The organism is Clostridium sp. 1001283B150210_160208_E6 (assembly GCF_015669365.1).
GTDB lineage: Bacteria > Bacillota > Clostridia > Clostridiales > Clostridiaceae > Clostridium > Clostridium paraputrificum.
The window spans coordinates 102,769-160,439 of record NZ_JADPAA010000004.1 but is presented as its reverse complement, the minus strand read 5'-3'; the positions used below and the strand labels follow the sequence as shown (position 1 = coordinate 160,439).

Sequence of the window (57,671 nt, the reverse complement as noted above, 5' to 3'; positions counted from 1 at the left end):
GTCCTATTATTAATTTTCCTTCTTCAACAAGTTTTTTTACTCTTTCAAAGTTACTTGGCATAAACTTTATATATTCATCTAAAATACTTAATTGTCCATCTAATAGGTATGTTTCTAAATCTCCGTCTTCTAGTGCCTTTATTACTTCATCCATGTGATATACTAGCTGTATAATTGATTCATTTGAAGTAAAATACCATTCATAATCCCAGTGTGTGTGGGGATAAACATGTATTTTTTTCATTATATATCTCCTTTTATGAATTAAATCTTTTCTATAGTAAAAATCCACTGGTTCTTATTACAATCACCAGTGGATTTTTAAATTATAGTTGTATACCCTTAACTAAATTGTATAGTTTTTGGGAATCTGTTTCTTTGATAACTGTATTTCTGAAATTATCATCTATTAATTCTTTTGCTATTGTGCTTAATATCTTTAAGTGATTTTCTGCTCCATCCTCAGGAATAGTTAGCGCAAAAGCTGTAGTTATCTTCTTTCCATCTAATGAGTCCCATTCTATTGGATTTTTAAATTTAATTAAGAATACACCTGGTGAAATAACTGTTGAATTTTTACTATGTGGTATTGCTATACCATCATTAAATCCAGTTGTAGCTTCTTTTTCTCTCTCTTGTAACCCGTGATAAAAATCTTCTTCACTCTTAACATATCCATGCTTCTTAGCTATTGATGCTATAAACTTAAAAGCTTCATCTTGAGTAGTTGAATTTTCATCAATGTATATGTGATCTTCACTAAATAATTCCTTAGCTTCTACTATAGATTCCTCAATAATTTCATTAGGCTCTACTTCTATATATTCTTCCTCTTCTTCACATACTGGCTTTCTCCAGAATCCAATGATTAATGCTGTTACTAAAATACCTGCAAATATACATAATATCCAAGTTATAAATGGAACTGGTTGTTCAATGTATCCTATAACTGCTCCTAGCGGAGATCCAATACCACCGTAGAACTTACATCCAGTTATAGAAGCAAGTCCCCCTGCTAATGCTGAACCAGCAACAGATGCAGTAATCATTTGAACTGGATTAGATGCTGCAAATGGAATTGCTCCTTCTGTAACTCCAACCATACCCATACCAAATGCTGAACTAGCTGATATCTTTTCATTCTTTGTAAATTTATTCTTAAATAATACTGATGCAAGCCATATTCCTAATGGTGCAACTGAAATTGCAGCTTGTGTTGCTGTTTGAGGTACAAAGTTAGCATTTGCTATACCAAACTTAGCCACTGTATCTGTGTAAACAGCTGTACCAAATATAAGTGCTGTCTTATTAACTGGACCTCCAAAGTCAAATCCAATCATACCACCAATAATTGCTCCAATTATAAATGGTGCTCCAGCGAATGTTTCATTTAAAGTTGTTAATCCACTATATAAACTATCCATTAATCCTGCTATCGGAGTACCAATTAAGTATGTTACTATAACCATTATTGCAAAAGTAGCTATTAAAGGAATAATCATAATAGCAAGTAATGGTTGTAATATCTTAGGCCATTTTATCTTCTTTAGTCCTTTTACTAAATATCCAACTATGAATGCAACTAAGATTGCTCCTAAGAAACCACCACCTGTTTGAGTTCCTAAATATGTTGCATCATTTACTAAGTATGCACCTATCATTGCTGGTGCTATTGCAGGCTTGTCTGCTATTGAATTAGCAACAAAAGCTGCAAATAAAGGAATCATCAATTTAAATCCAACTTGTCCAACTTCAAAAAGCTTAGACATGAAAAATCCCATTTGTGTTGTTTTATCAAATCCCCAATTTACTATTTGACCAAGTTCATTTGCTTGGAATGCAAATATGTTAGCAATAGCTAATAGTATACCTGATGCTATAACCATTGGAGTCATATATGATATCCCACTCATTATATGTTTAACAAAATTATTTTCTGTCTTTCCTAAAGTCACCTTACCAACCTTAGTTCCTTTTGCTCCAAAAACTTTAGCTTCGTCATAAGCTCTTTTAATTAATGCTTCTGGTGCTTTTATTGCATCAATTGATTTTACTGATAATACTCTCTTCCCTGAAAATCTCATTAAATCTATATTTATATCTGCTGCTATTATTACTACGTCTGCTGTTTCAATATCTTTTTCTGTTAAAACATTTTCAGCTCCAATAGAACCTTGAGTTTCAACTTTAATTTTATATCCAGTCTTTTTTGCTGCTTTTTCTAAACTTTCAGCCGCCATATAAGTATGTGCTATACCTGCTGCGCAAGCTGTAACTGCTACTATTCTTTTATTCATTACTCTCTACCTCCTCTTTACAGTTCATATTATTACACCTGTAAAGGTTTATGTAAACATTTTTACTACTTTTAGTATTATCTTTCTTTTTTTTATGTTTTTATGAAATTATTTTCATGATTTTAGGAATTAAGCAACATTCTTTTCTATTTAATCATCAACAAATATCTTTTCTGGAAATTTCTTTTCAATATTTTCATTATTTATTTTTACTTAACCAATTATTAGTTTAGGCAATCTTGAAATTATTCTAAGTAATATTAACATACAAGCTCCATTGCTCTTAATAGAAGGTTTAATCGTTAGTGCTGTTTTTTATTAGAAAAGCAACAAAAAGAATCTAGATAAATTATCTAGATTCTTTTTTAGATTTATACTTTAAGATGTACATCCACAATTAATACTTTGCCTAAATTTTATTTTTTTCCTATGTTTTGAACTTCAATTATCCTAATTATATTTTCTGAAGCTCTTTCCAAATTTTCTTTTCCACTTCTTAAAGCTTCATCTATATTCATTATTCCAGGCATAATTCCTACTACTGAATTTATACCTAAGCTATACAATTCTTCTATTCCACTTCCTACTTTTCCAGCAAAAGCTATAACAGGAATATTGAATTTTTTAGCAACAGACGAAACTCCTATAGGAGTTTTTCCAAACTTTGTTTGAAAATCTATACTACCTTCACCTGTAAAAACTAAATCTGCATCCTTTAGCTTTTCTTCTAACTTTGAATACCTAATTACTAGGTCAATTCCCTTTTTCAATTTTCCATTACAGAACCCTAAAAGTGCAGCACCTAATCCGCCTGCAGCTCCAGCTCCGGCTACATTATCTATTTCTTTTGATAACAACTCTTTTACTTTTTCAGCATAATGCTTTAAATTGTTATCTAATATAGAAACCATATCCTTAGTTGCACCCTTTTGAGCTCCAAACACATAACTTGCTCCATTCTTTCCTGTAAGAGGATTTTTAACATCACATGCCAATTCAATTTCTACTTTAAATACTCTTTTATCAAAATTAGTTAAATCAATTTTTTCTAAAAGAGATAAAGCTCCTCCTCCAAAAGGAAGCTCATTTCCATCTCTATCTGTAAAGCTAGCTCCTAAAGCTTGAAGCATTCCTATACCCCCATCATTAGTTGCACTTCCACCTAATCCAATAATAATTTTTTTTGCTCCCTTATCTAATGCAGCTTTAATAAGTTCTCCTGTTCCAAAGGTAGTTGTCTTTAGAGGATTCCTCTTATCTCTATCAACTAAATGAATTCCGCTGGCTTCTGCCATTTCAATAACTGCAGTTTCTTTATCTCCTAGCATCCCAAATCTAGCATTAATCTTATTTCCAAGCGGATCAGTTACTTCAACAGCATATTTTTCACCTAATGTAGCATCAACTAAAGAATCCATAGTTCCTTCACCACCATCTGCCATAGGAACATGAATGCATATAGCTTCCCTTAATACCCTTTTTATTCCCTTTTCCATTGCAATGCAAGCTTCTTTCGCAGTCATGCTTTCCTTAAAAGAATCTGGTGCTAAAACTATTTTCATAACTTTCACCCCTATTTAATCCATACAAATTCATAAGGTTTTAAGATAAGATTACCATCTATTTCTCTTCCTGTAATTTTATCCACACCCTTAATATTAGAATTCACACTTATTTCTTTATTATCAACATTTAAAATTAAAGTTATTTTTTCATGCGTTTTTTCATTATATCTTTCTAGTGCGAAAATATTTTCACCTAAATCTAAAATATTTTGAGTTGCAAATGGTGAGAAGGCTGATTCTTCTTTTCTTAAAGAAATTAAATTTTTGATTTTTGAGAATATAGCTCTTCTCCTATCATCATCTTCTAATGACTTAGAAATTGTATTATACTCTAACTTTTCTCTATTTATTCTTCTGTTTATTCCTGATTCCTCTAACCCTTTATAATCATTTCTAGAACCCAATAAAGAGTGATAGTAAATTGCTGGAACCCCAACACAACTTAAAAGAATTGCATTAGACGCTATAATTTTATCAACTTGAATTTCCATAGATAAATCTTCATTCTTATTAATAAGAGCATCATTATAATTTATATTTAACTCATATACTGATCTTGTACCATCCGTATTGTTCTTATAAGAAACCCTTCCTCCATTTTCAATCACCTTATCAACTAAAAGTTGCTTTTCATCTTCTGTTAATATTCCTTCTGTTGGTCTCATACCAATTCCATCATGACTTGATAGGAAATTAAAATATGTAGCATTTTCTGAAACTTTATCTATAGTCTTAGCCCAATCAGTAAGCTTTCTTGAATTATGGGTAGTTAATGTATAAAGAACTAATGGAGGTAATGTAAATTGATAAACCATATGAGCTTCATTTGTTTTATCTCCAAAGTAACTTATATTTTCAATGTGTGGTACATTAGTTTCAGTGATTATTTGAGTATTTTTCTTAAAGTAATCTAATAATACTCTCCAAATTTCTATTATCTTATGAGTTTCAGGTAAATGCATACAACTTGTACCTGATTCCTTCCACAAGAATCCTATTGCATCTAACCTAATTGAAGTTGCTCCATTTTTAGCATAGTTTAATAAAATATCAGTCATTTTAATGAATACTGGAAAATGCTTTATATTTATATCAACTTGGTCTTCACTAAAAGTTGTCCAAGCAGTTTTGTTGATACCATCCTTACCTTCATACTTATGAAATAAAGGTGATGTTCTAGGTCTTATAACGTTCTTAGTATCGAAACTATTATCTTCTTTTATGAAATACTCTTTATATTTTTCTTCATTATTTAAGTATCCCTTAAACCAGCTACTGCTTTTTGATATATGATTTGCTACAAAATCATACATTAATCTATAATCTTTAGAGAAATTCTTAATATCTTCCCATGTTCCAAGTCTTTTATCTATCTCCATATAATCAACTACTGAAAATCCATCATCAGAGGTATAAGTAAACATAGGAAGTATATGTACGTCTGTAATTGTATTTTCTACCTTTTCCTTTAAGAATTTATTTAAAGTTTGTATTGTTGGTACATCTTCTTCAAAAATTGAATCACCATATGTAATTAAATAAATATTCTTTTCTGAAACCTCTTCTGCCTTTGAGAATTCTTCACGTTCCCATTTGCTCACTAATTTTTCTATCTCATCTTTATATTCTTCTTTATAACTTTCACCATAAATATACTTAACTTTATCTATAACTGAATTAATTAACTCAACTCTACCCATAATAGCTTACCTCCAAAATGCTTATAATACTATCTTTAAAGTCACATATCCTCTTGGTTTAATTTCTATACTACTATTAACTTCTTCTAAAACTCTTTCATATAGATTAGTTAAGAATATGTTCTTTATATTCTTTTTTAACAAGTCAATCTTAACTTCTTTTATTCCTGGATTAAATATTCTTAAAATAAATCCATCTTTTTCATAGCTTTCCTTTAGAACACTTTGAATCGCATTAGAATTTTCTACTGATAATATTGAATATTCTTCCTGTACATTTTTTAACGTCAATGGAATCTCAAATCTTTCTACTCTCTCTTCAAATAAATTTAATTTTTGAAGCTGATAGCTTGTATATCTATCTAAGTATAAATCTAGCTTATTAAATAGCTTATTTTCAAAATTCTCTTCAAGATCTCCAAAAGTTATTGCATATTCAAAGTGCATCTCCTTTAACATTTGTGCATCTTTTGTGTAAACCACCTTATTATTAATTCCTAACGCTCTGCCTGGTCTCCACAGAAGATTATCCTTACCTAAAAATCCAACACTTCTAAATAAAGTTAATGCAATCTTAGAATTATCCAATATTTCATACTCCTTTATTCCTTTAGCCATTACCGTATATAACTTCTCTTCATTCTTTAAAGACACCATATTTTCTAAAGCATAAATAGGAACTGGTGCTTCTGCAAAACCTTCTTCTCTCCATGTATTAAGATATTTATTTTCATTATTTCTTTCTATTAATGAATATCCTTGATCACTTAATGAAACAGATGACTTAACTCCAGTATTTAAAATTACTCTTAATCTATGATTTTCTACCTGATTACTAATTTTATGATTTACCCTAATAAAATCTTCATTTTCCCTTAATTCTATTAAAGTTTCTATTTCTCTATTTCTATTTTTATGAAGCAACTTCATCACTTTAATTCTCTTAGAGTTTTTAACTTCTATCACTTTAAACTCATCTATAACAGTTACTACGCTACCCTCTGCTGGTGAAAAATCATAAGAGTCCCCAGCATCCTCATCATCTTCGAAATGGAATGCATTTATATTTTCATAACCTGTAACCTTATTCTTAACCCTTATATTTTGTGGTTCTACTTCTACTTTAAATATTTCATTTTCAATATAATTTATCTCTTGTACAACTAATACATCATTCCTACTTTCATCTACTTCATTTACAAGTAAAGTCTTATATCCAATAGCAGGTAGTTCTATACTATTAATTAATATTTCACTTCTATAGTATCCTGGAAGCTCGATTTCTTTTTCTCCCTCTGCTGTAACAACAACTTGTTTACCGCCACTTAAATATTCGCTTTTAGTTAATGTAAAATCTATATTTGCCCCTTGCAAATCTTTTATATTAAAAGTACTATTCTTTGTAAATATGACACTCTTAACATTTTCATTAGACTTATTTACCTTAGTGTTGAATAATACTAAAATGTTATCCCTACCTAATTTTTCAGAAACTGCAGTTGTAATTTGCTTTTTAATTATGTTAATTAAATCTGAAGATATTCTATCTACTTTTTCAAGCCTATTTAGTATTTCTTTGTTAGTTTCATCTGAGTTACATCCACCAATACTATCATGTGCATGAACATCAAATAAAAGTTTCCACATCATATCAATCCATGGTGTAGGATATTTAAGACCTAGAGACTTTCCTATAGTAGCTAATGGTTTTAGTATGTAAAGAATTTTATTTTCCACATCATAGTTACTCTTTTTTATATCATATCTTTGAGATTTTATTGTGTTATGTATTCTTGATTTTTGACAAGCTATTAACTCGCCACTAATTTCATTTTTAAAGCTCTCATTTTTCCATGTATCTTTCATAAATTCTTCATAATTTGAAAGAATAAACTCATACTTGTTTTGCTTTTCATTAAGTTCTTTTACTATCTTAGGGAAGTTTCTTCTTACTAAAACTTGATCCCCTCCTGCTGGAAGTAAAATATTATTAGAATCCTTATTTAGACTTTCTAATTTTTCAAGCATAGGAAAAAGTTTTTCTTTAATGTATTTATCATCAGAAGCTAAAAATTTTCCTGGTCCATACCCTAGAAAAATATTATTTGCTTGTATCTTTTCTCCATCTGGCGAGCTCCATATAAAATTTAAGTTTTCATTCAACTCATTTGTATATATCCCTCTTTGTAATACACTATTCTCTATTTCAAAGCCTTTAAAAATAGATGGAAGATATTGATTTTGTCCAAATATATCTGGTAAATAACCTATCTCCATTGAATGTCCATATTTATTACCTAATCTTGTTCCATATAATAAGTTTCTAACAATAGATTCTTTATTTACTAGTAGAGAATCAGTTTGGGTATACCAAGGCCCTACAAAGATTCTTTTATCTTCAATTAATTTTTCTAATCTTTCCTTATCTTCTGGATATAGCTTTAAATATTCATCAACTATTGATAACTGAGCATCAAAAGTATAGGAACAAAAGTTTTTATCTTGCTCTAAAGTACTCATAAGATATGGTATATTTTCACTAAGTAGTACGTTTGAATCTTCTATTGAAAAGTACCATTCTCTATCCCAATGAGAATGTGGTACTATGTATACCTTTTTTTTAGTCATTATAATCCTCCTGAAATATTTTCCTAATGAAAGAACTAAAAACTATAAATATAGCTTTTAGTTCTTTATTTGTATGTTAATTAAGCATTATTCTTTTCTTGCTTTTTTAACATATTGAATCTTATAAATATATTAGCTAAAGCGATGAATAATGTACCTACTAACAGACCTACAATATATGCCCATAAATTTTCAACTAATGGCCATCCCCAGATTGCTGGTAGTGGGTTCCATTGTACTGCTCCTAAAGCAACTGCTGTACAAGAGCCTAAAATTGCTCCAATAATATTTACTGGAATTGTTATTAACGGATTCTTTAACATAAACGGAATTGCACCTTCACTTACTGCAATAAGTCCAAGTAATATTGATGTATTACCAACAACTCTTAAGTTTTCATCAAATACTCTTCTTTTAACAATATACTTATCAAGTACTGTATACTTATCAAGTACTGTAGCTAATCCTAAACCAATAGGAGGTATTATTATTGATAAAACTCTTCCTGTAAGTGGGAAGATTGCATCTGCCGCAAGTCCCATTGCAATTGCTCCTGCAGCCTTGTTAACCGGACCACCTAAGTCAAAAGCTGTACATGCTGCTATTACTGAAGTTAATACCATAGTACTTCCTGTATCAAATGAAGCAATCGTGTTCGATAACCACCCATTTAATCCACCAAATACTGGATCAACAACGTAGAAGTTTAATATAAAAATAACTAATACTGCGATACCTGGTAATAAGAACATTGGTTTCATAGCTTGTAAATTTTTATTTAACTTAATATTTTTATTTAAAAATCTAGTTAAATAACCTGCAACTAAACCTAGAAGTAACGCACCTAAGAATCCTGATGGTATTCCTCCTTGAACACCCCAGAACGTAAAGTGTAAGCCACCTGCAAATGCACCACCTATAAACCCTGGTACAAGTCCTGGTCTATCAGCAATTGAATAAGCAACATAGGCAGCAAATACTGGATAAATAAACTTAAATATTAATCCACCAAACTTATCTAAATAATGAAGGAATACATATAATTGATTTGTGCTTTCTGCCAAAGTACCTAAATTATCTACTTGACCTATTCCCATTGCCCAAAGCTTTGCAATCCCCATCATTAGACCTGCAGCTACTATAACTGGAATCATATACGAAATACCAGTCATTATGGCTTCCATCATTTCAGATAAAATTCCCTTTTGTTTATCATTTTCAACAGCTGTTTCCTTAACATCTCCTTCAACTTTGCCATCTGGATTACTTAAAACTCTTTCTATTAATGCTTTTGCATCTTTTAATGGTTCTGCAACCTTAACTTTAACAAAGTTTTTTCCGTTATATCTTTCGATATTTTTAACTGATATATCACACGCAAATATGACTCCATCAGCTTTCTTAATATCAGCTTTTTTATGCATATCTTCGATACCGTTAGCACCTTGCTTTTCAACAAGAATTCTAACCCCCATCTCTTTACCAGCCTTTTCTAAAGCTTCTGCTGACATATATGTATGTGCTATTCCTGCTGCACAAGCAGTTACAGCTAAAACAGTTTTATTATATTCCTTAACTTCATTATTAGCCTTCTTATAATCTAAAGCTTCTAATAATTCCCTAGAATTCTTAGCATTCTTTATATTTGTAGTGAAATCTTCATACATTAAAGCAGAAGATAATTCAGCTAATAATTTTAAGTGAGTAGACCCTTCTTCTGCTTTTGGAATCGCTAAAAGAAATACTAAATCTACTTGATTTCCTTCAGTAACGCTTTCCCAATCAGTTATTGGCTTTTCTAATCTAGCTACTGCAAAAGCTGCCTTCTTAACTATATTCGACTTACCATGAGGAATAGCTACCCCTCTTTCTAATCCGGTTGGAGAATGTGCTTCCCTTTCCATAACTGCATCAAAGAATTCTTCTTTAGATGTTATAACTTTTTCTTCATATAACTTTTCAATTAACTTCTTAATAACTTCCTCTTTAGTAACACATTTTTGGTTTAAAAGAACAAGTTTTTCATTTGTCATTTTTGTTAAATCCATTTGTACTTCCTCCTTTATTTTATAAAGTAAGTCGACTTTTCTTTTTTGAAACCTTTTACAAATTTATTATTGCATATATTTTTATACTTTTGTTATACAACAAAAGTATATTTTTACTTTTTACTGTCGAAATTCTTGTAAACCTTTAGTATAATAATTTTACACTTATTTATTGGGAGGATGTATATGAGCGCTCTTATTAATTATTTTTCAGATAAAATTAATAACCTTACATATGCTGAGAAACATATATTTTACTTTATTAATTCTGATTTAGAAAAGGCAAAAAAACTCTCTCTAACAAAAATGGCAGAAGAAAATAATGTGAGTACCACAACAATAGTTAGAATGTGTACAAATCTAGGTTTAACCGGTTTCTCTGAACTAAAATATATATTAAAAAATATGAATAATGACTTAACACCAAATATTGATAACTATATTGGTATGATTAAAAATAGTTTAAACATTTCATTAGATAAGCTTTCTATAGATAATATCAATAATTTGGCTGATTTAATTCACACTGCTAAGAAAGTAATAATAGTATCTGTAGGATTATCTAAACCTATGGGAGAATATTTTTCAAAACTTTTGATGCAAACCAATAAAAGTAGCTTCTATATTTACGAGTCACACATTATAGATCTTTTAGACAAAAGCTCTTCTCATGATGACTTAATACTATTTATATCTAATAGTGGTAATACTTCAACATTAACAACAGTAGCGGAAAAATTAAGCTATCGTAATTTTAAAACTGCAGCTATAGTTAATACACCTGATTCAAAACTTTCAAAGTTTGTTGATATATCTATTAATACTTTCTCTGAGAAAAGCACTTTATATGATTATGATATTACTCCGCGTTCAACCCTTTTGATAATTATAGATATTATTTTTGCTTACTATATAAACAAAATTAAATAAAAATATAATTTCTAAAAAAATAATAAAGGTTGTAGATATATGTTAGAAATATCGTACAACCTTTATTATTCTAATGTCTTCCACCTATTTTACATGCAACAACAGCATCTATATTATTATCAGAAATTACATCTAAATATTCTTTTTCATTTTTCTTAAACCAATCATTAGCATATGAACATGTAGCTGTTGCTTTAAGCTTTTCTTTTCTTAAATACTCTACCATGATAAGCATTGCCTTTGAAGCAACTCCTTGACCCCTTAAAACTGGGTTAACATAAACATGATCTATATTTACCTCTTCACCTTTTTCACGTTTAAAAGTTACTTCAGCCATTAGCTCCCCTTTATCATTTTCACTATATATACGCTCTTTTTCATATTTCCAATTCATATTTTTTCTCCTTTGTTTATAATTTAATTAATACTATTATATCCAGTCTTATCTATTCTAATGCTTTTTTTATATCCTCTACTATTAGTTCCTCTGTTAAATGATAACGCTCATATAGCTCATCTTTAGAAACCCCATTAGTAAATTCCTTATCAGCTCCAAAATTCAATACCTTAATATTTTTGTCACCATAGAATCTTGAAATCTTTTCACCAAATCCACCATTAATAACTCCATCTTCTAAAGTAATTACTAATTTATGTTCTTCCAAAAGTTCATATAATAACTTCTCATCTATGCCACTTATAAATCTAGGATTTATTAAGGTAGCATTAACCCCTATTTCAGACTTTAATTTTTCTTTTACTTTCTTTCCAAGATGATAAAAATCTCCTAGCCCAATTATTCCTATATCTTTCCCACTTTCAACTTTTTTATAGGTATTTATATTATAAAAATCAGGCTCTACAGAAATCCCAGTAGATACTACATTTATATTTGGAACACGTATTGCAACTGGATATTTATCTTGCTCAATTCCCCATTCCATCATAGCTATATATTCTTCTTTATTAGTTGGTGCAAGATAAACTATATTAGGAATATTACTTATTAAAGGTATATCAAATATTCCAAGGTGAGTAACATCTCCCCCTGTTATTCCGCCACCATAAACCATTATTAATGCTGGATTATTATTTATAGCAAGATCTTGAGATAACTGATCATAAGTTCTTTGGATAAATGAACTTAAAAATCCAACTACAGGTTTACCTCCTTGTGATGCTATTCCTGATGCAAGAGCAACTGCGTGCTCCTCTGCTATTCCAACATCTATAAATTGATTTTTAAATTCATTTCTAAAGTTCCCCAAGCTAACTGATGATGGCGTTCCTGCTGTTATAGCTACAACTTTAGGATCTTCACTTGCTTTTTTCATTAAAAACTCTTCAGTAATGCTCCTATAAGATTCTCCTGAAGTTGGTTTATTTACTGGCTCTTTTGTTTCTAAATTAAAGGGACTAACCCAATGAAATGCCTCTTTGTTTTCTTCAGCATCCTTATATCCTTTTCCCTTAATTGTATGCATATGAATAACCACTGGATGATCTATATCCTTTACCTTAGAGAATGTATCAATTAATGATTCTATGTCATTTCCATTATCAATATAATGATACTCAAATCCTAATGCCTTAAAGAAATTATTTTCAGCATTTCCATTAGATTTACGTAGTAATTCTAAATTTTTGTAAAGCCCACCATAGTTTTCTGCTATAGACATATCATTATCATTAACTAAAATTATAATATTTTTCCCTGATGCAGCTGCATTATTTAACCCTTCATATGCTTCACCACCACTTAGGGAACCATCTCCTATAACAGCAATAATATTTTCTTTTCCACCCTTTATATCTCTTGCTTTTGCTAATCCACATGCTAAACTAACAGAAGTAGATGTATGACCTACTATAAAGAAATCATGTTCACTTTCACTAGGCTCAGTATATCCTGTAACAGTTTTATATTCATCTGGATTAATGAATGCATTTTTTCTTCCTGTCAAAATTTTATGAGTATAGGATTGATGAGATACATCATATACTATTTTATCTATTGGTGAATTAAATACATAGTGCATTGCTATTGTCGCTTCCACCATTCCTAGGTTAGGACCAAAATGTCCACCTGTTGTACTTACCTTTCTTATTAAAATTTCTCTTATTTCACTAGCTAAATATCCTAACTCTTCTTTATTAAGATGCTTTAAATCCTTTGGTTCATTAATTCTGTTTAAGACCATAATAAATTCCTCCTATATTTTACATTAGTATATTAATCAGTATACTTCTTGGAGTGAACTCTAAGTCAATATATATTCTCATTTTTTATATAAAGAATCCACACTATAGAAGTGTAGATTCTTACTTTAATCCATATTATTAAACAAGCCAGCCCCTTTAATAATCTCTTGTTCCATAAATAAGCTTGAAACAGCTTGTTTATAATCTATAACTTTTTGAGCTTTCTTTATCTTTTTTGCATACTTTTTATTATCAGTAAACATATATATCATGTAACCCCAAAGCTCTTTCATTCTAAACATTGCATTTTTATCATCATTAAATAATTCTATGTAGTTTTGAAAAACTTCATCATGAAAGGCTTTTAATATATCTTTAGTAATGAAATTATTATCTTTTATCTCTCCTAGAAGTCCCGGATTAGCTAAAACACCTCTACCGAGCATAACTTTATCTACTTCTGGAAAAGTATCAACCAATTTATTATAATCTTCAACTGTAAATATATCCCCATTGTAACACACAGGACTTTTACTTAATAATAATGCATCTTTAAAAACTTCTAAATTAGGTTTATTTCCATAAAAATCTTCTCTAGTTCTAGGATGAATTATTAACTCCTCTAAAGGATATTTATTATATATCTCTATAAGTTTATAAAACTCCTCTGGAGTGTCCTTTCCAATTCTAGTCTTTATTGAAATTTTCATATCTTCAATCTTATATATTTCCTCTAAGAATCTATCTAGTTCATCTCTTAATGCTAGAAAACCTGATCCCCTATTTTTCGAAACAACTGTCCCTGCTGGACACCCCAGATTTAAATTCACCTCATTGTATCCTAGTTGTTTTAACTTTTTAGCAGTAACAATGAACCCCTCTGAATCATTTGTAAGTATCTGAGGAACTATATTCATACCTTGATTATTTTCAGGTAAAATATCTCTTAACTCTTTTGTTTTAAGGCTTCTGCTTTGATTTGGAACAATAAATGGTGTAAAGTATTTATCAATATTATGAAAGAACTTTTCATAAGCATTTCTATATATGTATCCTGTAATCCCTTCCATTGGTGCTAAATAATATTTCATGCAATAACTCCTTTGTAGATATTCTAAAAATCATTATATCAGCCTTCTTTTTTCTTATCTACTTCATATTACAACCTATACTAAACTCTGAAAAAATATATTTTATAAGATTACTATTTTCTTTTTATCTTCTTCTCCATAATAACCACTAATAATAATATAATAATTATAGCAAAGCCAACATACCTTAATAACTTTTCAATTTTAATTAGATTATATTCTTTTTTAGTATCTTGATTTTTTATTTCTAAGGCCCCATTATTTTCAATAGTATCTTCCTTATTTTTTCTTTCACAATATACTACATATCTATGATAATTCTTAGTATATGGATGGCAAGTAATTAATGTAACTAGTTCTTTTCCATCCTGGATAAGAACTTCTGATATTTCACCTGGATTAATAACCTTTGTTTCTTTAACTTCATAAGTTAAAGTCTCCCAAGGATTATTAATAATAATTTTATCACCAATCTCTAATAACTCTATATCTCTAAACATAGGATGACTTGGCATCCCTCTATGCGCAGCTATAACAGAATTAGTATTAACTCCACCAATAGGAATAGATGTTTCACTTAAATGAACTGCACCTTTATTCATGTTTTCTTTTGTTGCACCAAGATATATTGGTACCTCTATATTCATTTTAGGAATAGTTATATATCCAAATATATTATCTTTAAATCCAAAATCTAATAAATTGAAACTTATCGCTTCATATGAAAAAGGATCCACTAATGTTTTTTGTCCATCTATATATATTTTCTCATTATATTCTTTCATTTTATTATATAAAGAATCTATCTCTTCTTTTTTATTATCTTCATTATTATTAAGTATTTCTTTCTTATATTCAACAATAGTATGCTGCATTAAATAACTTTTTATCATTTCACTTACGATAGGATAAATAAAAATAATGACCCCAATAAGAAAAATAACTATTAACATAATCTTTTTTATTCTATTGTTCATTTTTCATCAATCCTTTTCTTCTATAAATATACCAACATAAAGGGACTAACAATATTACTAATATTAATAAATAATATAATTGTGTATTTTTCTCTAATTCCTCATTATTACTCTCTAGATAGATGTTATTATCTACTCTTGTACCTCTTACCAAGAGTCTATGACTATTAATTGAATATGGTGTACAAGTTAATAAAGTTACATAATCCTTATTTTCTTCTGATTGTAAATACTTTGTATCTGTTGGCTCAACTACATTTATTTGATCTACTTTATATACCAATGTTTCAGATAAAATATTAATAACAAAAAAATCTCCTAACTCTAATTTATCTAAATCAGTAAATAATTTTGCTGATGGCAAACCTCTGTGAGCACTTAAAACAGAGTGATTCCCTCCCCCACCTATAGGTAGTGGCGTAGTTTCTATATGTCCAACTCCTTTTTTCAATACCTCTTCACTAGTCCCATGATAAATAGCAAGCTTTACATTTATTTTAGGAATCTCTAAATATCCTATAACCCCATCAACATTTAAAATATCTTTATATTTATTATCTACATTATCCTCAGCTTCATATGAAAACGGATCTGATACAACAACATCATTAATTTTTTTATTATACTCTCTTGCATCATTTAGAATTTTGTCAGTTTTTTCTTTTTTCATTTGCTCAACAGTATAAGCATAATCCTGTATTGCTGTTGTCTGATATACTCCCATAACAAAATTACTTATAATAGGATATAATACAATTCCAAAGCCTAATATAAACATTATTATTATTACTATATTTAATAATTTTGTCTTCATGTTATCTCCTATATAAAAAAGGGAGAGCTTGTATACTCCCCCTTAATTCAGTTTATTCTTACTTTGATGTTTTTCTCATTGTTTTCATATATAAGAATATTGCTCCTGCCATTATAGAAAGTCCGCCTACTGTAAAAATTATTGTACCTGCTCCACCTGTTACAGGTAATATAAACTTGCTATTCTTAACAACAACTTTATTTTCTTCTAAGTGACTTGTAGCATTTACTTTTACTTCTAATGGAGACCTTAATAAATTATATTGTTTATCATTTATTCCATCACCATCTGAATCATAACTTGGAGCTTGTGTTTCTACAATATAGTATTTTGTTTCCCCATTAACTACCCCATCAGTAGTATTTCCATATGAAAGGCCTTTAAATTTCGCTATACCATTTTCATCTGTTGTTACTTCCCAATCTTCAGTTTTATTTTCTGGATTCATTATTGCATTTCTACCTGCTTTTGCATCATCTAATGTAGGATAAATTTTAAATTTAGCTCCTTGAAGTTTTATATTATTACCAGAAGCATCAACCTTTTCTAAAATTACTCCTCCTGTATGAACTTCTGGTTTATCAGTTGGCTCATATTCTGTATTTGTACCAAAACTATTTGTATAATCTAAAGTAACGTCATTTGGTATCGCTGTTGCTTCTTCAGCAGAAGTATTAATCATTGTTGTGAAAGATATTCTTATACCGGTTATTCCCTCTAATCCTGCTAAAAATTCACGTCCTTCCTTATTGAAAGAAACCACAATAGTTCCTCCACCATTTTGGGGATCTACATTATCCACGACTGTTGGTTCATCATCTGTGTAATATTTTGAATCAATAACTATTTTTTCTTCACCATTCATATAATAAACTTCTAAATTTCCTGTATAATTTAATCTAGTATCTAATTTATCAATAATGTCATATTTTTTAGCATCCTTTATACCTTCTGGTATGCTTGGTTTAATAATCCATGTTACATTTTCACCAATGTTAGATGTTTCATGTTTATTTCCTTCTAAAGTAACATCCTTATCAATATTAGGAGCTCCTGCAACTACATTCTTAGGATACACATGAATATCATATAACCATGAATTTTGATTTGTTGGATGAGCCATTGGAATACTGACTATGAAAGGTTCTCCTTTTTCTAAAACTCCAGCATTTTCTTTTTCTGTAACCAAATAAACACCTTGTTCTAACTCACTAATTTTGGCAATACCTTTAGTAGCACCATCATTTCCTGTTGTTATCTCCTGCGCTTCAAATAACTTATCTATACTATACTTAATATTGTCAAATATTAGTATTCCATCTTTGTCTTCAACTACTCTTTCAATTGTAAATGTAACACCTTCTAACGGTTCTGCCCCTTCAGGAACTTGATTTTCATCTTCTAATCCACTTGCTGGTGTTCCTGGATTAGGCAATTGATCCATGGCATATTTATGAATAGTTATAGACCCTTTTTTACTTGGATCTGGTAACACTGTACCTTCATTACTTGTTATAGCACTAGTAGTAACTGTACCTAGCGAAAGCATTAAACATAATACAACACCTAAAATACTTTTAAAATTCTTCTTTATTTTCATAAACCTCTCCTTTTAATTTTCCATTTAATTTATAAGACTTACTATGATTTTTAAAATTTATAATTAAACTTTTATATATTAGAAGTGCGCTGAACACAAAAATATTTCCCACTAATATATAAATAATAGTGCCTCTTCCCCCAACAAAAGGTAAATTAATATTTTTTTTATTATAAACTTTTTTCTCAATAACCCCATTATTTTCTTTATTAATTTCTACTTGTATTGGTTCTTTTAATAATTCATATCCTTCTGGTGCCTTTGTTTCAGTTATAAGATATTTACCATAAATTAAATCTTTAAAGATAACTTGTCCATTATCATCTGTCACTGCTACTATCTCCTTAAAATTTTCATCTATAGTATCATCACTATTTAACTTTTGAATCTTAAACTCTGCACCTTCAAGCACCTTATTGGGGTAATTTTTATCAACTTTTGTGATAATTATATCTCCCATTACCGTCTTATTTGTGTAAATTACTTCATGATTAGTATTAGTACCATCTATTTCTCCTGTTACAATACTTATATCATTATCTTTAATTCCATTTACATCAACCTCTGATACTATATACCCTGGATCAACGATTTCTTCAATCTCATATTTAGTATTAAGAGGTATTCCTTTAATTTTAGCTACTTCTCCATCTTTTAATTGAATAATATAATTTCCATTAATATTTATAGCAGTTCTTTCTTCATCTCCAATATAATATTTTCCGTTATAATTAATAGGAGATACTTCCTTACCTAATATACTTTTGAAAGTAATTTTGAAATTAAAAACTTTCCCATCTTCCTTTGCTCCAACTACTATTTTTCCTATACTTAAATCACCAGTGTTAATTTTGTTATTAAATCTAACATAATGAACCATATTATCATATGGTATATGTGAAGTAATAATTTTAAAAGGATCTGTTTCCGTTTCAGAACCTTGTGCAATTAAACTTTCCCTATTAGATGTCAAATCTTTTGTTATCCAATTTATGGTAAATCTATCATCATACTCCTCATATACTTTTACATTGCTACCTTTGTTAAATTTGCTATAAAATGTTGCCGTACTTCCGTGCTTTAAAGAGAAATTCTCTCCATTCATACTCTTATCACTAATTTTTCCATTTTCATTAAGTTTGTAATCTAAATCACTCTTTATTTGATCATTTTGGGAAATTTTAAAATTAAACTCTTCATTTTTTGCTATATTATCTGTTGCTTCTCGTAATGATTCATTTACTCCAGAAGTATCTACTTCTTTTTCTACAATTAACTCATTATCTAACGGAATAAAATTAAAGTCTACATAAAGGTTAGATTCTATCATACCTCTTTCCATATAATACATTGTAAGTACATGAACCTTTTTTGTATCATACCCCTCATTTTCATCCTGATTTACATATGAATCTGAAGATAGTTTAAACTTTTTTTCTGATTTTTCTACTGGTTGATATAAAGAATTGCTTTCTAATGATCCTTTTACCACGTTATCAACTGTCGCTACCCTGTTTTTAAAATTAATATTGCCTGTTGTTTTACTATGAGCTCCCCCCATATCTAATATAAGATTTCCATCAACATAAACCCATACATCATCATCCCCTTTAAAGTTAAATTGTATAGGTACATTATTTCCTTTTAAATCTTTTACTTCACCACTACTTGTCAATGTAAATGGAATCTCGATTTTGCTACCAAAACCATACGTCAATTTTCCTATATTAGAACTAGCGCTTGAATCATTAAATGGAAAAAATCCTGGAGATGTAGTACCTCCCCCCCATCCATTTATTCCATTCATATCTAATACAATATTAGGGTCATCATCATTAATATCAAACCAATAGTCTAAGTGATTCTTTTGTCTATTAATACGAACTACATCAGTTTTACTATTATCAGATGTATATCCACTTTTCCCACTACCAAATACATAATAATAACAATTATTTTTTACTTTCTTCTTAAATGGAAATTCAAGACCTTCTATAGTCTCCCCTACATTTCCCTTTATCACATCACTATCAAAATATGGTAATTTTACAGTTTCTTCTGATTTTACAGACATATCACTTGAAAATTTAATATTATCTATATAAACATTACCTTTTGACCAACTACCAATCCAAATACATTCAATTTCACCAAAGTTAAAATTCTTAGGATCATTTACTCCATTTTGTGCATTAGTATTATTTCTCAATTGCTCTAAGTCTACAACTATTGTCTTCCAATTGCTAATTCCCATATTATTAGTAAAATAATCTGCTCTAAATGAATCACTCCATCCAGCAATCTGTCTCCCACTTTTATCTCTTAATGCGACAAATGGATCTCCTTCACCATTTGTTTCATTATAAATATCAAATATTAAATATCTACTGTTCTTAGAATAGTTTTCAACTCCATTTTCTACTGGTAACTTTATTCTAAAAGCCTCTTGTTTTCCACTATAGTCACTAACAAGTGTTGCCTTAAGAACATTCTTACGATTTTTATCATTTACTATAGAATAGCTCCCCAATCCACCATCAACGGTAATATCTTTATATTTATATTCTTTAGTGTCCATAGAATCAATAACTAAACTTACTGTTTGGTCTTGAGTTATATTACCATTTGAGTCTAACTGATTACTTACTAAACCTTGTAATGATGCTGAATAATTAGCATTACGGTTTGCTCTATTTATAGCCCAATAGAAATTAGCTGCTTTTCCATTCAACGGTTGTCCTTGAGATGGGTTAATTTCAGGATTATTAGAACTACCTGCTGCTCCATTAAAATCGCCAAAATATAATGGATATAACATCCCATTATCTCTAGCATAATTTGATATTACCTCATTAAATTTTTCAAATGAATAATGATCATTATTACTATTATCTGAAGTATCACTAGTTTGATATTTACTATAATAATTATAAAATGTAACATCCGCTAGATAATCAGCACTTTCCTGTGTTCTGGCTATATCATTAGCTTTTACACCACTTGATGGAATACAACTTAGTAGTACTAAAATACTTAATACCAATGTTAAATTACGAAATAATGCGAACTTTTCCTTTCCTCTGAACTTTACAAGAATAGTATTCTCCTCCTTTCTTAATAACATTTTTGTACCTTTAGTAATATAGAATACTTCAAAATATCGGCTAACCTTGTTACATATTTTTCCTATATTCTATAATTTCATATTAAATTGTTGTATTTTAATTTTCAATCGATTAGACAAAATTCTATTTTTCTAATAATTCACTTTTTCATCTATATTTTCTTACTTACAATATTAGATTTTAAATAAATTTCTCAAGTAATCACTTTTATATTACGATTAATATCTATTAAATATAAAAATGCCAAACAAAATTTCTCATCCATTCTCCAATATATTTAAAAAATAAAAAGAAAAAAAGTTGTATTTTTTTAAATACAACTTTTAATTTTATTCTAGTTCATTATTAAACTATCTATAAATTTTATAGCCTAAATATAGTTCAAATATAGCTATTATTATAAATTAAATTCCAAGTATATATGGAATTTACAATAGAGGCCCTAGTACTGCTATAGGACAGATTGTTATCAATCCTCCTAAAATAATAGAGCTAACAGATAAAAGTGTTGATAGATTAATTTCTAAATCTTTGCATTTAGCTATAATCATCATATTATAAATACCTTTTATGAAGGTCCATATCCAATATATTAATATTAATTTTTCTATTATTACTACAGGATTTCTCCACACTAATATATCAAATAATAAATCAAAAAAGTCCACAGCATTTCTGCCGTGGACCTTTATCAAAATTATCTTTTTGCTAATATTTCTTTTATCATTTCCATGTTTTCTGTAAGGTTACTTAAAACTAGTACTGCTTGTCCCAGCTTATCGTCACCTTTAACTAATTTATTCTTAACAAAAGTATTTTTAATTTCTTCAAAACGTAGCTTTTCCTCATCTGTTATGCATCCAACTAATTCCTTCCACTTAAGCATATTAGCCTCTGCTCCAGAAGTTAAGGTTTGGGCATCATTTTCATAACTAATAAGAATTCTTTGATATAACTCCTCATCATTCATTATAGCCACAACCTTCTCAGCTATCTTGTTCATATTTCTATATGAACCTTGAAGTTTAAATGGCGGCTCATTCCTATATTCATCACTCTGTGCTGCAGAATGAATATACTCCATATTAACCTTTAACACTATATCTCTTACCATAAATAACTTCTGAAGAACGCTAATATATTCGTTTAGTTCATCCATTGAATAATTATTTTCAAGGGTTACACTTTCTCTTTCTGCTCCATTAGCCATCTCAATTAATCCATATAAATCTTTTTGGCTAGTAGTGGATAACTTAGTTAGTATAGGATTAGAGGTTAAAGAGTTTTCAATATAACTTAGCTTAAATGCCTCTTCATTCTCCATAAGCATATCTCCAAGATTATATACATCTGCTCTATTTGCAAGCATATCTGGAATTTTAAATTTCTCCCCATTTTCAGTATAAGGATTTCCGGCCATAACAACAGCAACCTTCTTCCCCCTTAAATCATAAGTTTCTCCTACTCCATTGTATACCCCTTCAATTTTTCTTTGTCCATCACATAAAGAAATAAATTTCTGTAAGAATTCAGGATTACAATGCTGTATATCATCCAAATATATCATTACATTATTCCCCATCTTTAAAGCTACATTAAGCTTTTTAAGCTCTTCCCTAGCCCCAGTATTATTAGCTTTATCTGGGTCTAATGATGTTACTTCATATCCTAAAGATGGTCCATTCACCTTAACTAATATAATTCCAAGTCTACTTGCTATATATTCCATTAGCGTTGTTTTACCATATCCAGGAGGTGAAAGAAGCAATAGTAGTCCCATTGAATCTGTCCTCTTATTTTCTCCTACAACACCAATTTGTTTTGCTAGATTATCACCTATTAAAGGCAAATATACTTTATCAATTAATTGATTTCTTACAAAGGAAGTAAGCACTTGAGGCTTAAAATCATCCAGGTGGATTTTTTTCTTAAACTTATTAATAAGATCCTTTTTAATATTTTGGAATTCAATAAATTCCTTAACATAAATCTCATCAAATTTCTTTAACTTATTCATGAACTTTGTATAAGTCAGAGTATATACTCCACTATTGATTACAGGATGGCTTCCTATAAGTCCTTTCACCTTTACATTTGAATCAACATAAATAACTCTTCCAAGCTTTGTCTCACCTTCAATCAATAAAATAATTACTTCATTAAGTAATCCTTCTATCTCATCTTCATCAAAAGCTTCAAATATAGCAGAATTAATATCTTCTCCAGCATTTTTATTTTCTATAACATTTGCTTTATAGGCATTAACACATTCCTTTACGAAATAATAAAGACCTTCTATATCCCTTTTACTATTTTCTATAGAAAATAAGAATTCATTTAATAATCCTTTTCCCTTTATATATCTAATAAACCCATCGTATATTTTTTTACCTTCTTTGCTAACTACAAAATCTTCCCCTTTCATTATTTCAAGACAAAGATATTCTGAAGCTTCATTTATATAGCTCTTATTAAATAAATTTAGCTTGTTGTTTTCTTGCTCAATCTTTTCAGAAACATATGGAATATAACTTTCTAAATTAGGTGAAGAACTAAAAAATATACTAACCTTAGATAACTCTTTTAATCTCTTTCTTAATAAGTCCTTTGTATCTTTCTTAGCCAAGCATTTCCAGAACAATCTAGCTAAAGCTCTGCTTTCACTACTATATATCAATAAATCTATTTTATGATGTAGCTCTAGTAGTGATTTTAATATTTTAGCCCCATCCATATCATGTACACCTTTAGTGTATCCCTCTTGATATCTTGGCTCCATAAACTTTTGCACTATCTCAACTAATTGTTCCTCAGACTTTGAATATAATATATCTAGAGATTCATATTTATTCTTTTTTGCTAATTCAAAAATTAAATAAGCTAGGTACTCCCCCCTATAAACTTCATTATTTTCAGATAACACACTTTGTGAGAATACATGATTGAAGTTTTCAATTCCGTCCTCCTGAACCTTCTCCCAAAAATCAGTACCTGTAATATGATAATATAAACTTTGATCCTTTTGTACTATTGATAAATCAATAGCTTTGGTATTTACTGAAAAATGATGTTTACCTAGTTTAATAACATCTTTTCCATTTATATAAAGCTCTTGTCTATCCTTAAGTTGGCGAATAGCTTCTTCTTTTACCTTTTTTAATTTGGAAGTAATCTCATCGCCTTTTACACTATCACCAAGTTCATTTAAATCTGATATTATATCTCTAACCTTTTCGATCATTATATCTGTAGCTAGATATCCATTAATTTCATCCACAGAATTAAAACTTTTTAACCTATTATCAACACCCTTAAGTATACGTTCTGCAGAGCTAAACAAACCAAATATTCTTTTATTTAATTTATCTAAAATGGTCTGCTTTTTACTTTCGAAAGCATCATATATCTCTTCTCTTTTTTCACTTAGTTGAAGAATATAATCATCAAACTCAACAAACTTTCCTTCAAGCTCCTGAATCATAATCATAACTTTATTTAAATATTCATCACACTTATCCACTGTATCTGATATATCTAAATAATTTACAACAGATTGGCTAAGCAACTTTAACTGTGCATTAAACTGAATTGTCATTTCATTTTTAGTAAGATCTTCAATCCTATTTATCAGCCTTGCTTTGCCATTATTAATTAATGAAAATAAAGAAGAAATCTTCTCTATTATTTTAGTTGTCATAGTTGGATCTTCAATTTTAAAGTTAGAAATTATATCAACAAGAAGTTCAAGTTCACTTGATGTTTCATCCATACCCTTTTCAAGGTCTTTACCATCCATTGATTTATTAACCTTATCTATTTTTAGCCCTAATTCCTTAACCTTTTCCTCATAAGGTTTTAATCCATCTGGATGTATTAAAAATTCAACACACTTTTTTGAGAATTCTTCATATTTCTCTTTAACATTTAAATCTAAAGAATTAACGATTTTAAGATCTGCATATCTCAAATCCTTCAGGGAAGAAATTTCTCCTCTTAAATTTCTTATATCTGCTAAAGCCTTCACATATTCATTAATTGAATCAAAGGAACCGTACTTTAAATTATTTAATAACTCCTCTGCCCTTTTACTAACTCCTTCAATTTGCTTTTTAGTAGAAGTTTTTATTCTCATTACCTTTTCAAATTCACCTATAGCAAAGGTTGATGATTCCTTTATATTTAAAAGTACTTCCTTTAAATTAAATACCTCTTCTTTATCTAACCAAAAATAAGAGTCAATTATTCTTTCACTTTCCCGTACAATATCAACGTAAATACTCTGATATCCTTCCCCTTTTTGAATAAGCTTGTATACTCCCTTACAATCAGCCATTGCATTAACAATATCTTTATTGCCAATCTTAAATAAAAGTGAATCCTTATCTCCTTCTGTAACATAGTTTTTACCTATATAAGGAGTTTGCCATATTTGTATAATGTGATTTCTTCTAGGATCATTTTCACTCTTAAAAACAATCATTTCTCCACTATTAAAATGAGAATATCCACTACAAACAATTGGAGTATCAATTTTTTGTTCAATGATGTTATAGGAATACATAAAATATGACCCACTATAAGCATTATAAAAAATATATTGATAATCCTCCCCATTTGTGGAGGAAATTCTTTTATCAAAAACTGACTTATCTGCTTCTACATCAAATATCTTATATTCTCCATTTTGTAGATAATACCCCTCTGGAAAGATAATTCCATGGTTGCCTGGTAAAAGAATACACGTATCCTTTATTGAATCAATTCTTACTACATTCTTTAACTTATTATTAAATATAAAATATCTATATTCTTCTTCCTTATATGGTTTGATTTTTAAAATTATAATTTGTTCTAAGTCTGCATAATAGATTTCTGCATCATCAAGATTTTGATCAGAATCCTCAACAGGCTCGGAATATATCCCCTTACCTGTCTCAGTATTATCTTCAACTTTAATAGTTAAATCTCCCCCTATGGTTTCAACAAATACCTTGTCCATTATTGACACATGAGGATAAATCCCACTTCTTTGGTCATCTCTTGTTGCTTTGATAAATCTAAATTCACTTCTATTCTTAAATTTAACTTCATGCTCACTTCTACTATCAACATATATTAACTTATTCCCCTCAATTGCCCACTTAAATACTTTTATATCCTCTGGGTCTCTTCCTGTTTGGAAAATCATATAGAAATAAGGATCTGTTATAGTAAACTTAGCAAAAAAGGTATTCTTATAATATTTATATAGCTCATCAAAGTCATTAATAAAGTCCTTATCATTAATCAATTGAAGAGATTGTTTTATAAAGCTTCTGTTTTCATATTTATAAATTGAAAAAACATCGCTTAATTCCACTTTAGATTTAAGTCCAATATGAACGTTATAACCGAATATAAAATACTCTTCTACTGGAGCCATATCCCTTGGAATACAGTTATGCTCTGTAATTACTCTTTCACTTCCAAGAATTTTTGTTTCAATAGAACCAAAAACATTTTTTCTTTCTTTATTAAGCTTTTCAACTCTCTCTTTTAACTCAGTACCTTGCTTTAAAAGACGATTTTTAATAACTTCATATGTGCCATTTTCCATATCATCTTTACTATTATCATGGCTATTTTCATTTACGCCTTTTTCATCAATACTACTCAAAATTATTCTCCTTATTCGTTTATAATTTCTATAGTTTTGGCTGGTAACTTAGCTACCCCCGCCTTATTTACTGTATCTAACAGCTTACTTAGTGCTACCTTATCTTCACCCTTAGCATTTCCCATCATTTTATTAATAGCCCCCGCTATTGAAAGGTTCTTAATATCTTCAGAAGTTAGGTTGAATTTATCAATAAACTCTTGTACTTGTTTCTTAAAGTATTCAGGGTCACCTGTTATAAATGTTTCTTTAATATCTGTAAGAACATCACTATTTTCAACTAACCTATCATAAGATTTACCCTTTGCAATAGAGCCAATGATTTGATCGAAGAACATAGTTTCTCCACCAACAATATCAATTTTAGCCGCTTTAAGAGCTTCTCTAATAACTGAAGCTTGAGATTCTGCAACTTCCTTTTGAATATTGATATTAGCAAGTTGAATTTCCTTATCCTTTTCAAGCTTAAGTTTAAATTCTTCGTGTCCTCTACCAACTTCATCAAGAGCCTTCATACTATTAGCTTTTTCCTTAATTCCCTCGGCTTCTGCCATATACTTCTTCCTTAAGATATCAGCTTCAACTGTACCTTCTTTCTCCTTAACATCTACCATAGCAGTATCGCCCTTTACTTGAGCTAAAGCCTTAGCTTCAATTGCTTTAGCCTCTGCATTTGCCTTAGCTTCAATAACTTTAGCTTCTGCAATACCAGCAGTTGATTCCTCTAAAACATTTGCATCAACAAGAATCTTAATTGCTTCTGCTTCTTTTTGTGAAGCTTTATATTTAGCATCTGCATCAATAATAGTTTTCTCTGCAATTTTTTCTGCTGCTTGTTTAGATGCTTCTGCTGTTTTAACTTCAATAATAAGATTCTTTTCAGACTCTTCTTCTGCTTTCTTAATAGTTACAGATTTCAATCTTTCTGCTTCTGCAAGAGCTCTAGTATCCTTAATCTTTTCTTCTTCAATAACGGTATCCTTCTCTACAGCTACTCTTTCCCTAATAATTAATTGAATATTTTTCTTTTCTACTTCAACTTCTTTTTCCTTTGCAATAGTAGCAAGCTCTACAAGCTTTTCCTTATCTGTCTTTTCAAGCAATCTCTTCTTATCTACTCTTTCTGACTCAATTGCCTCTGTACTTTCCTTAGACTTTAATGCGATAATAACTTGTCTTTGCTTATTTTGTTCAGCAACTTCAATTTCTTCATCAGACTTTACTCTTGCCATTTCAGCCTTATATCTTTCTTCTTGTCTAACTTTTTCCGCTTCTGCTTCTTCTCTAGCATTAATAATTGCAATCTCTCTTTTTTGCTTTGCTTCTGCTTCAGCATTTTGCTTTTCAAGCTCTAATATAGCTTCTCTAGCAGATACATTTTGCTTCTTTATTGTCTTTTCTTTATCTTGTTCAATTTGGTTTGCTAGGATAAGTTGTTGAGAAGTAAGTTCAGTAATCTTCTTAATACCCTCAGCATCCAAAATATTTTTGCTGTTTAATAGATTAATATCAGTTTGTTCAAGGTAATCAATAGCTGCATCATCAAGAACATATCCATTTAAATCAGTTCCTATTATTTGAAGAATTTCATCTTTAAAAGTCTCTCTTTCAGTATAAAGCTGTACAAAATCAAACTTTTTACCAACTGTTTTTAAAGCTTCAGAGAACTTTGCATCAAAGAATTCCATTAATGTGGTTGGGTCAGATGCCTTTTGACATCCTAATAATTGTGCAACCTTAAGTACATCTTCCTTTGTTTGATTTACTCTTACAAAGAATGCTACTCTTATATCAGCTCTTAAATTATCTTTACATATTAATCCGTCTTTTCCCTCTCTAGCTATTTCAACTCTCTTTACTGAAATATCCATTACCTCATGCTTATGAACAATTGGAACTACAAAAATACCTCCAAAACATACAACTGGTCCACCTACACCATTTCTAACTATAACCTTACCTTGATCTACCTTATGATAGAATCTTGAAAATAACGCAAGCAGGCCTATAATTATTATAAAAACTGCCCCTACACTAATTAATAAAACTTGTGTTGAATACGCCATATTATTCACTCCTTAATCTTTATAATATAATAAACATTTTTTTCATCATTTTTCTTTGTTACATAAGCCTCTTCACCTTTTATAAAGGTTTCATTTTCATCATATTGCTTAACATTTATTAATATTGAAGCCCCCTCCCTTTTTATTTCTCCTTGTCCTAATCTACCATCTTTAAGGTCACACATTAAGGTAATTATTTGTCCAACAATAGGCTCACCTTGATTCAACTCTTCTTGGTATACTTTCTTAAATATTTTTTTAAGAGGATTAGTTATTATCTTTGCAATTAATGAACTAACTATAAATGCAGGAATTAGCAATAAACCATTTGTTAAACCTCCTGGCGTTATTGGTAGTAAAAACATAAACATTGCTAAAATCCAAAAAACTAAAACTATTACACTGAAAACTAACATAAAAGGTAGTTCTGAAAGATTTAGAAATGCTAGAAATGCATGAAATGGGCCTATATCTGCTCCACCATCAATATCAAAATCCCCATCAATATCAAAGTCAAACAAATCAAAATCTATAACACCTATTATTACAGTTAACCAATAAAATAAGACAAATCCTAATAAAAAAGTAGGTATAATATTTACCCCTGTTAAAGCATTGTTAAATAACTCACTCATTTTCTCCCTCCTTTACCCATATATAAATTTTATCATTACTATTTTTTCTAAACAATCCATTTTATTCAAATAGAGTTTTATATTTATTTTTAATACAAAAAAAGGGTATATCAAAATACTTTGTACTTTGATATACCTACAGTAAATATATTATTCTACAGGTAATAATAAACCTGCTCTTTTTAATATTGGTCGTATTGCATTATAAATTATAGCTACTACTATTACAGATACAACTGCATTAATAAAGGTAGTTACTGCACTTAATTTTGCTAAAATTACAGCTGCATCCTGAGGCTGTCCTAATATATACTGCTTATAAAAAAATCCTACAACAGGATCTGCAACTACATTAAAAGCTAACCCTCCAATTGATGCAATAAGACTCCACTTAAAAATATACTTTTTATCATTGCTATCCCCAATTTTCGCAATTCTATGTGCTATTAATCCTGTAATTAGTCCAATGCATAATTTTAGAATAAATGTTTTAGGAGCTACCAATATATATACAGGATCTAATAAATCTGCAATTGTTAATCCTATTGCACCTGCAAGACCTCCATACCATCCCCCAAGTAATAATGCTGCTAAAACGCAAAATGCATTTCCAATATGAAGTGAAGTAGCATCTCCACCTGGCATTGGAATCTTAATTTGTAAATAAGTAAATGATACAAAACATAGTGCTGCTAATAATGCTGTTTGTATTAGCTTTTTAAATCTGATTTCATTTTTCAAAATAATTGCCCCCTTTAAATTATAAAACTTATAATTCATTTTATAAATTCAAGGAAAACCAGTCAATTGTACCCATACACTTTAAAAATCACTACCTGCTAAATATCCAGTTGAAAATGCTATTTGAAGATTATATCCACCGGTCTCAGCATCAACATTAATTATTTCTCCAGCAAAATAAAGATTTTTTATAAGTTTAGATTCCATTGTTGAGGCATTTATTTCTTTTACTGCTACTCCGCCACTAGTAACCATAGCTGCCTTAATGCTTAATGTTTCTATTGCTGTTAGTTTCATTTCTTTTATGTAATTTACAAGTTTTATTTCATCTTCTTTTTTAAGTTCACTTGGCTTAGTTTCTGTTAGGTTAAGTAATCCAACTATTTCTTTTAAGAAATTACCTGGCAGTAACCCCTTTAAATTATTTAAAACTGTTTTATTTGTATTTTCCTTTATTAATTTTGAAACTTCATCTTTACTTTTATCTTGTACGAAATCTAAAGTAACTTCCACTTCTCCATTTTCTAAAGCTCTATTTATATATGAAGATAATTTTAAAACTCCAGGACCCGATATTCCAAAGTGAGTAAATATCATGTCTCCTACAATCTCATACTTTTTCTTTTTAACCTTTGCACCTAATACAACATTCTTCATAGACACACCTTGAAGATTTTTCACAAAGCCTTCTTTTATTACTAAAGGCACTAACGCTGGATAAAGTGGATCTATTTTATGACCATATTTACTTAAAATATCATACATACTTCCATCAGATCCTGTTGTAGGTACACTCTTCCCACCTGTTGATATAATTACTTTATCACCATAAACTTTATTCCCATTAGCTGTAACTATACCTCTTATTTCATTATCTTCAACAATTAAATCTTCAACTTTAGTATCATACATAACCTTTACGTTACTTTTTTCTAAATTATCTATAAATAATCTAATAATGTCATCAGCTTTATCACTCTTTGTATAAACCTTATTATCATTATCATATTCTATTTTATATTCGAAATTATTTTCTTTAAGATACTCTAGTAAGGAATCATTACTAAAAGTATAAAAAGCACTATATAAAAACTTTTTATTTGTTACTACCTTATCAAAAAATTCATCTATACTTCTATTATTAGTGATATTACATCTACCACCACCTGTAAGTCTTAACTTCTTACCAATTTCATTATTTCTTTCTACTAATATTACTTCATTTGTTTTTGATGCAGTCAGTGCAGCCATAATACCAGCCGGACCTCCTCCAACAACAATAACTTTTGCCATAACATTGCTCCTTACTTGCTTTTTTCTATACTATTATCATTTATTTTTTCTGCAATTGCAATTATTCCTGCCCTTCTAAAGCTTCCCATTCCAGAGTTCATTACTTCTTTATCATAATAATCACATAGTTCTACAAACTCACTATCCAAACTAATTTCATTAATTTTTTCATTAACTTCTTTAGTACTATATTGTCTATATAAATGTAGTAAATATAAATGTGTTAAACTCCCTAAACTCCTACATTCAATAACTCTCATATTATATGATATCAAAATATCATATAATTCTTTTATATCATATGCCTTAATTTCATCTATACTTGTTAACTCACTAACATCATCATAATTAGCTTTATTGAAATACCCTGCTACCATCATATCTTTTACTGAAGGGTGAATTCTTCCAAACTTACTTAGACTGTAATTTAACCAAGTTGCCACCATACAGCTCTTACTTGATACAGTTAACATTAATTTTTTTCCAACTCTACAACTCTCTTTTATTACTTTATTAGAATTCTTACCAGAAAAAGATATTGCACCATCAAAACATAGAACTAAATCAAATTCATCTTCTTTGAAAAGACTAAGGTCTATAGCATTTCCTTTAATAAATTTAATATTACCTATTCCTTGCGATTTATCTTTTGCTTTATCTATCATATCTTGAGATAAATCAAAATGTGTTACATCATATCCCATTTTTGAAAGTGGGATAGAAAAAGCTCCAGTTGCAGCCCCTATATCTAGTATCGTTCTTACTCCACATAAATTTTCGTTAATATCTTTCCATCTTAGTAGCCTATTTATTTTTTCATCATCAAAATCTTCTTCTTCAATAGATGAAATCTTATCCCAAAATTCCTCATAACTCCTATCCACTATAATTCCCCCTAATATATCTTACATAACTACTTTTAGATATTATACTGCTAACTTTTATAATATAAAACAGTAAACCCGTACAGATCTACTGTACAGGTTTTATTACTTAGAAACAGGTTGTCTTATTATGGTTTTTAATTTTAAAGGTTCTGTTTTTCTTGGATCACTTAAATATATTTCATTATGCTTTCCGGATAACTTGTATCCATTCTCCTCTATAGTATTATGAAGCATTTTTACTGTCTCTCCCTCTTCACTATATGGTCCAACATATAATGTCTCATAGGCATCTCCTTCAGTATACTCAATATATCTTATTTCTTTTATATATTTACCTAACTCATCTTTTAATAACTCTTCCTTTTTCTTTTCTATATCCCCTTGCTTTACAAAGTCTGGCAGCTCAATCATCATAGTCCATTTCCAGCCTTCTTTATTATTATCTATAAAATCATCATAATTATCAGACCACCATAAACCATTTAAAGGCATAACAACAAAATCTTTTTCTTGTTTTTTATAAGACATCTTAACTCCATAAGCTACTTTATATAAAGCCCCTACTTTATTACTATAGTCTTCATTATTATTTGGGTCTCCTTCTCCATCTAATGCAATATAATATGATTTATCACAATACACCTTCTTAAATTTTCCCACTTTCACATTAAATAACTCTTTTTTAACCTTTTTTAAATCTACTTTTGTAGCCATAATTAATTCACTCCTTATAATTATTATTTCCTCTTCAGTATAGAAAAAGTAATAAGACATCTCTGTGTCTTATTACCTATACATTTCATACATACCTTTTATTTTTCCTATAAGCTTTTCCCTTAGAAACTTTGGTTCTAAAACCTCTACCTTGTCCCCAAATCCTAAAATCATACTATCAACCCAATTGTTATATGGCAAACTTGTTTTTATAGTAACAAAGTTATTTTCTTCCTCAATTGTTTCATAAGTTGGTAAGCTATCTTCTAATATTATTTTTATTTCTTTAGCTACTCTTAAAATAACTTCTATTGTTTCTAGCTCTGGCTCTTTAAATAAATTACCTATATCTATATCTTTAAATTCAAATTTCTCTTCTAATATTTCCAAATTCTTAATTCTTGTCAATTTAAATACTCTCATATCATTCTTCAAGGTACAATACCCATAAACATACCAATTAAGAGCCTTAAAAATTATTTTCTATGGCTCTATTTTTCTATTACTACTTTCGCCATTACTATTGTTATATTTAAATCCAATGCACCTATTTGGGCTTATAGCATTATCTATAATATTTATTTTATCTGTTAATTCACTACTATTTCCCCACCTAGAAAAATCTATAATAAATCTATTACCTTCAGTTGAATTACTATCTATAACTTCAAGCTTATTAATTAATGATAAAACATCTTTATTTCTATAAGTTTCATTTATTCCATCTAATAAATTCTTTAATAAAGCCACTTCATTTTTTGTCATAGAAGCTTTATTTACTCTATAACCTTCTATTATTTCATAGCCACCTTCATGACCTTTATAAGAAACTATTGGTATACCTGCCATCTCTATAGTTTCGATATCTCTTTGAATTGTTTTTATAGAAACATCAAATTTCTCACTTAGCTCCTTGGCTGTAACTCGTTCCTTATTATTTAAAATCATTATTATAGAAATTAATCTATCTATCTTCATAACTCCCACTATCCCCTATAAAACTATATAAATATTATATAACAAATATTAAAGCACAACTACTTTCATAAAAATAGTTGTGCTATTTATAACTACTTAATTTGCCACTTACAAATTCTACTTTGTAAAATATCTATTACCTTAAACATAACTATACCTAAAAGGCTTATTATAATTATTCCACAATACATTCCTTCATAATCAACCTTAATCCAAGAATTCATAATATAATATCCTATCCCATACTTTGTGGCATAATTTTCTGCAAAAAATAGTGCTGCCATGCTTGAACCTAAAGCTATTCTCATAGCTGTAAATAATCTGGGTAAGGTTGCTGGAATATAAATATGCTTCATCATTTGAGATTTTGAAAGCTTCAAAGACTTAGCAGATAATATAAGCTCATTAGGTATTTCCTTTGCTCCGTCTCTAACTGATATTATTATTTGAAATATTGCTATTGCTACAATTAATACTATTTTAGAAGTATTTCCAAGACCAAATAAGATCATAAATACTGGTAAAAATGCTATTCTTGGAACTGGAAAAAACAAATATACTATAGGGCTTATTAAATTATCCAGTTTATCATTAACCCCAATTAGTATTCCTATAGAATATCCTAGTATAGTTGTAATTAATAATGCTATAAGTAATCTTAAAAGACTTGCTATAAGGTGAGTTGAAATAATACCATATCCTACTTTAAAAAGCCTTGATATAACGTCTATTGGATTAGGAATTACAAAAGAATTTAATATAATGTGAAGTAGATACCAAAATATAAATACTACTGTTATTGCATAAATATATTTGTACACATTATTAAACTTTTTCATTGCTAAATCCCTCTAAAACATCTCTTATTTCATTACACTTATCAAAAAACTTATAACTTTTTCTTATATTCCCTTGTCCATAAAATTCATTATCTATAACCTTCTTTATCTCACCATCTATGACAATAGCTATCTTTTTACCTAACACCACAGCCTCTTCTATATTATGAGTAACTATGATGTATGACATATTATATTGTTCTTGTATTTTACATAGTATATTTTGAAAATTTTCTTTGTTTATTGAATCTAAAGCTGATGAAGGCTCATCCATTAATAAAAGATCTGAATTTAAAACTAACGCCCTGGCCAAAGCCGTTCTCTGCTTTTCTCCTCCACTTATTTCAGCAGGATATTTATCTAAAACATGTTTTATGTTTAAATCTAAAGCTATTTTATCTATGTATTTTTCCATATCTTCTTTTGATGAACCCTTTACTATAAGACCTAACTTTATATTCTCCTTTACAGTCTTCCAAGGAAAAAGACCATTGCTTTGTAATATGAGATTAGTATCCTTAAATTCATTTGAAATATTTCCCGTTTTTATTTCCTTTTGATTTGCAAGAGATAATAACAATGTACTTTTCCCACATCCTGATGGACCTATTATTGAAAGTGTTTCCCCTTTATATAAGGAAAAAGAGATGTTCTTCAATATCTCTCTTTCCCCATAACTAACATATAGATCTTTTACTTCTAACATTATTTAGATACAAAATCCTTCGTTACTACATCTTTATATTCTAAGTTTAATTCATTTCCTTGTAGTTTTTCAGTCCAATCTTCGATTTCCTTTAAGTAGCTTTCATCAGGAACTCTTGTTTTGTGATATGTTGGTAATACCATTAAATCTTTTACCTTTGAATTTAACTCTAACTTTGAAACTAATATATCCTTAGCTTCTTCTGGATTATTTATTATATCTTCAACAGCTCTGTTATAAGCTTTATGGAATCCCTTAACAGTGTTAGGGTTATTCTTTATAAACTCATCTGTAAAGATTATTCCATTTGGAGTATAGTCATCAGGTTTACCATATACTCTCTTCTCTAATCCTTTAAGTTGAGCATTTGAAGCTAGTGGTTCTGGTAAAACTGCCATATCTATCTTGTTTTCCATTAATGCTTGCATTCTTAAAGGCATTTCATTAATGAATACTTTTTCTACATTGTAATCAGTTAAATATTGATCAGCTAAGAAGTTTATTACACTAACTTCCATTAATCCAACTTTAACATCCTTCTTTTCTTGGAAGTTCTTTGATAATACAATTGGGAACATTCCATCAGTAGTTGTAGTTATCTTAGCTTGTAATCCACCTTTAACATTATTTAAGAATTGAATCATACTAAGCATTGCAGCATCAAGCTCACCAGCTTGAATTGAACTTTGCTTTGTAGCTCCATTTGTGAATATTTCTAGTTCTAGATTTACCCCTTCTTCTTCAAAGTATCCTTTTTCCTGTGCTAATAAAATTGGTGCTGAATCAGCTGCAGACATTACTCCTAATCTAATTTTAGTGTTTTCATCTTGTGTTCCTTTATTAGAAGTACACCCTATTAATGAAATGATCATAACTAATGACATTGCTACTAATAACAAGCTTTTTCTAATCTTCTTCATAACGTTTCTCCTTTAATATAAATTTATTTTTTCTGCTCTATAACATTTATAACCTATTGGCTTAGTTATATCAGTATCTCTTAATTTAACTTCAAAAACCACTTTGCCCTTTGATATTTCTACTATAGTAATTTGATTTTTCATTCTATTACTTTTCATATCATCTATTGGATTACCGAATATATCCTTAGTTATCCCCCCAAAGCATATTAATCTATTATTATTTTCAAGAATTCTTACAGCTCCTAAATATGCACAATATAGCTCATTTCCTCTTTCCTTACCATATTGCCACACTTGATTAACAGTCATATTCTCTTCATCAATTTCATACTCAACTGCACGACTATAGTTATTATGTGCTAAAACTGCCTTTTCTAATTCATAACTCCTAAAATTTCCGTTATCAAATATAACAAGATTCCCATCTTTAGTTAATGAAGGTGTATGTTGAGCATAGCTCCACTCAAAATCATTCCCTATTGGTTTAAGTAAATATTTTTTAAGTTCATCATTCCATCCATAATGAGGAGCTAATATCCACTTTATTTCAGATGTATCTTTATCAAATTTAACTACAGTACTTTGATTTCTTGATGACGCAATTATAGAATTACTTTCTTCATCATATACTAATGAATTTAGATGTAACCAATCCAATAGATGATTTACAGATATTTTATCAATAACAGTTTCTCTATTAAAATCTAATATCTTTCTAAAATCCCATTCATTTATTACTTCTTTAGTATTTCTATCTATCTCTACCAATAAATCTTGTTTAGTATTTTCTCTTTGAGTAATAGCTAAGAAGTTTCCATTTGGTAATTCAATTACATCATGATGTAATCCATATTTTATAGGAAAGAAATTTATAATTCTTCCAAGCATATCAATCTCTATAAAACCAGCTGCAGTATAGGCTCCACAAATACCACTTGATATTGGCGCATCTACTATTAAATTCCCATTCTTTAGCTTCATAAACACGTGACAAGATACTCCAGTATAAAGCCATCTCACTTGTGCTTTATTATCTATGATAGAATATAAATGCTCTACAGTTCTTACACCTTCTGCTCTTCCTAAAGACATAGCCATCATACCATCATACATATTACTTTCATCACATGTAATTAACTCTATATTAGGATATCCTTCAGGTAACTTTGAAGTTTTTATGTAATACACAAACTCTTCTTTTCTATTCCCCTCATAATTACATATAAATCTTATACAATTATCCTTATCCTCAATTAAACCTAATATAGGTATTTCATGATCCTTTTTCAATTCTTTAAACTCTTTCTCAATATCTTCTTCAATAAATATAGTTACTGAGCATTCTTCTTCAGTTTGAAATTTCATTAAAGCTGATAATGGACAAGTGTCAAATGGATTCAATACTATAAGTGGATTAGATTCTGTATAATTTTCTTCTGCATATCTAGACTCTATACCTTTTATTATTTCATTTTGTTTTTTTAGTAATTCTTCCATATATTCACCTCCTATAATCTAACTATTAGCGCATAATATTATATCATCAAAATATATTAAAAAAAAGCATACTATCATAATTAGATAGATATGCCATTTTATATTAATATACAAATAAATAAATTCCAAACCAATGCAATAGTGCCCCTATTAACACAAAAAAGTGCCAAATAAAATGATCATACTTTTTATCTCTTGCAAATGGAACCATTCCAACTGTATAAACAATTCCACCAATTAAAATCATAAATAATAATGGTATATTATTATGGAAGAAGTCAGGTAACATTATAAGACCACTCCATCCTATAGTGAAGTATAAAGTAAAATGTATCCATTTCCACTTTCCTGGACCAAAGATAGCAAGCATTATAATTCCAAAAACAATTAATGACCATTGTATACAGAAAAGTACAATTCCTAAGGTATTCCCCCAATAAACTAGATATAGTGGAGCAAAAGTACCACCAATAAGAAGATAAATAGATGCATAATCAAACCTTCTCCATATTCGTTTTACCTTAGAGCCACTTTTAAATGAATGATATAAACAACTCATCAACATTAAAATAAATAAACTAATTCCATAAAAACAAGATGCCATTACCTTCATCCCAGTATCTGATTTTAGTAATAGCAATATGAAACCAACTAATGCTAATACTGCTCCAACACCATGTGTTATAGCATTTCCTACTTCCTCTAGAATAGTCAAAACTGGTGGTTCATTTAGTTTTTGAAGTTCTTGCTTTCTTTCTTCCTTATTATTAACTTTCCTTTTCATAATGACATTACTCCTTTACTTAATGCATATACCTACCTATAATTATAATACCTATAGCTTTATAAAATACTTAAAAATTACTTATCCCTTTAAATTTGTGTATACTATTCTTAAGCGAGGTGGTAGATTTGAAATATATTATATTTGATTTGGAGTTTAATCAAAGTTGTAATAAAGAAGATAAAGTTCTTCAATTACCCTTTGAAATAATACAAATTGGAGCTTTAAAACTTGATGAAAACTTTAAAACTATTTCAACATTTAATAAATTAATTAAACCTACTGTTTATAAATATATTCTTCCTTACATTCAAGAATTAACAAAGATTACTGATAAAATGGTTTCTACTTCTCAGAACTTTATAGAGGTTTATTATGACTTTATGAATTTTATAGGAAAAGAAGATATTACATTTATTATTTGGGGAACTGTAGACCTAAAGGAATTGTATAAAAACATTCTTTACTTTGAGCTTCCAATTGAAAATCTTCCTAAACTTTATATAGATATTCAAGACTATGCAAGTAAATATTTTAAACTTCCAAGTGGAAAAAGGATTGGACTAAAAAATGCTCTGGATTTTTTAAACATCTCTATAAGTGATGAACTTCATGATGCTTTTAATGATGCCTATTATACAACTGAGATTTTCAAAAAATTATATAATGATTCAATAGAAGCAAAAACTTATTCTCATAACACTATTAGAATAAAATCGGAGCCTAAAAAAATAATTGATTATGATGGTCTAATTATACAAATTGAAAAAATGTATAATAGAAAACTAACTTCTGAAGAAATAAGCATGATAAAATTAGCTTACAATATGGGTAAAACTAATCAATTTCTTAAACCTTTAAATGAATAAAAAGATAGTAGCCTCACCTATTATGTGAAAGCTACTATTTTTTACTAAAGTCTATACAATTTTCATTTGATAGCTTTTCTTCTATAATATTTCTATTTAAATTAACCCAACTAATGCAATTATCAAGAATTATTGCATCACTAGATACTACATTTTCCTTTGATTTCAAAACACTATCTACATTATCAATATTCTCTACTTCTATTTGAAGTTCTAAACCTTCAAACATCTCTAGAATCTTCATTTTTAACCTACCAGAATTGGAAACTGGCCTATCTAAATAAAATATAGCTTTTTTAATTTTATGTTCTAATAAAAATTCACCTATTAACTTAATTGCAACCTCAGTTTTATCTATAACTGAATAAGTCCCTCTAAGTCCTGCTAAATCCCTTATAGTTTCATCCATAGACTTAATAATTAAAGAATTAGATAAAGCAACTTCTAATGTTATTATTGTATTAAATCCATCTATATGTACCACTTCTATATTTGAAAGGTTAGTAATTTCCTTAGCTTTTCTTTTTATAACATCATCATATTTAGATATTCCTCTTACTAATGCAAGCCTTTGTCTTTCAGATAAAAGATAATGATTGCCTACGAAAGTTGAAGCTCCCTTAATCTTGTATCCTCTATTTAATAAATACAATAAATCATCTGATGCTTTATATAACTTATATAAGTTTTGATTTTTAAATTCTTTCTCATCTGTAGGTACATAGCCTCGTCTTGTTATTTTACTCATAATAAATTTCCTTAAATATTTTATTTATTAATATTATTAGGCTAAATACTATAAAAATACATATAAATATTCTATTTTCTTTTAATCAGCAATAACTGTTTCATTATCTAAATGATTCTTTGTATTTAATATGAATTTAACTAACTTACTTCCATAAGGTAAACAGAATTGTATAAAAGGTCCTGTACTTAACATTGAAATTATAGTCCCTATTCCTACTTTTCCACCTAAAACAAACCCCAATAAAAGGAATACTCCATCAAAAATAATTCTTATCCACCTATATTCTATTTTAGTTTTATCTTGAATAATAAAGGGAACAATATCATTTGGTGCTACTCCTAGATCGCTTTCAGACATTATTGAAAATCCTACTGCAATAATAAGACATCCTAACAATACTAATAGAGCCCTTATTAAGTAATTATAGGATTCTACTGGAAAGTAAGAAACTATCCTTACCCCAAAATCTATTATAGGACCAACTCCAACAACACATATTAAAGTACCTATTTTTATTTTCTTTCTATCTACTAAAATTATAATAGTAAATAAAACTATTAATATTATCATATTAGCAACTCCTGGAGTCACCTCAGTCTTTCCAGCTATTAACTGTACTATTGAAAGTTCCTTTAAGCTTGTCCTATTTAAAATAGTTGCTAAGCCTTGAGTAAAAACTGTAAATGGGTCTGAACCAATATTTGTTTTAAGAAATAATGCTACTCCTAACTGTATAATGCTCATTCCTATAAAAAATAATATTAGTCTTTTGGTTAAATTAATTGCTTTATTCAATTTTTTCACCCTTTGCTTTATTTTTTGCTGAATTTCGTGCTACAACTTTCCCATTTTAATATCTTTTTTGTAATATTTTAAATTCTATCAAATATTCTATATTAAGCTTGCAACTTTGTCAAAATTTTATCAACACCCTAAAGCTTCGCTACTTTTTCTTTTACTCTTAACTATACTTGTTACAAATATTAAAAATGCCACAACTAGAGAAATGGATGAATATGCATAAATCCATCTATATCCACAAGCTACAACAACTTGCCCCCACATTATAGAACCTATACCGTATCCCCCATCTATTAATGCATAATATATAGCATTTGCCATACCTCTACTACTTTTACTTGCAGAGTCTAAAATTAAAAGGTTAACTATAGGTAACAATGAACCAACCATAACACCACATAAAAATCCCATGATTATTAACATTATATAAGTTTTAGTTACAGCAATTCCAAATATAGAAGCTGCAAATATAAGTACCCCACTAGATACTACAACATTAGTTCCTAGTTTATTAACTATTTGATTTATAAATAATCTTGATGCAAGTATCCCCATAGCATTAATAGTGAAAAATAATCCAATATTGCTAAAGCCAAGCTCAATTCCATATAATGCAGCAAAGGCTAAAATTGTACTTTCTGCAACTGCTGCTATAAATAATACTATTGATGGAATAATTATTTTACTAATAGAAATTCCTTCACCATCACAAGTTCCTTCTTCTTTCTTAGAAACAACTTCTTTATAAGATAATTTAAACGAAAGTAAAATAGTAAATAAAGCTACAGCTGCTGTTACTATAAATAATACATTAAATTTATCATAATTCTCCCCAACTAAGGCTAAGGCGATAGATGGTCCAATTGCTGTTGTAATAGTTATTCCTACTCCTGAATAACCAATACCTTCAAGCATTCTAGACTCTGGAGTAACATCTGTTACAATTGTAGCAATTGCTGTTGACGATATACCAAAACCAACTCCTTGCATCACTCTTAAAAAAATAATTATATAAATATTATTTGTAAGTAAATATGCAACAGTTGATAATACTGTAATTCCAACACCAAACATCAATACTTTTCTTCTACCAATCTTATCTAACATTTTTCCCGCTACTATTCTTATAAATAATGCCGCTAAAGTAAATGCCCCAGTCATAACACCTGCATATGCATCAGTACTAGTAATTTGCTTTGCATAAATTGAGATTGTAGATAATAACAAGTTACATGCAAGATTCACTCCTATTGTAATAACTAAAGCTAAAATAAAATTTCTTGTCCATAATCTTTCCTTCATTTCCACCGCTATATCTCCATTCTTTATTTTTAACATTATTTATTTTAATAACATACTTGAAAATAGATTGTAGTCTATACTACAATTTAATAAATAAATTTTTTATATTAATGGTGATTACAATGGGTACAAGCTATAAATTTCTTCCTGGCTCTTCAATAGATATTACACCTGAATTTTATGAAGTCTTTGAAAGCGCAGGTACAATACAAAGATACAAAAAAGATGAGATTATATATTTTCAAGACGATAGAGCTGATAATTTTTACTTAATAAAATCTGGTCGCGTTAGAATATTTTTAATATCAGATCAAGGAACTGAACTTACAATTGAAATATTAAGACAGGGAAAGCTGTTAGGTGAGTCTTCATATTTTTGTTATGGCTCTAGATTAACCTCTGTTAGTGCTGCTACAGATGTTGAATTAATTTCAATAAATTTAAATGAGCTGTATCCCTATCTTACTAAATATCCTGAATTAATGATTCAAATGTTCCATCTTATGTCCCTATCCATACAAAATTTATCCATTCAGGTTAATAGTATGGCATTTTTAAGTTCTGATAAAAAGCTTGCTCAACTACTATTACGCCTTGGGGTATATTTTAAGAAAAATCAAAATGACTCTACATATATTATTGATTATTCCCATGAGGAAATTGCTCAACTTATTGGTAGCTGTAGAGTAACTGTAACTAAGTTTTTAAATAAGTTTGAAAAAGAAGGACTAGTATCCCTTGGATATAAAAAGGTAGAAGTGATAAACGAAAAGAAACTTAGATTATTTGCTTTTTCATAACAAAAAACTGTACTAAAACAAGTACAGTTTTTTTATACGTATTACTTATTATCTAAATTCCATACAATAATGTCTTCATAAGGATTTGTCTTAGATAATGCGATTTTAGTTATTTCTCCACTAAAAATATTAAAATTCTTTTCTAACTCTTCAAATGCTAAGATCAACTCTTCCTTAGCTAACTTTTTTGCAATAGTTGTATGTGGCATCCACTGAAATGGCAGATAATATTTACTAATAGATATATTTTCTATAAGAGATATACCTTCATATATATTAACTGATAGATTATGCAAATATTCATTTAAAATTGGTGCCAAAAATATAACAGATGATTTAAATATTCCTATTGATGCCCAAGTTATTATTCCTCTGTTAATCTCTCTAATTCTTTCATCTAATATTTTTATAACTTTTTCTTCCTCATTAGTTTGGAATGATGCAATAGTTATATGTGGTGGAACATTATTATCAGTCATAAAAGTATTGCCACTTTTCTCTGATACTTTATTTATAAAGCTTTCTATTCTTACTGCTGCTTTATCATCAAAATATAAAGATACTAAATACATATTTTCCTCCACTAAATTTATATTTATAAATAACTCTAAGATGATTATATAAAATAGATTAACAAAAATCTAATAATAAACTTTAAACTCCATCAAAATATACTTCTATTTCATCTAATGTTGGAATTGACGGTATCGCACCATAATTAGTACAAGTTATTGCTCCAACTTTATTAGCAAAACTAATTATATTCTTCCATTCTTCAACTGTAATACTCTTTTTATCTTTTATTTCAGCCACTTTCTTTAATACAGCTCCAACGAACGCATCTCCAGCACCTGTTGAATCTACTTGTTTGATATTTATTGATGGAATTATACTATTTTCTCCTTGAACACTTAAATATGTTCCCTTAGAACCTATTGTTATAGTAACAACCTTAACTCCTAATTCATGCAACTTCTTAACTCCAATATCTAAATCTTTTTCTTTAGTTATTAATGTTAATTCTTCATCACTTAACTTCGCAAAATTGCATACCTTCAAAAACTCAATACACTCACTTACAAATTGGTCTAACATATAATCTTTTATTAATGTATCTCTATAGTTAGGATCAAATGATATATATATACCGTTCTCTTTAGCATATTTTAATAAACTGAAATATGTTTTCTTTAATTCTCCATCTAAAAAACCTGTCGCTGATCCAAAATGAATTATATCTGAAGATGTTATTTTAGATGTATCAATTTTATCAAACGAATAATCTCCATCACTTCCTCTAATAAAATCAAAATTACGTTCTCCACTAACATCAATTCCAACTAAAGCTAAAGTAGTATTTCCATCTTTCACTGTCATATCTGTGTTTATATTTAAACTTTTTAACATTTCAACTAAGTATGTTCCAAAGAAATCATTACCTACTTGACCTAAAAAATATGACTTTCCACCTAATTTGCTAATACTTGCAGCAACATTAGCAGGTGCCCCGCCAGCTTTTTTTTCAAACTTTTCTCCATCCTTTAGTCCTTTGTTATCAACACAAATCATATCTATTAATAATTCACCTATGCAAAAAACTCTATTTCCCATAACTAATTCTCCTTAGTTTCTAAATTTGCAATTAATTTTATTAAGCTCTAAAATAAGCTTACATCAGCAGATTATTAATCTACTAATGTAAGCTACTCTCTACACTCTTATAATTCTATAGTATTTCACCATTACTATTTATAACATCTTTATACCAATAGAAACTCTTTTTTCTTATACGCTTTAAATCTTTTAAATCAAATTCATCTCTATCTATATATATGAATCCATAACGCTTTTTAAAGCCAGAATGTGTACTTACTAAATCCAATGCCGACCAAGGACAAAATCCAAATAATTCAACACCATCTGTAATTGCAAGTTTAGCTTGCTCAATTTGTTCTCTTAAATAATCTATTCTATAATCATCATTTACAGTTTCATCATCATTAAGATCATCATATTCACCCAAACCATTCTCTGTAATTATTACAGGTAAATGATATCTTTCGTATACACTTCTTAATGTTGCTCTAAATCCAACAGGGTCAATTTCCCAGTTAAATGGAGTTCTTCTTAAATTAGGATTATATTCAGCTTTATAAACTCCTCTTTCTCCTAATTCAATTTGTTGATCACCATCATCAGGACCTACTTTTTCATCTGTAATTAAACTTTCAGAAACAGTAGAAGTATTATAGTAATTAAAAGCTATGAAGTCTGGTTTAGCAGCTTTAAATATTTCAAAGTCTCCCTCTTCAATTTCAGGTATAATCCCCTTCTCTTCCATGTAGCTCCATGCAAGAGGATTATATTTACCATAAACAGCTATATCTAAGTAAAGCCAATTTCTAATAGCATTTAAGTTCTGAGCTGCAAGAAAATCTTCTGGTCTTGATGTTAATGGATATACCTCACTAATATTGGGTGCAGGACCAATCTTTCCATTAGGACACATATCATGACACATTTTCATTACTTTTGCTTGCGCAAGTAACATATAGTGATTTTGTTGATATAACTCCTTTTGAACATCGCTTACCTTTCCTTTAACAGTTCCTATAGCAGCGCCATGAAGAACCATCATATTTTGTTCATTTATAGTAAGCCAATACTTAACCTTATTTCCATAGTTTTCAAATAGAACTTTTGCATATTTACAAAAAGCAGCTATTGTTCTCTTATTACCCCATCCACCAATTTTATCTAGAGCATCCGGTAAATCAAAATGATACATTGTTACTATTGGTTCTATATTATATTTTAAACATTCATCTATAAGATCACTATAATGCTTAACTCCTAATGGATTTACTTCTCCATCACCATCTGGTATGATTCTAGTCCAAGCTATAGAAAATCTATATGCCTTAAATCCCATTTCTGCAAAAAGCTTAATATCTTCCTTATATCTATGATAATGATCACTTGCTACTTTAAAGTCTGTAGTACCTGGTACAACATCTTTTGTATCTTGAACTGATAATCCCTTTCCATCTTCATTATATGCTCCCTCTACTTGATAAGCAGATGTTGAAGCACCCCACAAGAAGTTTTCTGGGAAGTTTTTCGTCTTACTATAGTACATATAATTACTCCCTATCTATTAGCTAATTTTTCGTTTTCTAAATTCATTAAATCTACTTTTCTTATGAATGGGAAGTAGATTCCAAATGAGATACATAATATTACAACTTGAGCTACTGCCATTTTCCATCCACCAAGTAAGAATCCTGATATAATTGGAGGGCATGTCCAAGGAACAACAACACCACTAAATGGTGGAACTAAACCAAAGCTAACTGCACAATATAAAAGTATACCTACAACAGTTGGAGTTAATACGAATGGTACTAGTAGGAATGGATTCATTACTATTGGAGTACCAAAAATAACTGGCTCATTTATATTGAATAAACCTGGTACTAATGATAATTTACCTAGTTGTTTACATTGTGTTGACTTTGCAAAGAATGCCATATATAATACAAGACCTAGAGTAATACCTGTACCTGTAAGATTTATGTAAGCAGATGTAAATTGATCTGTAACAATATGAGCTCCATTAGCAATAGTTAATGCATTACCACCATCTATAATTGCTTGGTTTGCAGAAATATTTGAAAGTAATATTGGTAACATAATTCCTGTAACTATAGTTCCTCCATGAACACCGAACCACCATAAAATAGTAGCAATTAAACAATACACTATTACTCCACCTATTGAGTCAGTCATACCTTGTAATGGTGTTTGAATTATTTTATATATAAATTCTACCATTGTTGTATCTAACACAAATTTAAAGAATACATAAACAAACATTGCACCTGTAATTAAAACAGCTCCTGGAATTAATGACGCAAATGAGTTAGCAACACCACTTGGAACTCCTTCAGGCATCTTTATCTTTATACCTTTTTTCATAAACCAAGAATAAACAGCACCAACTACTAAACCAATGATTATAGCTGTTATCATACCTTGTCCATTAGTCCAATCCTTTGATATTACATTAGTAACCTTTGCACCATCTCCATTTACAGCATATGAATTAGTTACAATTAGAAAAACTGCAAATGCAATAACCCCTGCTGATAAAGCCTCATATCCTTCATTCTTAACATAAGAATATGCAACACCAACAACAGCTATTAATGCTATTATATTAAATGTAGCACCATTAATTTGTGCTAATGGATCTGCCCAACCATGGCTATTAATAAAATCTGTAAATGGTTGATATGGAAAATTAGCTATTAATAGAAATATAGACCCTATCATTAATAATGGTAATGTAAATAATATTCCATCCTTTAAAGCTACAATCCCTTTAAGATTAACGAACTTAAGTATATTTGGTATTATTGTATCATTCATAAAATTATTTATTTTTTCTTTCATGTTATTCTCTCCTTTTATCATGAATGTATAATTTTAAAATCATATGTTTTTAAATTAGCTTTTAATGTAGCATAATTTTCTTCATATTTTCTTGTTATTGTAATGATACTTTCTCCATCTAAATCTACGTTTATATCACCATCTAAATTAAACGCTTTATGAGTGTTTCTAAATCTCATAAGCTCTAACAAATCGCCAACTACATTTCTATTAACTTCTTCAGCTACTTCTTCCTTAGTATAGTAGTGACGATTAATATTTCTACCTACTTTTGTTTCTTCTAAAAGCTCTAGATCATTTTTACCTGCAAGCATACCAACATAATAAACTTGAGGTATCCCCGGTGCAAAAAATTGAATTGCTCTTGCTAAAAGATAAGCCTTATCATTATCACCTAATGCCGAATAATATGTGCAATTAAGCTGGTATATATCTAAATTATTATAAGCAGAAGTATTATATATCTTCTTTACATTTGCTCCAAACTTAAATACATCCTCCTTAGTTCTCATTATCTCTTCATCTGGCATTAAGTCCTTTACATCAACTACTCCTATACCATCATGAGTATCTAATGTTGTAAATTGATTTTTAGGACATATATCAAGCCAGTTCTTTAAATAAGTACCATTTCCATAATATAATGCATTTAATAAAAGCATTGGTAGGGCAAAATCATAAACATAATATCCTTTTTCTGCAATCTTTAATTGCATTGAGTAATGTTCATGAATTTCTGGTAAAAGCTTTACATCATATTGCTTTAATATTTCATCGCACTCCTTTAGTAAGTTCCATACCTCCGGTTCGACAAAGAAACAGTTTGTATCTATTTTTTTAGTCGCATATGCAAAGGCATCTAACCTTATCATTGCAGCTCCATTCTTCGCTAAAAACTCAAGGTTTTCTTTAGCAAATTCTTTTCCTTTTTGCGAATCACAATGGATATCAATTTGTTCTTCATCAAAGGTACACCATACTTTTTCTTCTGTACCATCTTTGAAATTTGCCATTACATATGGTGCTCTTGGCTTTCTTTTATAAATCATATCTACTTGTTCTTCAGAAGGACCACCATTCTCAAAAAAATTCTTATATCTTATAAATAAGTCCTTATATTCTGATTCATCTTTTTTGCCTAGAAAATCTTGATAATATTCACTTTGCGCTGAAATATGATTAATCATATAGTCATACATTAGAAAATATTTTTTGCTTAACTCCTCTATATCTTTCCATGTTCCAAAGGCTGGATCTACTTTTTTATAAGTCATTGGAGCAAATCCTCTATCCCCTGATGAAGGAAAGAAAGGTAGTATATGAATTCCGCCGATAGCATCTTTAATATGCTTATCTAAAATCTCTTTTAATTCTGAAAGATTCTTTCCTAGAGAATCAGAATATGTAATTAGCATTATTTTATTCTCTACCTTTTTCATAGCTTCTCCTCTCCTGTATAAATTTCACAATGTCATTATATAATGGTAAAACTTAATTTGTCAGTAAGATTAGGACCATAAAAAATGTAATTGGTTTCAAAGAATTTTATTACAAAGTAAAAAATATATTTTTTTACACAAAAAAAGACCTACAAACACTTGACATTTTTCTTGTAGGTCTTTTATATTAACTTAATTTTTCACTAAATAGTCTTCTTGCTAATGTTTCTATTATATACATAACAGGAATTTGAGTTGTCATATCATTCATATTATGTTTAGTATACGGTACATAATATGAAATATTATGGTTTGATATTTTAGCTAAAGTACAATTTTCTCTATTTGTGATACTAATTATATTACAATTTAAAGATTTTAAAGTATTGACTAATCTAATAGTTTGATCTATTTCGCCTGACACAGATAAAACAATAACAGAACATCCCTCAAATACATTTCCTTCTATTTGAAAATATGGATCATCAATTGCTAAACTAAATTTTCCTGCTCCTGAAAAGTACCTAGCTCCATACTTTCCCAAAGCCCCCGAATTGCCCAATCCAATCCAAATTATCCCTTTAGACTCTCTTATAACATCTACTATATTATGTAACTTATCCTGAAACTCCTTATTTTTGTATTTTTTCAGGCTGTCTACGATTTCATCCAAATCATCTTTTTGACCATTTTCAACCTTCTTATCTAAATATAGCTTAAACTTAACCTTAAATTCTGAATAACCATCACATCCAAGTTTTTTACAAAACCTCAAAATAGTTGTAGTTGATACATGGGCCTCATTAGCAACATCTTTTATTTTCATCTTTATTATTTTATGTGAATTTTCTACTATATAGTTATATACAGAAAGCTCTAGGTCATTTAAGCTTTGAATTACTTCATAACTAAACATACAACCATCTCCTTAATATTTATGATAATATAAAATATTTTAAATTAAAAGAGTTATGGTAATATAAAAGGCTAGTTATTTCTTATATCAATTATTTAGAACAATAAAATAAATGAACTTTAATTTTGATACGTAATATGTAATTTATCTAAATACTCAAATCTCTTAATTTCCCCAGCATCTAAATCTTCTTTATTCATATCTATAGCACTTATTCCATTATTGTTATATGTTGTATAATAATATATACCTTTTTGTTGGCACATACATGAAGTATATAAGGTTATATCATCTAAATTATCACTTATAACAGCACCCTTTGGCATTGCTACATTATTTAACATATGAAAAAATTGACTTATCCCAGTCATTAAATCTTCTGCTTCTGAAAAAGTTGATTTTAAATATGCTATTCTTACAAATCTATCTACTCCTGAAAATCCTCCTGGTAATCCATTTGTTCCAAGGCCTACTCCTAATGGTTTTAATTCTTTATCTCCCCACTTTATAGGTTCTGGTTGAATTGGCGTAGTTTTCATATACTCATTCAAATTAGTTAAATGCCAATCAAATGTTGGGGAATTAGTCATAACTCCAATTGGGTTCTCATAAAATTTTAAACCTTCTTTTGTTTTTTCTATAACTATAGATTTTCCATTTTTATCTGCAACAATCCAATGAAGAGTTGGAAGTGGTGTTTTTTCATCAATTGGAACTGCAACTAATTCTACATTTCCTAATTCTCTTAAAACCTCATCTACAGTTTCAAAATTTGATAGTATCCATATAATCAAATCATATGGAGCTAAATTATTTTTGCCTAAAACTGGCTTATCTTCTAAGTAAGAGTAACCAGGAAAATTTAGACCTGCACATCCTAGCCCTTTCTCATTAAATGCATCTGCAAATGCTGGATAATCACCTATAACACTTGCCATACCTAATATTGCGTATTTAGTTTTTTTCATATTTCCAGTAACTCTATCTCTATATTCATAATTTCTAGGTACTAAGGTAACTGCTTGATTAAAAGAGTATGATAAATCCATATTTCTTCCAAATAAACTATATCCATCTTTTGTTTTTAAAGTTAATGCTGTACACATTTTTACTACCTCCTAATAAAGCTTTTATTAAAATTACATTAACCTAATTTAGATAATATTATACTAATCCACATAATTACTAGCTTATAGGATTATTTTTTTGTTCCTCAAATAGCTGAATAACATAATTAAAAGAATACTAAATTAAAACTTAGAAGAACTAGATTATATATTTGTAATCTAGTTCTTTTTCATACATTTCTACCTATAAATTTTATTAAATCATCTAATTTGCCACTTCAAATTGACTGTAATAAAGAGATGCATAGAAACCATTTTGTTCTAGAAGACTTTGATGAGTTCCTCTTTCTATAATATCTCCATCTTTAACAACTAAAATCATATCTGCATTTTGAATAGTTGACAATCTATGTGCTATGACAAAACTCGTTTTATCCTTCATAAGTCTTGATAAAGCCTTTTGAATTTCTACTTCTGTCCTTGTATCTACACTTGATGTAGCTTCATCTAATATCATAACTGTAGGATTTGTTAACATAGCACGAGCAATAGTTAAGAGCTGCATTTGTCCTTGAGAAACATTAGATGTTTCACTAGATATTACTGTATCATATCCATGCTCTAGTGTACGAATAAAATGGTCACAGCAAGCAGCTTTTGCAGCAGCTATTATTTCTTCACGAGTAGCATCCATCTTACCATAAGCAATATTTTCAGCTATTGTCCCTTCAAATAGCCATGTATCTTGAAGAACCATCCCAATTTGTCTACGCAATATATTTCTAGGAATCTCATTAATATTAACTCCATCAATTGATATAGCTCCTCCATTTAATTCATAAAAACGCATTATCAAGTTAATTAATGTAGTTTTTCCTCCACCTGTTGACCCAACAATAGCTACCATTTCATTTGGTTTTACTTCAAGATTTAAATTCTTAATTAAAGTTTTCTCATCTGTATATCCAAACTTTACATTTTTGAAATCTACCTTTCCCTTAGATATAAGATTCTTATCAAATGAGAATTCATTTAACTTATTATCTGCAACCTCTTCTTCTTCATCTAATAACTCAAAAACTCTCTCAGCCCCAGCAATAGCAGATTGTAGAGACATAATAACATAAGAAGCTTGAGTTACAGGCTCAGATACTTGATTTACGTATTGTAAAAACGCTTGAATTCCACCTAATGAAATCTGTCCATTAAGTGTCATTATTCCGCCTACAATAGCTGTTGCTATAAATCCTAATTGATTTAAAAGACGAATAGTTGGATATATAGCAAAATCTATAAACTGAGCCTTTCTATTAGCTTCAAACTGCTTTTTATTAAGCTCAGTCACTTCTTGAATTACATTCTCTTGTTGATTAAATATTTTTACAATAGGATTTCCAGAGTACACTTCTTCAATTTTTCCACTTAATTCACCCATAGCATCAAAATTATATGCATAATAACGTTGACTTAAACTTGATACATAATTTGTTGCAATAGCACTAATTCCAATGAATATAAAAATTAATAAGGATAACTTTAAATTTAATATAAGCATTGAGATAATTGTAAAGATAATTGTAAAACAAGAAGATATAAACTGCATAAAACCGACCTGCATTACTAGGGATACTTTTTCAAGGTCAGTTGTTACTCTACTCATAACATCCCCTTTTTTATGTGAGTCAAAATATTTCAATGGAAGCTTATTTATTTTCTTACTAATATCTTTACGTAATGATAAAGTTAAATTCTCTCCAACACTAGATATTATATATTGCTGGATATAAGTAAGAAAACTATTAACAATAGATATTAGTACCAGCATTAAAACTGGCATAGCTAGTGCCTGCGCCACCATTGATAAAACACTTACAGATTTATCAAAGCTATTAATTGCATTTACTAGATTATTTATAGCTACCCCAACCATAAGTGGAATAACTGCATAAAATATACTGCTAAGTAGTGCTAATACACCTACAATTATTAACTTCTTATTTTGAGTTTTTAATGTTTCCATTAATCTTCTAATAGTTTTCTTTGTATTTTTAGGAATATCCTCACTAAAAACTACTGTTTCTTTCTTTTTATCCTTCTTCATAAAATCAAACCTCCTCTATACTCATCTGACTTTTAGCAATTGCTTGATATACAGAGCAGTTTTTCATTAAGTCAATATGTTTTCCAATGCCAACTAATTTTCCTTCATCTAACACAAGGATTTGATCTGCATCCATAATTGTACTTACTCTCTGTGCAATTATTATCTTAGCTGCATCTCTCATATTTTCTTTAAGTGATTTACGAAGTGCTGAATCTGTCTTTAAATCCAAAGCAGAAAAACTATCATCAAAAATATAAATTGGGACCTTCCTAATTAGAGCTCTTGCAATAGACAAACGTTGCTTCTGCCCACCTGAGAAATTTGATCCACCTTGGGAGACCTCAGACTTTAGCCCAATAGGTAATTTATCTACAAAAGATTTTGATTGAGAAATACTTAATGCTCTCTCCATATCTTCTTTAGTTGCCTCTTTATATCCCATCCTTAAATTATCCTCAATTGTCCCACTAAATAAAAAGGCTTTTTGAGGAACGTAACCAATTGTATCTCTTAATTCCTTTTGAGAAAGACATCTTATATCCACACCATTTATTCGAATTTCTCCTTGATCTATGTCATGTAACCTTAAAATAAGGTTAGCAATAGTACTCTTACCAGAGCCTGTACTTCCAATAATAGCTGTTGTCTCACCTTTATTACATGAAAATGATATATCTCTTATAACAGGTTCCTCTGCCCCCTTATAAAAGAAAGACACATTTTCAAATTCAACCACTGCACAATCGTCCTTTGCACATTTCTTTTCTATATTAAAATCCTGAATCTCTGGATTGATTTCCAAAACTTCCTCTATACGATCAAGGCATGATTTCATTTTAGGAAGAGTAACACTTGTTGTTGTAGCCAATATTAAATAGCTTAATGTAATAATAGAATATTCAGTTACAGCAGTTATCTGGCCAATTTCCATTGACCCCTTCATAGAAAATACTCCACCTACCCAAACTATAATAGCTACGGACACGCCAATCATAAGCCATATTGTAGGATTTAATACAGCAAATATCTTATTTAGCTTTATCATATCTGTAGCATAATTCTTAAAGGCTTTACCTGCTCTATCTTCCTCGTATTCTTCATTTCCAAAAGCACGAATAACACGGATTCCAGTAATAGATTCTCTTATTACTTGATTAATATAATCCAATTTATCCTGAACCCTTTTAGAAATAAATATTGATTTCTTAAGTACTAACCTAGCAAAAACTATAAATATTACTACAGATAAAATAAGTACCAATGCTAAAGTTAAACTAGTATATGTTGTCATAGCTATAGATGCAACAATAATAAGTGGGGCTGGAACTATAAGCTGTAAGACCAACCCAAAAGTCTGTTGCAGATTAGAAATATCTGAAGTTGTACGTGTAATCATAGAAGAAACTCCAATAGTGTCAAAGTCATGAATAGATAACTCCTGACTCTTACGGAAAATCTTATCTCTCATGTAATATCCAAACACTGCAGCAAGGTCAGCAGAATAATAACTTCCTAGTACAGCTGCCACTGTTGTTATTAAAAGAACTAATAGCATTTGGCCACCTATATTAAGAATCTCATTCATATCACCTTTTAAAATTCCATTATCTACAATCCCTGCTATTAGAAATGGAATTAATAATGTCCCTACTGCTTGTCCTAAAAGCATGATTAATGTTATTCCTACTTTGCCTTTTCTTTCTTTTAGGAATAGTTTTAAATACTTCATAGTTTACCTCCATTATGTAAGTAATTTTGATAAAATTTATTTTCAGTGGTATTATAAAGCTTAAAGTAACTTTAATGTCAATAGTAATTTAAAATTTGGAGGTTATTATGAAAGATGGGTCTAATATGCAAATTAAGGAGTTCTCTGCTCTTACAGGTATTAAACGTGAAAATTTAAGATATTATGATCAAATTGGACTGTTGTCACCAGAATTCCGTGGTAAAAATGGCTACCGCTATTATACTAGAAATCAATTAACCACAGCATATTTAATTACCTCTCTTAGGGAAATTGGAATCGGAATTGAAGAAATAAGAAGATATATTGATATACGTACTCCTGAAGAAATGTTCTCCTTATTTAGCTCACAGAAAAAACATATATTAACTGAAATAAAAAAGCTTAAGCGTATATTAGAAGTTATGCAACTTTATGTTGATATGGCAGAGGAAGCTATTAAATATAAAGAAAATAGTATAAATATTGAATACAAAAAGAAAGAACCTATTTTCTTAGGCCCTATAGCTTCTAAAGACTCCTCTAATGGGTCTGCTATTTCATTTTATAATTTCGCTTATGAAAATGGAATTGATATAGGTTATCCCCTTGGTGCTATTATTAGTAAGGAAGACATTGAAGCAGGAACTCCTTTATATGTAACTCAATATTACTTTAAAGCTATAAATGAACAAAATTCATATAAGCCTGAAGGTAAGTATGCAGTTTTCTATGGAAGATGTGCTTATGGAGAATCTGATGATCTTTATGAAAAATTATATGAGTTTATAAAAGAAAATAATTTACGCATATGTAGTGATGCCTATGAGGAATATCCCCTAAATGAACTTTCAACAAAAGATGAAAATCAATACTGTGTTAAGATAGAAATAATGGTAGAAGATACTTAATTTAAATACTTAAGGAGTTCTAATAAAAAGGAAAATTAAATTTGTGAAAATAAAAAACTGTACTACTAAAAGTACAGTTTTTTTCTATGGTGGAGGCGACGGGTGTCGAACCCGTGTCCGAAAGCAGACCAGCCTGACTTTCTACGAGCGTAGTTTGTGATTAAAATTTCGGTCATGAGTTAGCTCACAAACAAACTCCTCACTCCCTAGCTTCATAAATACCCCTCTAGCTCAAAGCTTTGCTAGACTTCGTTTCCTACTTTATGACACCAGCTACCCAAGACGTAGGCATCCTGGACTGATGAGCGGCTATATTAAGCTGCTAATGCAAAATTATCTTCTGCGTTTATCTTTAATGCATACTTGATTAACGAGGGAACATGCTTACCTCGGCTCGCTTATCAAACCCATCTTACCCCCGTCGAAGCCAAAACGCCCCCATGTTGATAAGAAGAACTTTCAAAACAAATTGCAATATTTAGTTTTTAATTTCTTCAGTGAATTCATTATATAATATAAAAAATTCACTGTCAATGTGACGGCCCTCTGAAATAATTGCCACGTATAAATATGATTTTTTGAAAATAATTCTATAAATAAAAGAGAATACTACTACTGAACTTATTAAACAAAGGAGAAAAATTTATGGAGATTTGGATCAGCGATGTGTTATCGGTAATAAAAGAAAAAAGATTAACCTTACGAACTGTTCTTCTAGTTTTAATTCTCATGTACATCTTAGCATATGCTTTATTTTTAATCACAGGAGAATCAACTTCAGTAGAATACCAACCATTTTATAACTTCACTATAGAAAATATATAAAAATTTATTTAAAAACTCTCTCTATAGCTTCCAAAATTTTTTTGAAGCTATTTTTTTATTTTATAAAATAATTCATAGCTCCACCAACTCCTCCCTCAATCTGCATTTTTGCTATGTATTTATATATTGTTATATTTATATATTGTTATATTTATTAGAATTTTTATTATAAAAGAATTTTTCTAAGATTTATTATTTATATTAATAATATTATTTTTATTTTTAATTTAACTAAAAAAAGAAACGCTAACGAAGCAAAGTTTCATCCTCATCTTTATTATCATTTTCATCCTTATTATCTTCCTAACCCCGCATTTTTCCTATAACTTTTTAACTTCTTATCTTTTTAACTTCTTAACTTTCTGCTCTTATATCATAACAGTAAATAAAATCCAAATAAAAATTTTAAATTAATCACTCTCACTCTTCTCTCATAAACTTAAGTTAAAATCAAAACTTCTCTCTTACAAATAAAACTTTCATATTACCACTGCCGATCTATATATTTCAAAAACTCTAACGACAGCAGAGTTTCCTCTTCAACTTTATTATCTCTTTTATCCTGGCTATCTTTTTTATCTTACCTCGTACCTTAGCTCTCACAAACTCAACTTAAAATCAAAATCCTATTCCCACAAATAAAACTTTCATAATTACCACTTCCGATCTATATATTCCAGAAACTCTAGCGATAGCAGAGTTTCCTCTTCAACTTTATTATCTCTTTTATCCTGATTATCTTTTTTATCTTACCTCGTACCTTCGCTCTCACAAACTCAACTTAAAATCAAAACCCTATTTCCACAAATAAAACTTTCATATTACCACTTCCAATCTATATATTCCAGAAACTCTAGCGACAGCAGAGTTTCCTCTTCAACTTTATTATCTCTTTTATCCCGATTATCTTTTTTATCTTACCTCGTACCTTCGCTCTCACAAACTCAACTTAAAATCAAAATCCTATTCCCACAAATAAAACTTTCATAATTACCACTGCCGATCTATA

At 29.2% G+C, this 57,671-nt stretch carries 45 protein-coding genes and 1 other RNA gene (1 of these 46 running past the window's edge); 5 read left to right on the top strand and 41 right to left on the bottom strand.

The features are described 5' to 3' along the window. The 6 genes from I4V16_RS06845 to I4V16_RS06820 all read right to left on the bottom strand — a co-directional run. Nucleotides 1-244, bottom strand: the 5' end (the start) of a protein-coding gene (locus I4V16_RS06845; protein ID WP_205686206.1) for a glycoside hydrolase family 38 C-terminal domain-containing protein. 2,378 nt of this gene lie to the left of the window's left edge; the window shows 244 of its 2,622 coding nt (coding positions 1-244); its start codon is at nt 242-244; its stop codon lies off the left edge, out of view. A gap of 82 nt (nt 245-326) precedes the next feature. After that, nucleotides 327-2,297, bottom strand: coding sequence for a fructose-specific PTS transporter subunit EIIC (locus tag I4V16_RS06840; RefSeq protein WP_195542033.1), 1,971 nt, complete (start codon nt 2,295-2,297; stop codon nt 327-329). A gap of 416 nt (nt 2,298-2,713) precedes the next feature. After that, nucleotides 2,714-3,859 carry a glycerate kinase gene (locus I4V16_RS06835; protein ID WP_195631448.1) on the bottom strand — a complete coding sequence of 382 codons (1,146 nt, stop codon included), beginning with the start codon at nt 3,857-3,859 and terminating at the stop codon, nt 2,714-2,716. 11 nt (nt 3,860-3,870) lie between these two features. After that, nucleotides 3,871-5,562 carry a sugar phosphorylase gene (locus I4V16_RS06830; protein ID WP_195542034.1) on the bottom strand — a complete coding sequence of 564 codons (1,692 nt, stop codon included), beginning with the start codon at nt 5,560-5,562 and terminating at the stop codon, nt 3,871-3,873. Between the two features lie 21 nt (nt 5,563-5,583). After that, nucleotides 5,584-8,190, bottom strand: a complete 2,607-nt coding sequence (locus I4V16_RS06825; protein WP_195631449.1) for a glycoside hydrolase family 38 C-terminal domain-containing protein — start codon at nt 8,188-8,190, stop codon at nt 5,584-5,586. Nucleotides 8,191-8,270: 80 nt separating this feature from the next. Next, nucleotides 8,271-10,238: a fructose-specific PTS transporter subunit EIIC gene (locus tag I4V16_RS06820; protein ID WP_195631450.1), complete on the bottom strand. Its 1,968-nt coding sequence runs from the start codon at nt 10,236-10,238 to the stop codon at nt 8,271-8,273. Nucleotides 10,239-10,424: 186 nt separating this feature from the next. Here I4V16_RS06820 and I4V16_RS06815 point away from each other — a divergent pair, with 186 nt between their 5' ends. Next, entirely contained in the window at nt 10,425-11,168 is a 744-nt protein-coding gene (locus I4V16_RS06815; protein ID WP_195542037.1) for a MurR/RpiR family transcriptional regulator, read from the top strand. A gap of 70 nt (nt 11,169-11,238) precedes the next feature. Here the strand turns inward: I4V16_RS06815 and I4V16_RS06810 are convergent, their stop codons facing one another. The 22 genes from I4V16_RS06810 to I4V16_RS06705 form a co-directional block, all read right to left on the bottom strand. Continuing rightward, the gene (locus I4V16_RS06810) at nt 11,239-11,562 is read right to left on the bottom strand and encodes a GNAT family N-acetyltransferase (RefSeq protein WP_195542038.1); all 324 of its coding nucleotides are present in this window, start codon (nt 11,560-11,562) and stop codon (nt 11,239-11,241) included. A 52-nt stretch (nt 11,563-11,614) separates the two neighbouring features. Continuing rightward, nucleotides 11,615-13,369, bottom strand: a complete 1,755-nt coding sequence (locus I4V16_RS06805) for a 1-deoxy-D-xylulose-5-phosphate synthase (RefSeq protein ID WP_099314115.1) — start codon at nt 13,367-13,369, stop codon at nt 11,615-11,617. A gap of 126 nt (nt 13,370-13,495) precedes the next feature. After that, nucleotides 13,496-14,461: a tRNA-dihydrouridine synthase family protein gene (locus tag I4V16_RS06800; RefSeq protein WP_049178206.1), complete on the bottom strand. Its 966-nt coding sequence runs from the start codon at nt 14,459-14,461 to the stop codon at nt 13,496-13,498. Between the two features lie 113 nt (nt 14,462-14,574). Then, nucleotides 14,575-15,438 (bottom strand): class C sortase, encoded by an 864-nt coding sequence (locus I4V16_RS06795; RefSeq protein WP_049178208.1) that lies wholly within the window; start codon nt 15,436-15,438, stop codon nt 14,575-14,577. Beyond that, nucleotides 15,428-16,252 carry a class C sortase gene (locus I4V16_RS06790; RefSeq protein WP_053089725.1) on the bottom strand — a complete coding sequence of 275 codons (825 nt, stop codon included), beginning with the start codon at nt 16,250-16,252 and terminating at the stop codon, nt 15,428-15,430. The genes I4V16_RS06795 and I4V16_RS06790 overlap by 11 nt, the downstream gene beginning before the upstream one ends. Nucleotides 16,253-16,310: 58 nt before the next feature. Next, on the bottom strand, nt 16,311-17,852 hold the full coding sequence (locus I4V16_RS06785; RefSeq protein ID WP_049178209.1) for a SpaH/EbpB family LPXTG-anchored major pilin: 1,542 nt from the start codon (nt 17,850-17,852) through the stop codon (nt 16,311-16,313). Further along, nucleotides 17,830-20,976, bottom strand: coding sequence for a SpaA isopeptide-forming pilin-related protein (locus tag I4V16_RS06780; protein WP_049178210.1), 3,147 nt, complete (start codon nt 20,974-20,976; stop codon nt 17,830-17,832). Before I4V16_RS06780 ends, I4V16_RS06785 begins: the two co-directional genes overlap by 23 nt. A gap of 429 nt (nt 20,977-21,405) precedes the next feature. After that, complete coding sequence (locus tag I4V16_RS06775) at nt 21,406-21,672, bottom strand: hypothetical protein (protein WP_099314112.1); 267 nt, start codon at nt 21,670-21,672, stop codon at nt 21,406-21,408. 2 nt (nt 21,673-21,674) lie between these two features. Beyond that, nucleotides 21,675-26,633: a DNA repair ATPase gene (locus I4V16_RS06770; RefSeq protein ID WP_243282792.1), complete on the bottom strand. Its 4,959-nt coding sequence runs from the start codon at nt 26,631-26,633 to the stop codon at nt 21,675-21,677. 11 nt (nt 26,634-26,644) lie between these two features. Beyond that, a complete protein-coding gene (locus tag I4V16_RS06765; RefSeq protein WP_195966603.1) occupies nt 26,645-28,699 on the bottom strand; it encodes a flotillin family protein in 2,055 nt (684 codons plus the stop codon). Nucleotides 28,700-28,704: 5 nt separating this feature from the next. Beyond that, nucleotides 28,705-29,334, bottom strand: a complete 630-nt coding sequence (locus I4V16_RS06760; RefSeq protein WP_195966602.1) for an OB-fold-containig protein — start codon at nt 29,332-29,334, stop codon at nt 28,705-28,707. Nucleotides 29,335-29,484: 150 nt separating this feature from the next. Then, nucleotides 29,485-30,075, bottom strand: a complete 591-nt coding sequence (locus tag I4V16_RS06755; RefSeq protein ID WP_243282791.1) for an ECF transporter S component — start codon at nt 30,073-30,075, stop codon at nt 29,485-29,487. A gap of 81 nt (nt 30,076-30,156) precedes the next feature. Beyond that, entirely contained in the window at nt 30,157-31,368 is a 1,212-nt protein-coding gene (locus I4V16_RS06750; RefSeq protein ID WP_195966600.1) for an NAD(P)/FAD-dependent oxidoreductase, read from the bottom strand. 11 nt (nt 31,369-31,379) lie between these two features. Beyond that, on the bottom strand, nt 31,380-32,252 hold the full coding sequence (locus tag I4V16_RS06745) for a class I SAM-dependent methyltransferase (RefSeq protein WP_195966599.1): 873 nt from the start codon (nt 32,250-32,252) through the stop codon (nt 31,380-31,382). A 105-nt stretch (nt 32,253-32,357) separates the two neighbouring features. Beyond that, nucleotides 32,358-32,969 (bottom strand): GyrI-like domain-containing protein, encoded by a 612-nt coding sequence (locus I4V16_RS06740; protein ID WP_195966598.1) that lies wholly within the window; start codon nt 32,967-32,969, stop codon nt 32,358-32,360. Nucleotides 32,970-33,041: 72 nt separating this feature from the next. After that, complete coding sequence (locus tag I4V16_RS06735) at nt 33,042-33,446, bottom strand: WYL domain-containing protein (RefSeq protein ID WP_347707996.1); 405 nt, start codon at nt 33,444-33,446, stop codon at nt 33,042-33,044. Nucleotides 33,447-33,452: 6 nt separating this feature from the next. Then, entirely contained in the window at nt 33,453-33,947 is a 495-nt protein-coding gene (locus tag I4V16_RS06730; protein WP_195966597.1) for an HTH domain-containing protein, read from the bottom strand. A gap of 92 nt (nt 33,948-34,039) precedes the next feature. After that, complete coding sequence (locus I4V16_RS06725; protein ID WP_027098711.1) at nt 34,040-34,786, bottom strand: ABC transporter permease subunit; 747 nt, start codon at nt 34,784-34,786, stop codon at nt 34,040-34,042. Continuing rightward, the gene (locus tag I4V16_RS06720; protein WP_207745416.1) at nt 34,773-35,492 is read right to left on the bottom strand and encodes an ABC transporter ATP-binding protein; all 720 of its coding nucleotides are present in this window, start codon (nt 35,490-35,492) and stop codon (nt 34,773-34,775) included. The genes I4V16_RS06725 and I4V16_RS06720 overlap by 14 nt, the downstream gene beginning before the upstream one ends. Beyond that, nucleotides 35,492-36,412: an ABC transporter substrate-binding protein gene (locus I4V16_RS06715; RefSeq protein WP_049179305.1), complete on the bottom strand. Its 921-nt coding sequence runs from the start codon at nt 36,410-36,412 to the stop codon at nt 35,492-35,494. The genes I4V16_RS06720 and I4V16_RS06715 overlap by 1 nt, the downstream gene beginning before the upstream one ends. Nucleotides 36,413-36,424: 12 nt before the next feature. After that, nucleotides 36,425-37,912 (bottom strand): aryl-sulfate sulfotransferase, encoded by a 1,488-nt coding sequence (locus I4V16_RS06710; protein ID WP_049179304.1) that lies wholly within the window; start codon nt 37,910-37,912, stop codon nt 36,425-36,427. A 103-nt stretch (nt 37,913-38,015) separates the two neighbouring features. Next, nucleotides 38,016-38,696: a hemolysin III family protein gene (locus I4V16_RS06705; RefSeq protein WP_051195991.1), complete on the bottom strand. Its 681-nt coding sequence runs from the start codon at nt 38,694-38,696 to the stop codon at nt 38,016-38,018. A 128-nt stretch (nt 38,697-38,824) separates the two neighbouring features. On the opposite strand from I4V16_RS06705, the gene I4V16_RS06700 reads away from it, so the two are divergent. After that, nucleotides 38,825-39,565 (top strand): 3'-5' exonuclease, encoded by a 741-nt coding sequence (locus I4V16_RS06700; RefSeq protein ID WP_049179302.1) that lies wholly within the window; start codon nt 38,825-38,827, stop codon nt 39,563-39,565. A gap of 34 nt (nt 39,566-39,599) precedes the next feature. Here I4V16_RS06700 and I4V16_RS06695 read toward each other — a convergent pair whose 3' ends face one another. The 3 genes from I4V16_RS06695 to I4V16_RS06685 form a co-directional block, all read right to left on the bottom strand. Further along, nucleotides 39,600-40,313, bottom strand: a complete 714-nt coding sequence (locus tag I4V16_RS06695) for a DUF434 domain-containing protein (RefSeq protein WP_027098717.1) — start codon at nt 40,311-40,313, stop codon at nt 39,600-39,602. An 81-nt stretch (nt 40,314-40,394) separates the two neighbouring features. After that, complete coding sequence (locus I4V16_RS06690) at nt 40,395-41,111, bottom strand: membrane protein (RefSeq protein ID WP_027098718.1); 717 nt, start codon at nt 41,109-41,111, stop codon at nt 40,395-40,397. Between the two features lie 129 nt (nt 41,112-41,240). Next, nucleotides 41,241-42,425, bottom strand: coding sequence for an MFS transporter (locus I4V16_RS06685; protein WP_111918368.1), 1,185 nt, complete (start codon nt 42,423-42,425; stop codon nt 41,241-41,243). 116 nt (nt 42,426-42,541) lie between these two features. On the opposite strand from I4V16_RS06685, the gene I4V16_RS06680 reads away from it, so the two are divergent. After that, entirely contained in the window at nt 42,542-43,219 is a 678-nt protein-coding gene (locus tag I4V16_RS06680) for a Crp/Fnr family transcriptional regulator (RefSeq protein ID WP_027098720.1), read from the top strand. Nucleotides 43,220-43,260: 41 nt separating this feature from the next. On the opposite strand, the gene I4V16_RS06675 is transcribed toward I4V16_RS06680, so the two are convergent. From I4V16_RS06675 to I4V16_RS06635, 9 genes are all read right to left on the bottom strand, one after another. After that, nucleotides 43,261-43,791, bottom strand: coding sequence for a 2'-5' RNA ligase family protein (locus I4V16_RS06675; protein WP_027098721.1), 531 nt, complete (start codon nt 43,789-43,791; stop codon nt 43,261-43,263). Nucleotides 43,792-43,873: 82 nt separating this feature from the next. Next, nucleotides 43,874-44,830 (bottom strand): carbohydrate kinase, encoded by a 957-nt coding sequence (locus tag I4V16_RS06670; protein ID WP_049179300.1) that lies wholly within the window; start codon nt 44,828-44,830, stop codon nt 43,874-43,876. Between the two features lie 115 nt (nt 44,831-44,945). Beyond that, complete coding sequence (locus I4V16_RS06665) at nt 44,946-46,358, bottom strand: glycoside hydrolase family 1 protein (RefSeq protein ID WP_049179299.1); 1,413 nt, start codon at nt 46,356-46,358, stop codon at nt 44,946-44,948. An 11-nt stretch (nt 46,359-46,369) separates the two neighbouring features. Then, nucleotides 46,370-47,674 carry a PTS sugar transporter subunit IIC gene (locus tag I4V16_RS06660; protein WP_049179298.1) on the bottom strand — a complete coding sequence of 435 codons (1,305 nt, stop codon included), beginning with the start codon at nt 47,672-47,674 and terminating at the stop codon, nt 46,370-46,372. Between the two features lie 17 nt (nt 47,675-47,691). After that, on the bottom strand, nt 47,692-49,113 hold the full coding sequence (gene gtfA / locus I4V16_RS06655) for a sucrose phosphorylase (protein ID WP_099328982.1): 1,422 nt from the start codon (nt 49,111-49,113) through the stop codon (nt 47,692-47,694). A 187-nt stretch (nt 49,114-49,300) separates the two neighbouring features. Continuing rightward, on the bottom strand, nt 49,301-50,029 hold the full coding sequence (locus tag I4V16_RS06650) for a MurR/RpiR family transcriptional regulator (RefSeq protein ID WP_049179296.1): 729 nt from the start codon (nt 50,027-50,029) through the stop codon (nt 49,301-49,303). 119 nt (nt 50,030-50,148) lie between these two features. Beyond that, nucleotides 50,149-51,135, bottom strand: coding sequence for a choloylglycine hydrolase (gene bsh / locus I4V16_RS06645; RefSeq protein WP_111937326.1), 987 nt, complete (start codon nt 51,133-51,135; stop codon nt 50,149-50,151). A gap of 226 nt (nt 51,136-51,361) precedes the next feature. Beyond that, nucleotides 51,362-53,197 (bottom strand): ABC transporter ATP-binding protein, encoded by a 1,836-nt coding sequence (locus tag I4V16_RS06640; RefSeq protein ID WP_195966595.1) that lies wholly within the window; start codon nt 53,195-53,197, stop codon nt 51,362-51,364. Nucleotides 53,198-53,201: 4 nt separating this feature from the next. Beyond that, nucleotides 53,202-54,929 (bottom strand): ABC transporter ATP-binding protein, encoded by a 1,728-nt coding sequence (locus tag I4V16_RS06635; protein WP_049179293.1) that lies wholly within the window; start codon nt 54,927-54,929, stop codon nt 53,202-53,204. Nucleotides 54,930-55,036: 107 nt separating this feature from the next. Here I4V16_RS06635 and I4V16_RS06630 point away from each other — a divergent pair, with 107 nt between their 5' ends. Then, on the top strand, nt 55,037-55,837 hold the full coding sequence (locus tag I4V16_RS06630) for a MerR family transcriptional regulator (protein WP_049179292.1): 801 nt from the start codon (nt 55,037-55,039) through the stop codon (nt 55,835-55,837). Between the two features lie 87 nt (nt 55,838-55,924). On the opposite strand, the gene ssrA is transcribed toward I4V16_RS06630, so the two are convergent. Next, nucleotides 55,925-56,277: a transfer-messenger RNA gene (gene ssrA / locus I4V16_RS06625) on the bottom strand. 205 nt (nt 56,278-56,482) lie between these two features. Here ssrA and I4V16_RS06620 point away from each other — a divergent pair. Then, on the top strand, nt 56,483-56,662 hold the full coding sequence (locus tag I4V16_RS06620; RefSeq protein WP_195966594.1) for a hypothetical protein: 180 nt from the start codon (nt 56,483-56,485) through the stop codon (nt 56,660-56,662). The last annotated feature ends 1,009 nt before the right edge of the window (nt 56,663-57,671 follow it).

Bases quoted from the DNA above. Each gene is read 5' to 3' on its own strand.
- I4V16_RS06675 (WP_027098721.1), bottom strand. From the start codon at position 43,791: ATGTATTTAGTATCTTTATATTTTGATGATAAAGCAGCAGTAAGAATA.
- I4V16_RS06835 (WP_195631448.1), bottom strand. From the start codon at position 3,859: ATGAAAATAGTTTTAGCACCAGATTCTTTTAAGGAAAGCATGACTGCG.
- I4V16_RS06785 (WP_049178209.1), bottom strand. From the start codon at position 17,852: ATGAAAATAAAGAAGAATTTTAAAAGTATTTTAGGTGTTGTATTATGT.
- I4V16_RS06815 (WP_195542037.1), top strand. From the start codon at position 10,425: ATGAGCGCTCTTATTAATTATTTTTCAGATAAAATTAATAACCTTACA.
- I4V16_RS06705 (WP_051195991.1), bottom strand. From the start codon at position 38,696: ATGAAAAGGAAAGTTAATAATAAGGAAGAAAGAAAGCAAGAACTTCAA.
- I4V16_RS06680 (WP_027098720.1), top strand. From the start codon at position 42,542: ATGGGTACAAGCTATAAATTTCTTCCTGGCTCTTCAATAGATATTACA.
- I4V16_RS06630 (WP_049179292.1), top strand. From the start codon at position 55,037: ATGAAAGATGGGTCTAATATGCAAATTAAGGAGTTCTCTGCTCTTACA.
- I4V16_RS06710 (WP_049179304.1), bottom strand. From the start codon at position 37,912: ATGGAAGAATTACTAAAAAAACAAAATGAAATAATAAAAGGTATAGAG.
- I4V16_RS06620 (WP_195966594.1), top strand. From the start codon at position 56,483: ATGGAGATTTGGATCAGCGATGTGTTATCGGTAATAAAAGAAAAAAGA.
- I4V16_RS06805 (WP_099314115.1), bottom strand. From the start codon at position 13,369: ATGGTCTTAAACAGAATTAATGAACCAAAGGATTTAAAGCATCTTAAT.
- I4V16_RS06780 (WP_049178210.1), bottom strand. From the start codon at position 20,976: ATGTTATTAAGAAAGGAGGAGAATACTATTCTTGTAAAGTTCAGAGGA.
- bsh (WP_111937326.1), bottom strand. From the start codon at position 51,135: ATGTGTACAGCATTAACTTTAAAAACAAAAGATGGATATAGTTTATTT.
- I4V16_RS06810 (WP_195542038.1), bottom strand. From the start codon at position 11,562: ATGAATTGGAAATATGAAAAAGAGCGTATATATAGTGAAAATGATAAA.
- I4V16_RS06670 (WP_049179300.1), bottom strand. From the start codon at position 44,830: ATGGGAAATAGAGTTTTTTGCATAGGTGAATTATTAATAGATATGATT.
- I4V16_RS06765 (WP_195966603.1), bottom strand. From the start codon at position 28,699: ATGGCGTATTCAACACAAGTTTTATTAATTAGTGTAGGGGCAGTTTTT.
- I4V16_RS06790 (WP_053089725.1), bottom strand. From the start codon at position 16,252: ATGAAGACAAAATTATTAAATATAGTAATAATAATAATGTTTATATTA.
- I4V16_RS06715 (WP_049179305.1), bottom strand. From the start codon at position 36,412: ATGAAGAAGATTAGAAAAAGCTTGTTATTAGTAGCAATGTCATTAGTT.
- I4V16_RS06725 (WP_027098711.1), bottom strand. From the start codon at position 34,786: ATGAAAAAGTTTAATAATGTGTACAAATATATTTATGCAATAACAGTA.
- I4V16_RS06695 (WP_027098717.1), bottom strand. From the start codon at position 40,313: ATGAGTAAAATAACAAGACGAGGCTATGTACCTACAGATGAGAAAGAA.
- I4V16_RS06825 (WP_195631449.1), bottom strand. From the start codon at position 8,190: ATGACTAAAAAAAAGGTATACATAGTACCACATTCTCATTGGGATAGA.
- I4V16_RS06800 (WP_049178206.1), bottom strand. From the start codon at position 14,461: ATGAAATATTATTTAGCACCAATGGAAGGGATTACAGGATACATATAT.
- I4V16_RS06820 (WP_195631450.1), bottom strand. From the start codon at position 10,238: ATGGATTTAACAAAAATGACAAATGAAAAACTTGTTCTTTTAAACCAA.
- I4V16_RS06795 (WP_049178208.1), bottom strand. From the start codon at position 15,438: ATGAACAATAGAATAAAAAAGATTATGTTAATAGTTATTTTTCTTATT.
- I4V16_RS06760 (WP_195966602.1), bottom strand. From the start codon at position 29,334: ATGAGTGAGTTATTTAACAATGCTTTAACAGGGGTAAATATTATACCT.
- I4V16_RS06720 (WP_207745416.1), bottom strand. From the start codon at position 35,492: ATGTTAGAAGTAAAAGATCTATATGTTAGTTATGGGGAAAGAGAGATA.
- I4V16_RS06650 (WP_049179296.1), bottom strand. From the start codon at position 50,029: ATGTTTAGTTATGAAGTAATTCAAAGCTTAAATGACCTAGAGCTTTCT.
- I4V16_RS06665 (WP_049179299.1), bottom strand. From the start codon at position 46,358: ATGTACTATAGTAAGACGAAAAACTTCCCAGAAAACTTCTTGTGGGGT.
- I4V16_RS06740 (WP_195966598.1), bottom strand. From the start codon at position 32,969: ATGGCTACAAAAGTAGATTTAAAAAAGGTTAAAAAAGAGTTATTTAAT.
- I4V16_RS06840 (WP_195542033.1), bottom strand. From the start codon at position 2,297: ATGAATAAAAGAATAGTAGCAGTTACAGCTTGCGCAGCAGGTATAGCA.
- I4V16_RS06635 (WP_049179293.1), bottom strand. From the start codon at position 54,929: ATGAAGTATTTAAAACTATTCCTAAAAGAAAGAAAAGGCAAAGTAGGA.
- I4V16_RS06660 (WP_049179298.1), bottom strand. From the start codon at position 47,674: ATGAAAGAAAAAATAAATAATTTTATGAATGATACAATAATACCAAAT.
- I4V16_RS06640 (WP_195966595.1), bottom strand. From the start codon at position 53,197: ATGAAGAAGGATAAAAAGAAAGAAACAGTAGTTTTTAGTGAGGATATT.
- I4V16_RS06750 (WP_195966600.1), bottom strand. From the start codon at position 31,368: ATGGCAAAAGTTATTGTTGTTGGAGGAGGTCCGGCTGGTATTATGGCT.
- I4V16_RS06730 (WP_195966597.1), bottom strand. From the start codon at position 33,947: ATGAAGATAGATAGATTAATTTCTATAATAATGATTTTAAATAATAAG.
- gtfA (WP_099328982.1), bottom strand. From the start codon at position 49,113: ATGAAAAAGGTAGAGAATAAAATAATGCTAATTACATATTCTGATTCT.
- I4V16_RS06830 (WP_195542034.1), bottom strand. From the start codon at position 5,562: ATGGGTAGAGTTGAGTTAATTAATTCAGTTATAGATAAAGTTAAGTAT.